This window comes from Pedobacter sp. CG_S7, assembly GCF_040544395.1.
Classification (GTDB): Bacteria; Bacteroidota; Bacteroidia; order Sphingobacteriales; family Sphingobacteriaceae; genus Pedobacter.
Genome location: NZ_JBEONS010000021.1, coordinates 1 through 57,671 on the forward strand (window position 1 = coordinate 1; position 57,671 = coordinate 57,671).

The 57,671-nt window shown below is 36.6% G+C and carries 45 protein-coding genes and 2 tRNA genes (1 of these 47 running past the window's edge); 15 read left to right on the top strand and 32 right to left on the bottom strand.

Annotated features, from left to right (window positions below; genetic code table 11):
* Positions 1 to 91 precede the first annotated feature (91 nt).
* The 7 genes from AAKU52_RS11745 to AAKU52_RS11775 all read right to left on the bottom strand — a co-directional run bounded on the left by AAKU52_RS11745 (position 92) and on the right by AAKU52_RS11775 (position 9,072).
* Positions 92 to 1,393, bottom strand: coding sequence for a PAS domain-containing protein (locus AAKU52_RS11745; RefSeq protein ID WP_354333639.1), 1,302 nt, complete (start codon positions 1,391 to 1,393; stop codon positions 92 to 94).
* Positions 1,351 to 1,977: a PAS domain-containing protein gene (locus tag AAKU52_RS11750; RefSeq protein ID WP_354333641.1), complete on the bottom strand. Its 627-nt coding sequence runs from the start codon at positions 1,975 to 1,977 to the stop codon at positions 1,351 to 1,353. Before AAKU52_RS11750 ends, AAKU52_RS11745 begins: the two co-directional genes overlap by 43 nt.
* Positions 1,978 to 2,440: 463 nt before the next feature.
* The gene (locus AAKU52_RS11755; protein ID WP_354333643.1) at positions 2,441 to 3,856 is read right to left on the bottom strand and encodes an alanine/glycine:cation symporter family protein; all 1,416 of its coding nucleotides are present in this window, start codon (positions 3,854 to 3,856) and stop codon (positions 2,441 to 2,443) included.
* Between the two features lie 1,065 nt (positions 3,857 to 4,921).
* Positions 4,922 to 6,265 carry a TolC family protein gene (locus tag AAKU52_RS11760; protein WP_354333645.1) on the bottom strand — a complete coding sequence of 448 codons (1,344 nt, stop codon included), beginning with the start codon at positions 6,263 to 6,265 and terminating at the stop codon, positions 4,922 to 4,924.
* A gap of 11 nt (positions 6,266 to 6,276) precedes the next feature.
* The gene (locus AAKU52_RS11765) at positions 6,277 to 7,416 is read right to left on the bottom strand and encodes an ABC transporter permease (protein WP_354333647.1); all 1,140 of its coding nucleotides are present in this window, start codon (positions 7,414 to 7,416) and stop codon (positions 6,277 to 6,279) included.
* Positions 7,417 to 8,361, bottom strand: coding sequence for an HlyD family secretion protein (locus AAKU52_RS11770; protein ID WP_354333649.1), 945 nt, complete (start codon positions 8,359 to 8,361; stop codon positions 7,417 to 7,419).
* Between the two features lie 12 nt (positions 8,362 to 8,373).
* Positions 8,374 to 9,072, bottom strand: coding sequence for an ABC transporter ATP-binding protein (locus tag AAKU52_RS11775; protein ID WP_354333651.1), 699 nt, complete (start codon positions 9,070 to 9,072; stop codon positions 8,374 to 8,376).
* 258 nt (positions 9,073 to 9,330) lie between these two features.
* Between AAKU52_RS11775 and AAKU52_RS11780 the strand changes: the two genes are divergently transcribed.
* Together AAKU52_RS11780 and AAKU52_RS11785 are read left to right on the top strand one after the other, a co-directional pair.
* On the top strand, positions 9,331 to 10,761 hold the full coding sequence (locus AAKU52_RS11780; protein WP_354333653.1) for an SDR family oxidoreductase: 1,431 nt from the start codon (positions 9,331 to 9,333) through the stop codon (positions 10,759 to 10,761).
* 137 nt (positions 10,762 to 10,898) lie between these two features.
* Positions 10,899 to 12,182 (top strand): hemolysin family protein, encoded by a 1,284-nt coding sequence (locus AAKU52_RS11785; protein ID WP_354333655.1) that lies wholly within the window; start codon positions 10,899 to 10,901, stop codon positions 12,180 to 12,182.
* 571 nt (positions 12,183 to 12,753) lie between these two features.
* Here the strand turns inward: AAKU52_RS11785 and AAKU52_RS11790 are convergent.
* The 4 genes from AAKU52_RS11790 to AAKU52_RS11805 all read right to left on the bottom strand — a co-directional run bounded on the left by AAKU52_RS11790 (position 12,754) and on the right by AAKU52_RS11805 (position 15,007).
* Positions 12,754 to 12,827: transfer RNA gene (locus AAKU52_RS11790), tRNA-Asp, on the bottom strand.
* 76 nt (positions 12,828 to 12,903) lie between these two features.
* Positions 12,904 to 12,977 (bottom strand) — tRNA-Asp (locus tag AAKU52_RS11795).
* 95 nt (positions 12,978 to 13,072) lie between these two features.
* Positions 13,073 to 14,146 (bottom strand): peptide chain release factor 1, encoded by a 1,074-nt coding sequence (gene prfA, locus AAKU52_RS11800; protein WP_354333657.1) that lies wholly within the window; start codon positions 14,144 to 14,146, stop codon positions 13,073 to 13,075.
* A gap of 111 nt (positions 14,147 to 14,257) precedes the next feature.
* Complete coding sequence (locus tag AAKU52_RS11805) at positions 14,258 to 15,007, bottom strand: UDP-2,3-diacylglucosamine diphosphatase (protein ID WP_354333659.1); 750 nt, start codon at positions 15,005 to 15,007, stop codon at positions 14,258 to 14,260.
* A gap of 128 nt (positions 15,008 to 15,135) precedes the next feature.
* On the opposite strand from AAKU52_RS11805, the gene AAKU52_RS11810 reads away from it, so the two are divergent.
* Complete coding sequence (locus AAKU52_RS11810) at positions 15,136 to 16,146, top strand: NAD(P)/FAD-dependent oxidoreductase (protein WP_354333661.1); 1,011 nt, start codon at positions 15,136 to 15,138, stop codon at positions 16,144 to 16,146.
* Between the two features lie 2 nt (positions 16,147 to 16,148).
* Complete coding sequence (locus AAKU52_RS11815; RefSeq protein WP_354333663.1) at positions 16,149 to 16,481, top strand: 2Fe-2S iron-sulfur cluster-binding protein; 333 nt, start codon at positions 16,149 to 16,151, stop codon at positions 16,479 to 16,481.
* Positions 16,482 to 16,591: 110 nt separating this feature from the next.
* Here AAKU52_RS11815 and AAKU52_RS11820 read toward each other — a convergent pair whose 3' ends face one another.
* The 7 genes from AAKU52_RS11820 to AAKU52_RS11850 form a co-directional block, all read right to left on the bottom strand.
* Complete coding sequence (locus tag AAKU52_RS11820) at positions 16,592 to 16,807, bottom strand: hypothetical protein (protein WP_354333665.1); 216 nt, start codon at positions 16,805 to 16,807, stop codon at positions 16,592 to 16,594.
* 83 nt (positions 16,808 to 16,890) lie between these two features.
* Positions 16,891 to 17,340, bottom strand: coding sequence for a hypothetical protein (locus AAKU52_RS11825; protein ID WP_354333667.1), 450 nt, complete (start codon positions 17,338 to 17,340; stop codon positions 16,891 to 16,893).
* A gap of 20 nt (positions 17,341 to 17,360) precedes the next feature.
* Positions 17,361 to 18,818, bottom strand: coding sequence for a SusD/RagB family nutrient-binding outer membrane lipoprotein (locus tag AAKU52_RS11830; protein WP_354333669.1), 1,458 nt, complete (start codon positions 18,816 to 18,818; stop codon positions 17,361 to 17,363).
* Between the two features lie 5 nt (positions 18,819 to 18,823).
* The gene (locus AAKU52_RS11835; protein ID WP_354333671.1) at positions 18,824 to 21,859 is read right to left on the bottom strand and encodes a SusC/RagA family TonB-linked outer membrane protein; all 3,036 of its coding nucleotides are present in this window, start codon (positions 21,857 to 21,859) and stop codon (positions 18,824 to 18,826) included.
* Between the two features lie 362 nt (positions 21,860 to 22,221).
* Positions 22,222 to 23,001, bottom strand: coding sequence for a DUF4397 domain-containing protein (locus AAKU52_RS11840; protein WP_354333673.1), 780 nt, complete (start codon positions 22,999 to 23,001; stop codon positions 22,222 to 22,224).
* 24 nt (positions 23,002 to 23,025) lie between these two features.
* On the bottom strand, positions 23,026 to 24,591 hold the full coding sequence (locus AAKU52_RS11845; protein ID WP_354333675.1) for a SusD/RagB family nutrient-binding outer membrane lipoprotein: 1,566 nt from the start codon (positions 24,589 to 24,591) through the stop codon (positions 23,026 to 23,028).
* Positions 24,592 to 24,601: 10 nt separating this feature from the next.
* Complete coding sequence (locus tag AAKU52_RS11850) at positions 24,602 to 27,682, bottom strand: SusC/RagA family TonB-linked outer membrane protein (protein ID WP_354333677.1); 3,081 nt, start codon at positions 27,680 to 27,682, stop codon at positions 24,602 to 24,604.
* Between the two features lie 251 nt (positions 27,683 to 27,933).
* On the opposite strand from AAKU52_RS11850, the gene AAKU52_RS11855 reads away from it, so the two are divergent.
* The 3 genes from AAKU52_RS11855 (at position 27,934) to AAKU52_RS11865 (ending at position 31,811) form a co-directional block, all read left to right on the top strand.
* The gene (locus AAKU52_RS11855; protein ID WP_354333680.1) at positions 27,934 to 28,680 is read left to right on the top strand and encodes a DeoR/GlpR family DNA-binding transcription regulator; all 747 of its coding nucleotides are present in this window, start codon (positions 27,934 to 27,936) and stop codon (positions 28,678 to 28,680) included.
* A 63-nt stretch (positions 28,681 to 28,743) separates the two neighbouring features.
* Positions 28,744 to 30,666, top strand: coding sequence for a glucosamine-6-phosphate deaminase (gene nagB / locus AAKU52_RS11860; RefSeq protein WP_354333682.1), 1,923 nt, complete (start codon positions 28,744 to 28,746; stop codon positions 30,664 to 30,666).
* 2 nt (positions 30,667 to 30,668) lie between these two features.
* Positions 30,669 to 31,811, top strand: a complete 1,143-nt coding sequence (locus tag AAKU52_RS11865; protein WP_354333684.1) for an acyltransferase family protein — start codon at positions 30,669 to 30,671, stop codon at positions 31,809 to 31,811.
* An 8-nt stretch (positions 31,812 to 31,819) separates the two neighbouring features.
* On the opposite strand, the gene AAKU52_RS11870 is transcribed toward AAKU52_RS11865, so the two are convergent.
* Complete coding sequence (locus tag AAKU52_RS11870) at positions 31,820 to 33,352, bottom strand: glycoside hydrolase family 10-like protein (RefSeq protein WP_354333686.1); 1,533 nt, start codon at positions 33,350 to 33,352, stop codon at positions 31,820 to 31,822.
* A gap of 174 nt (positions 33,353 to 33,526) precedes the next feature.
* Here AAKU52_RS11870 and AAKU52_RS11875 point away from each other — a divergent pair, with 174 nt between their 5' ends.
* A complete protein-coding gene (locus AAKU52_RS11875; protein ID WP_354333688.1) occupies positions 33,527 to 34,435 on the top strand; it encodes a DUF8428 domain-containing protein in 909 nt (302 codons plus the stop codon).
* Between the two features lie 10 nt (positions 34,436 to 34,445).
* Here the strand turns inward: AAKU52_RS11875 and AAKU52_RS11880 are convergent, their stop codons facing one another.
* From AAKU52_RS11880 to AAKU52_RS11895, 4 genes are read right to left on the bottom strand one after another with little or no spacing between them, the layout of a single operon-like run.
* Positions 34,446 to 38,162 (bottom strand): sensor histidine kinase, encoded by a 3,717-nt coding sequence (locus tag AAKU52_RS11880; protein ID WP_354333689.1) that lies wholly within the window; start codon positions 38,160 to 38,162, stop codon positions 34,446 to 34,448.
* A gap of 24 nt (positions 38,163 to 38,186) precedes the next feature.
* A complete protein-coding gene (gene fabD, locus AAKU52_RS11885; protein WP_354333691.1) occupies positions 38,187 to 39,071 on the bottom strand; it encodes an ACP S-malonyltransferase in 885 nt (294 codons plus the stop codon).
* A gap of 6 nt (positions 39,072 to 39,077) precedes the next feature.
* Positions 39,078 to 39,713: a GTP cyclohydrolase I FolE gene (gene folE, locus AAKU52_RS11890; RefSeq protein ID WP_354333693.1), complete on the bottom strand. Its 636-nt coding sequence runs from the start codon at positions 39,711 to 39,713 to the stop codon at positions 39,078 to 39,080.
* A gap of 13 nt (positions 39,714 to 39,726) precedes the next feature.
* Positions 39,727 to 40,137: a 6-pyruvoyl trahydropterin synthase family protein gene (locus AAKU52_RS11895; protein ID WP_354333695.1), complete on the bottom strand. Its 411-nt coding sequence runs from the start codon at positions 40,135 to 40,137 to the stop codon at positions 39,727 to 39,729.
* Positions 40,138 to 40,212: 75 nt separating this feature from the next.
* Here AAKU52_RS11895 and mqnB point away from each other — a divergent pair, with 75 nt between their 5' ends.
* Positions 40,213 to 40,845, top strand: a complete 633-nt coding sequence (gene mqnB, locus AAKU52_RS11900; protein WP_354333697.1) for a futalosine hydrolase — start codon at positions 40,213 to 40,215, stop codon at positions 40,843 to 40,845.
* A gap of 35 nt (positions 40,846 to 40,880) precedes the next feature.
* Complete coding sequence (locus AAKU52_RS11905; protein ID WP_354333699.1) at positions 40,881 to 41,729, top strand: menaquinone biosynthesis family protein; 849 nt, start codon at positions 40,881 to 40,883, stop codon at positions 41,727 to 41,729.
* On the opposite strand, the gene AAKU52_RS11910 is transcribed toward AAKU52_RS11905, so the two are convergent.
* The 6 genes from AAKU52_RS11910 to AAKU52_RS11935 form a co-directional block, all read right to left on the bottom strand.
* Complete coding sequence (locus AAKU52_RS11910) at positions 41,726 to 42,106, bottom strand: hypothetical protein (protein ID WP_354333701.1); 381 nt, start codon at positions 42,104 to 42,106, stop codon at positions 41,726 to 41,728. The two genes, AAKU52_RS11905 and AAKU52_RS11910, sit on opposite strands and share 4 nt — an antisense overlap.
* Positions 42,107 to 42,109: 3 nt before the next feature.
* On the bottom strand, positions 42,110 to 43,342 hold the full coding sequence (locus AAKU52_RS11915) for an ABC transporter permease (protein WP_354333703.1): 1,233 nt from the start codon (positions 43,340 to 43,342) through the stop codon (positions 42,110 to 42,112).
* A gap of 9 nt (positions 43,343 to 43,351) precedes the next feature.
* A complete protein-coding gene (locus AAKU52_RS11920; RefSeq protein WP_354333705.1) occupies positions 43,352 to 44,002 on the bottom strand; it encodes an MBL fold metallo-hydrolase in 651 nt (216 codons plus the stop codon).
* Between the two features lie 21 nt (positions 44,003 to 44,023).
* Positions 44,024 to 44,773, bottom strand: a complete 750-nt coding sequence (locus AAKU52_RS11925) for a shikimate dehydrogenase family protein (protein ID WP_354333707.1) — start codon at positions 44,771 to 44,773, stop codon at positions 44,024 to 44,026.
* A gap of 9 nt (positions 44,774 to 44,782) precedes the next feature.
* On the bottom strand, positions 44,783 to 45,550 hold the full coding sequence (locus AAKU52_RS11930) for a phosphosulfolactate synthase (RefSeq protein ID WP_354333709.1): 768 nt from the start codon (positions 45,548 to 45,550) through the stop codon (positions 44,783 to 44,785).
* Positions 45,551 to 45,614: 64 nt separating this feature from the next.
* Entirely contained in the window at positions 45,615 to 47,018 is a 1,404-nt protein-coding gene (locus AAKU52_RS11935) for a tetratricopeptide repeat protein (RefSeq protein WP_354333711.1), read from the bottom strand.
* A gap of 325 nt (positions 47,019 to 47,343) precedes the next feature.
* On the opposite strand from AAKU52_RS11935, the gene amaB reads away from it, so the two are divergent.
* Together amaB and AAKU52_RS11945 are read left to right on the top strand one after the other, a co-directional pair.
* Entirely contained in the window at positions 47,344 to 48,882 is a 1,539-nt protein-coding gene (gene amaB / locus AAKU52_RS11940) for an L-piperidine-6-carboxylate dehydrogenase (protein ID WP_354333713.1), read from the top strand.
* A 382-nt stretch (positions 48,883 to 49,264) separates the two neighbouring features.
* Entirely contained in the window at positions 49,265 to 52,162 is a 2,898-nt protein-coding gene (locus AAKU52_RS11945; protein ID WP_354333715.1) for a DEAD/DEAH box helicase, read from the top strand.
* Here AAKU52_RS11945 and aat read toward each other — a convergent pair.
* The gene (gene aat, locus AAKU52_RS11950; protein WP_354333717.1) at positions 52,155 to 52,799 is read right to left on the bottom strand and encodes a leucyl/phenylalanyl-tRNA--protein transferase; all 645 of its coding nucleotides are present in this window, start codon (positions 52,797 to 52,799) and stop codon (positions 52,155 to 52,157) included. The genes AAKU52_RS11945 and aat overlap by 8 nt on opposite strands.
* 80 nt (positions 52,800 to 52,879) lie before the next feature.
* Between aat and AAKU52_RS11955 the strand changes: the two genes are divergently transcribed.
* Positions 52,880 to 54,310, top strand: coding sequence for a DUF1800 domain-containing protein (locus AAKU52_RS11955; protein WP_354333720.1), 1,431 nt, complete (start codon positions 52,880 to 52,882; stop codon positions 54,308 to 54,310).
* A gap of 20 nt (positions 54,311 to 54,330) precedes the next feature.
* Positions 54,331 to 55,530 (top strand): DUF1501 domain-containing protein, encoded by a 1,200-nt coding sequence (locus tag AAKU52_RS11960; RefSeq protein WP_354333722.1) that lies wholly within the window; start codon positions 54,331 to 54,333, stop codon positions 55,528 to 55,530.
* Between the two features lie 3 nt (positions 55,531 to 55,533).
* Here the strand turns inward: AAKU52_RS11960 and AAKU52_RS11965 are convergent, their stop codons facing one another.
* The gene (locus AAKU52_RS11965) at positions 55,534 to 56,508 is read right to left on the bottom strand and encodes an App1 family protein phosphatidate phosphatase (RefSeq protein WP_354333724.1); all 975 of its coding nucleotides are present in this window, start codon (positions 56,506 to 56,508) and stop codon (positions 55,534 to 55,536) included.
* A gap of 59 nt (positions 56,509 to 56,567) precedes the next feature.
* On the opposite strand from AAKU52_RS11965, the gene AAKU52_RS11970 reads away from it, so the two are divergent.
* On the top strand, positions 56,568 to 57,428 hold the full coding sequence (locus tag AAKU52_RS11970; RefSeq protein ID WP_354333726.1) for a diacylglycerol/lipid kinase family protein: 861 nt from the start codon (positions 56,568 to 56,570) through the stop codon (positions 57,426 to 57,428).
* Between the two features lie 5 nt (positions 57,429 to 57,433).
* On the opposite strand, the gene AAKU52_RS11975 is transcribed toward AAKU52_RS11970, so the two are convergent.
* Positions 57,434 to 57,671, bottom strand: the final stretch of a protein-coding gene (locus AAKU52_RS11975; protein WP_354333728.1) for a TonB family protein. 413 nt of this gene lie beyond the right edge of the window; only the last 238 of its 651 coding nucleotides appear in the window; its start codon lies off the right edge, out of view; it ends in the stop codon at positions 57,434 to 57,436.

Genomic DNA, 57,671 nt, shown 5'->3' on the forward strand with positions numbered 1-57,671 from the left:
AAAATACATAAAAATATCCTAAATAACAAAAAAAACAAGTGTAATTTATTGTTAATCAATTAGTTAAATCACATATTGCCTTGCAACGGTCTTAATACGTAAATTTCCCCTGAAAATCAATTCGGATAACGTAATTGGTTTGAGCATCTACCAAACTTCTTAAACGACTTTCACTGAGTAGTAATTTTTCCTGAATTATTTTACTATCAGTAATATCCATACAAGCACCTATAAGGTTAATTGCTAAACCAGTGTTATCTAAAATCACTTTAACACTCGACATCAGGTGCCTGACCTCAGCATTTGGATGCACAATTCTTTCCTCAAATTTTACAGCCTTTTTTGTACTTAAAACACTACCCATGATTACAGAGACCCTTTCGGTATCATCAAGATGCAATAAGTCTAAATAGGCTTGAAATGTAGCCTTAAAAGTTTTTTTATTGAGGCCGAATATAGTATAAACTGTGTCCGACCAGCTAACCGTATTATTAATAAGATCCCATGACCATACACCAAATTGCGCTAAATCCTGGCATTGCACCATTAATTTATTAGTTTCCTGCAAGACCTGCAAATTGCGCCTATTTTCTAAAATCACTTTCAGGAAAGCTATAATCCGCTCCATCATCTTGGATTCTTCTTCATTTGGGGCAATTGCATCAGCATAATAAACACCAAAAGTAGCCGTAACCTCATTTTCGACATTCATGATCGGGTAAGCCCAACATGCTTTGATGTTAGCATTTAACATCATTTTCCACCGATTAGCCCACCTGGGGTCATTTTCTATGTCAGGAATAATGATATGATGTTTTAAAAAAGCACAAGCGCCAGAACTCCACACAATTTTATTAATCGGCATGCCCTCTACGGCAATTAAATAATTTTCAGGAAGCGCTGTAGCTGCCCATTTATATAACCTGTTATTTTTAACCTGAAGTATAGCAAGCTTCATTTTCGGGAAGATTGCTTCAAGGCCAACAAGATAAGCCGACAAGACTTCTTGCACATGTACTTCTTTTACCCGATTTAATTCGAGTATTTTTTTTTCTAAAAATTCAAATTCACTTAAACGTTTAGTATTTGTAATATCTACCATAAAACCCCGTAGCATCTTAGGTATTCCATTTTCGGAAACAACAGAAGCAATGTCTTTTATCCAAACATAACTTCCATCAGCCTTTACCATCCGGTAGTCAAAAGTAAAATCCCTAGATCTTTTTATTTGTGTTATATAATATTGAAGCACCAACTTCCGGTCGTCAGGATGGATGTGATTTTGCCAAAAACTAGGGTCTGCCATCCACTCTTCGGCAGAATATCCTAAAACTTCTTTTACGTGCTCACTTATAAACGCACCCTCAAAAGTCTGCGCATATCTGCCTCCCATACAACCACACCTACTTTTTTTAATAAAGATTGGAATAGATGATTAGACTCATCATGGGCCATAGTTATTTTATTGTTTTCAGTTATAACTTGAGTAGTTCCATACAACCGCACACATTTACCTTCATTAATTTCAACCCTTCCTTTAGTCCTTACCAACATTTCATTCCCCTTGGCTGTTTTTAAAGCATGCTCAATATCAATTAAATTATCATTATTTCTTGCATCCTCTACAACTTTTGCAATCACTACCCTGTTTCCATTCGCCTTATAAAAATTGACAATAGAACCCAATTCAGGCCTATAACTCATGTCAACTTCATGAATCTGCTTTAGTTCATCAGACCAGGTAACTTTGTTATTGCGTAAATCAACATTCCAGGTTCCAATTCCAGAAATAGCCTGACTTTCCTTTAATAATTTTTCATTTTTCTGTAATTTTTCAAGAGCTACATCCTTTATTAATTTGTTATTTACCGAAGAAGTAACATCAGTAGCAGAACAAAGAATATATTCAACGGTATTTTGATCATTGAAAATAGGGGTAATTAAAACCTCCAGGTAATTTATTTTAGAATCGAGCACCTTATTTACCGATGTTTTATATTGATGTGAAGGCAGCTTGACCGGTTTTTTATTCCTTAAAACTTTCTTCAAAGCAGCGTTCCATCCAGGAAATAAGTAAGCGGGATTATTTAAGGAAGATTTTTAAAAAAAACGCCCAACAAGCTCTTCCCGCTTCAAATTAAAAAAAAGCAGAAAAGCTTTATTTACGCCAACAATGGTAAAAGTAGGCGAATTAGGCAGCAAAACCAGACAAGGTGAAGGTAATACCTTGAAAATTTCGATAAGATAGTCAGGCCTAATCATACAGTATAAATTTAAATTAATCGCATTATTTCGATAGATAATATGAATATATGCTATTATTTATAGTTAAATACTAATAATTTAAAAATAAGGTCATTTTTTTATTTCTATAAATATATATTAAAGTATAATGAACAGCCAAAAGCCTTGTTGTCGGAATACTCTAGCCATCAGTATTTTACCATTGTTCTGTATTTTCTATTCCGCAAGCTTTAGCATTAAACACAGGATCTTTTCCTTCTTTACGCTGTTGCTGGTAGTCTTTTAATGCCTTTAATGCAGGTTTACGTAAAAGCAAAATAGCAATCACATTCAACCATGCCATTAAACCTACACCTATGTCGCCTAGGGTCCATGCCGCCTCTGCTGTTTTTATTGAACCATAAAAAGTTGCAAAAAGGATTAGCAAACGCAACAGGTTAAGCATCCATTTATTACCACTTTTATCTAGATAACTTAAATTGGTTTCTGCTATATAATAATAAGCCATTATTGTAGTAAAAGCAAAGAATAAAAGGGATACAGCAACAAAACCAGCACCAATAGATGGAAAATGGTGACCTATTGCAGCTTGTGTGTATTCGGCACCTAATTTTGCGCCGGGCAGATTTTCGACAATAAAGCCACCTTCAGGATTAACGACATTGTATTGCCCTGTAAATAAAATCATAAAGGCGGTTGCCGTACAAACAAATAGCGTATCAACATAAACAGAAAAAGCCTGAACCAAGCCTTGTTTAACAGGATGGCTAACTTCTGCAGCAGCTGCTGCATGAGGAGCGGTACCCTGACCAGCTTCATTTGAATAAATACCCCGCTTAATACCCCAAGATACTGCCATACCAAATACCCCTGCAAAGGCTTCTTCCAAACCAAATGCTGATTTAATGATAAGCATGAAGACAGAAGGAATTTGAGTGAAATTTAAAACCATAATCACTATAGCCATAAGTACATAAGCACCCGCCATAAAAGGAACGACTATTTCAGCTACTTTACCAATTCGTTTAACCCCACCAAAAATAACCAGAGCAAGGAAAAGAACAACACCGATACCAGAATAAGCAACTGGAATATCGAAAGCGTTATGCATACTTAAGGCAATACTATTGCTTTGAACTCCAGGTAAAAAAATCGCTGTACTTAATACAGTAGCCACAGCAAATAGAATGGCATACCATTTAACGCCTAAACCTTTTTCGATATAATATGCCGGACCACCCCGGTACTGACCATTATTTACCTGTTTGTAAATTTGTCCAAGGGTAGCTTCAATAAATGCAGAAGCACTGCCTAAAAAAGCAATCAGCCACATCCAGAATATGGCTCCTGGTCCACCCATTGCAATTGCAGTAGCCACACCGGCGATATTACCTGTACCTACTCTACCGGAAATAGCAATTGCAAAAGCCTGAAAAGAACTCACGCCTTTTTCAGATGCTTTTCCATCAAAAAGCAATTTAATCATCTCTTTGATGTACCTAACCTGTAGAAACCGGGTTACAATTGAAAAATAAATTCCGGCTCCTAAACATAAAATGATTAAAGCATCACTCCAAATGATATTATTAACTTTATTGATGATTTCTTCCATTTATACTTTAAAATATTGGGCAATAAACACAGGTAAGGCAATAAAGTAAGTTAAAATTGATGAAAATGTCAAAATTTAATTCCTTTTTACCTCAAAAAACTAGAAGAATATACAAAAAATATTATTTTAAAAGTCGAAACTAAGTCTTCTTATTCGATTGATTAATTCTATGCACGCCCTGCTTTCTTTATAAAGGTATGCCGTGTCGTTGGTGTTGAGATCCAAAAAATGATCATTATGCGAACTTTGAATAGCTGCACTTAAAAATCTTTGATCAGCACTAATTTGCCAGGCGTTAAAAAAAGCTATACTTGATTTCCATTTTTATAATTAAAATGGTATAACCCTAAATATTTATCAAAGTTTTTAAAATAGCTGGTTACTAATAGTTCTTAATTACAATTGTAAAAGAATTAAGCAGCCAATTATAGTTGTGCGCCTTAGGTTGTAATTAAATTAACATTTTTAGGTCATCATCTAAAAATAAACGAATCTTAGCATACATTTTGTATTAACAAATACGTTTAGAAATGTATAAATGTTGAAAACGTAAAATTGCGCTATATAGAGAGTCGAAATAAATAAAATAATATTTTAAAACAGCAAAAGAACTTAAAAAGGGAGTTTAATCGCGTTATTTTCTATTAATATTGTCTGCTTATGGTTATTTAACCTTTTTTAACAAAACAAAACCAATTATTTTACTATAAAAACCTCATTAAATGATTTTTTATACAGAAAAACGGATTAATTTTCAATCGAAATATAAAAAAGATAAAAATAAATAAAAATTATAAGTGTATTTTTGACACTAAGTAAAAATAATTCATATATTTGTATCACAAAAAAACAATATTTTGATTATTAAATAAAGCATATTAAAATACAATTCCAAAAGATTACAGAATGACTAAAAAAACAGTCAAAAGTAAATTTGGAAAATAAGGAAAAACCCGTTCATACAGGTTTATATTTGGTTAGAAAAGGGTGGTGTCTGGATGGAGCAACCCTTTCTTTTTTTAACTGAAAAATTTTAATACTTCAAAAAATATAATAATTGAGAAATTAATACCTGCTTATTTTATAGCGCTTCATTTTGGCAATAATAAAATTATAAGCCACATTTAAATAATTTGTTTTCTCCTGCTGATAGTTATAGCTCGATCTGTATAGGTCGCTGATCAATAGCCTTCCATTTTCATATTGCTGCTCCGTTAATTGCAGGTTTTTTTCAGCTATTTTAAAATTGGCCATTGTAAGGCGGTATTTTTTCTGATAAAAATCAGCATCCCTGCTTGCTTCTAAAAAATCCAATTTATTTTTATGCTGTTGATCTTTATAGGCCAGAGCATTTGCATCTTTTTGCAATTTCAGCTGGTTAATTTTCTTTTGTCGATCCAACCCTTCGGTAATGGGTATCCTTACTCCAACATTTAAAAAGCTATTGCCATTCCAGTTGGAACTTTTAAACAGTTCAAAGTTCTTATCGAAATAATTTGCCCCATAATAAGCCTTCATACTTAATAAAGGAAGATAGCCAGACTTAGCACCATTGATTTGTGTATTTATTAATAGATCATTTTGCAGAAGACTTTTTAAAGCGAAACTTTGGGTACTATCAATCAATATATCCTTTTGATGCAGGAGGAATAAACTTTCAATACTATCTGAAAATTCAATTTCCACTTCAGCCACAGGCTCATACCCTAAATAATATAAAAGTTGTGCTTTGGAATTGCTAAATATTTTTTCTGTTTCCTCAAAATTACCCAGCGTAGTATTTCTATCTCTTTTCACCTGATTAAGCTCTATTAAAGTTAACCTTCCTAAATCAAACTGTTGCTGGCTCATCTTCAAAATCCTGGCTTTGGTAAGTGTATCTGCTTCTGATAGCTTTACCTGTACTGAGGCAACCAAGGCCATTGCATAAGCAATACTCACATCAAAATAAAGATCGTTCTCCTCTTTCTCTTTTTGCAATCCACTAATTTCCTCCTTTATTTCAGCTTCTTTAACTGCTTGCTTTCTTTGCGGATTAAATAAATCTATTTGTGCATTTATACCTGTATTTGCGGTCCATTTGGTGGCAAATCTTAATGGAAGAATCTCTCCTTCAGGTGCATTTGGATTAAAAGCATTTGCAGGAACTGGTGTAACAGGAATAATTAGGTTTCGCTGTAAATTAAAATCAGTATAAACCTGAGGAATTCTTTTCCATTTAGCTTGAGCGGTAACTTCTTTTGTTATTTGTATATCAAGACCTTTTGCCAGTAGCTTTGGATTGTTTGTTAAGGCAAGTTCTATCGCTCCTTCTAATGATAAATGCATTTTAACAGGCTGCTGCTGCTGTGCCTTGATTAAAAAAGGTATAAAAAAGATTCCGAATAAAGTGCTTAAGGTGAATTTCATTGGTATAAAAGTTAAAAAATAGAGGCTGGTTCTAAACGGCTAATCTTTACAACAGCAAACAAAGAACCTCCAACGGAAATTACAAGTGTAACTGCTAAAAGCAGCAAACTAAGTTGCCAATCTAAATTAATAATTAATCCAGCACCGGCTACTGCATTTTTAAACAGTATAAGCAGTGCAATCGCAATAAGAAAACCAATAATAGCAAATAAGAAAGCTTGGGTCAAAATTAATCTTGTTACAAATCCATTGGTAGCCCCAATAGCTTTTAAAGTCCCATAATCTACCAATCGATCTAATGCAGAAGAATATAAAGTTAAACCAATGATAAAAAAACCACTTATCATAGCAAACAACACTAAAGAACCAAAACTGACCCCAATATTTGAAGTGACTAATATTTCAGAGAGCGTTGATTTTTTAAGTTCAGACACAGGCCATGCTTTAACGCCATAGAAGGTTTTATTAATCCGATTTACTAATACATTAGTAGCAACTCCTGGTATGGCTTTTACCACAACAATACTAATCTTATCATTAGGGAACCCACTATAAAAACGTGCATTATCCAAACTAGTATACATGTAAAAGCCCCCAAAAGCTTGAGCATTTTTGGTAAGCACCTTAATAGTAGCCGCTTTATTATTTAACTCCAGCATTTGTCCGGCATGCAATTCAACACCCAAATTTTTAGAATTGAAATACTCAGCAGAAATTGCGTCTCGCTGATAAAGGTCATTCAGGCTCCCTTGAATTATTTTAGAGACATTAGGCCCTGCAACAAAAAAGGGCCCATCACTACCCACTAAATTAACTGGGGAAGTTTTACTACCATCAAATGTAATACTGGCATTGGCAATAACCACGCTATAACTCTCTTGCACACCCTCAATACTTTTAACCTCTCTTGCTATGCGCCCATCAATTTTGCTAAGCGTATTTACATTATTAGTACTATTGTCCAAGATCCAAATATCTTGATCTGTTGAATTAGAATTGACAATAAGGCCACTCATCAGGCTTGTTAAATACCTTAAAGTGCCTAATTGTTGCCCAATTAAAAAAATGCTAATTACAATACCTATAATAACACCAATACTTTTGGGTTTATCAAAAATCATGAATTTTAATGCAGTACCTATTATAGCCATTTATTGAATTTGAATTGTACACTCCACTTTCGAATTAATTAACAGTTTTTTATTTCCGTTTAAGCTTACTTTAAACTGTCTAACCCTCCTATCAGTGATTTCTCCTGCCTTTTCATAAAACAGCGACTTATTCTCTAATATAGGTGAGAGGTAAATGACTTTGCCCTGAGCAATTTGCTCTTTATTACCTACGTAGTTCACTACAACATTTTGCCCTAATTTTACCCGATCAGCAAACATTTCATCAATTTCGCCATTGAGTATCAAATCAGTATTGGGTGCCAAGGTAGCAAAAGGTGTTAAAGCATTGATCGCTGCACCCACTTTTGCATCCAGGTTAACCAAAACTCCATTTTGCTTCGCCCTAATAAATTGCTCACTTAAGGCAAGCTTTGATTGCGCTAACTGTTTTTGAAGGGTTACAACTTCCGATTCACTGGCAGCTGACCTATTTATAGCGCTCTGCAGGTTAGCTAAAATTACATCATTTTCTTTCCTTTTTAACGTTACATTATACTTGGTATCTGCCCCTGTTAAAGCAAGCTTTAAGGTTATATTAAGGTCTTCCTCTTTTTCTAATAAAGCAGCCCGGTATTGCAAAACATCAGCGTTGTCTGCAGCGGCACGTAATTTTTGAGCTATAATTTGCTTACTAGCTATATCAACAGCCAAAGCATTAGCCTGATCGTCAATTTTAAGAATCAGGTCACCTTTTATAAGGGAATCTCCTGCCTTTTTATAAAGCGTTACTACTATACCCGATTGAGGTGCAGAAAGCTGAACCAAACCTCCGGCAGGTTCTACTCTAGCTATTGCAGCAACTATTTTAACATTCTCTGGCCGCGATAAAGAATCTTTAATTGCTGCCTGCTTTTCTTTTTCATTGCCTTTGTCATTACCACAAGAAAACAGGAATAACAACACTATATATAAGAAGTATTTCATCGATGTAAATTTTTATTTATAATCAGCCTCATTTTCCAGCCTATCTGAAACTTTTCCCTCTTCTACGTAAACTATCCGATCGGCAAATGGCCTTAAACGCAAATCATGTGTTACAACAACAACGGCCTTTCCATTTTTAGCCAATTCTTTCAGATCATTCATAACTAAAGCTGCGCTTTTTGCATCTAAAGAAGCAGTAGGCTCATCGCAAAGCACAATGGCAGCATCAGTAACCAGCGCCCTTGCAATAGCAACCCTTTGTTTTTGTCCACCGCTTAATTTTTTAGGAAGACTATTTAAGCGGTCTCCCATATTTACGCTCTCTAATGCAAGAATAGCTTTCTTTTTAGCGGCTTCGGTGCTTTCTCCTTTAAGCAAAAGTGGCTGCATTACATTTTCAAGGGCATTGAGCGGATTAATCAAGTTAAAGTGTTGAAAAATAAAACTAATATTATTTAGCCTGATTTGAGCCAATTTTTTTTCAGAATAGCCCGTAATATCATTGCCCTGGATAAAAACTTCACCTTCTGTTGGATAAATAACACAACCAATAAGAGATAACAAAGTAGTTTTACCAGAGCCAGAAGGCCCCATAATTAACATCAGTTCTTTGTTATGAATATCAATAGTAGTATTATCTAATGCAGTAATAGTTGTATCACCAGTTTTATAAACTTTTTTTGCATCTTTTAAAGAAGCGATTATTTCCATTTTAATGAGCTTGGTAACCTTTAATAAATGACAATAGTGTAATATAGGTAATTATATATTCAGTTATTTCCATATTGATTTAACAGAATACCATTCTATTAAACTAAAATAAGCTCTCATTACCAAAAGATAAATATCCATAAGTTAAACTTATTTATATGTAATTTTCAATGATGAGGAAAATCACTAAAGAAATTAAAAATCTGAAAGTCTGAAATAATTTTTAGTTAAATTTGGTAAGGACATTGAACAATATATATGAAGATACTACTTACTGGCGCTACAGGATATATCGCACAAAGATTATTGCCAGTGTTGCTTGAAAAAGGGCATCAGATTATTTGCTGTGTTCGGGATAAACGCCGGTTTAACAGCACAAAGTATAACAAGTTTGACATTGAAGTAATTGAAGTTGATTTTCTGAAGCCGGAGACCTTAAATAATATCCCAGATGATATTGATGCCGCTTATTTCCTTATGCATTCCATGTCTGGCGGCAAAGAGGATTTTTCAGCAACAGAAAAGGAAGTTGCTCAGAATTTTAAAAACAGAATAGAAAAAACAAAAGCTAGGCAAGTAGTATTTTTAAGCGGCATCGTTAATAGTGATAAACTTTCAAAACACCTCAATTCGAGACTGCATGTTGAAGAAACATTAGGATCTTCGGTATATGCGCTCACCACATTACGCGCAGGCATAATTGTGGGTTCTGGAAGTGCCAGTTTCGAAATCATCCGTGACCTGGTTGAAAAACTACCCATTATGATCACTCCAAAATGGCTCAATACAAAGTGTCAGCCTATAGCCATAAGAGACGTTTTGACATTCCTTAGCGGGGTACTATTAAACGATTTCACCTTCAACAGGAATTACGACATCGCAGGGCCAGAAGTGCTCACATACAAAGAAATGCTATTGAGGTTTGCTAAAATAAGAGGACTCAAAAGGAAAATAATTACAGTACCTGTTATGACACCCAAAATTTCTTCTTATTGGCTATATTTTGTTACTTCGACCTCCTATAGACTCGCCACAAATTTGGTAGATAGTATGAAAGTAGATGTTGTGGCAAGACCAAATGATTTAAAGGACAGATTAGGTATTAAACCGCTAACTTATATAGAAGCCATACGATTGGCATTTGGAAAAATAGAGCAAAATCAAGTGATTTCAAGTTGGAGGGATGCAATGAACACAAATGCTTATCAGTCTGGATTCAAAGAACTGGTTGAAGTTCCACAGGCAGGTTGCTTTAAAGATAAAAGATCGATGAAAGTTGACGACCGCGAAAGGGTACTAGAAAACATCTGGTCTATTGGTGGTAAAACAGGCTGGTATTACGCAGACTGGCTTTGGGGTATTAGGGGTTTTCTTGATAAAGTATTTGGCGGGGTAGGTTTACAACGTGGTAGAACAAGTTCTAATGAAGTTTTTACAGGAAGCGTAATTGATTTTTGGAGAGTAATACTAGCCGATAAAAAAGAAGGCCGTTTGTTACTATATGCAGAAATGAAACTTCCTGGAGAAGCATGGCTGGAATTCAGGATAGATGAGAATAATATACTTCACCAGATTGCCACTTTTCGTCCGCTAGGTATATCTGGCCGATTATATTGGTATGCTGTACTTCCTTTCCATGCTTTTATATTTAAGGGAATGTTAAAAAACATGATAGCTAGTAAGCATTAGTAAAGTTAATTCAAACAGACTAAAACAGCTATATTAAGATCATGCTTCTATCAAATTTAAAACGAATAAAGCAAATAATAACAAATATCAGCACATAAACTTTGGTATATTTGAGAAAAACATAAACTTTACCCAGTTTGGAATTAATTATAATCTTTTGCCTTACTTTATTAAATGGCTTTTTCGCATTATCAGAAATTGCTTTGGTTTCTGTAAAAAAAAACAGGATGGAGCACCTTGCTGCACAGGGCAATACAAGAGCAAAATCTATACTTGTCCTATTAAAGAACCCTGAACATTTCCTTTCTTCTGTACAAGTTGGCATCACGCTTATTGGTATTATTTCGGGTGCATATGGTGGCGCCACATTGACCGATGACATGGTAGGGCTGCTTTCTGGTTTTGCCTTCCTGGGTGATTCTGTACATACGGTTTCTTTGATCATTGTGATTGGGGGAATCACATATTTTACCATTGTAATAGGCGAATTAGTGCCTAAAACAATTGCTATGAATAATTCTGAAAATATTGCTCTGATTACAGTTCCAATAATTAAAATTTTTACGCTAGCTACTTTCCCTTTTGTAAAACTACTTTCTTTTTCAACTAACATTATTCTTAAACTATTTCGCATTAAAGAAAACGAAACAGAAAAAGTAAGTGAAGATGAATTGAGGTTTATGTTAAAAACTGCCGGCAAACAAGGAATTTTAGAAAATGAAGAAAGCCAGGCAATGCAAAACCTTTTTACTTTTACAGATCAAACCGCAAAATCACTGATGACACATAGCTCAGAGATAGAATGGATAAATTACAACTGGGCTAAAGAAATCATCTTTAATAAAGTAAAAGAAAGCGTCCATTCAAAATTTATTGTGGGCGATGGCACTATTGATCAAATTAAAGGTGTCTTTTCTATAAAAGATTTACTGGAAAACTACAACCAGCCTAATTTTCATCTTGACAAGATCATCAGCCGCCCCATTTATGTACTTCTGAACACCCCTGCTTTTAAGATTCTAAACTTGTTTAAAGATAAAAAGCAATACCTTGGTGTTGTGGTAGATGAGTTTGGCAGTGTCCGTGGAATCATCACCCTTCATGATTTGATAGAAGCCATTGTAGGTGACCTGCCAGATGAAGATGAAAAAGAAGTAAATCATATTATCCGTAGAGAAGATGGCACTTATTTGCTCAATGGCAAAACCTTAATACATGAACTGAATCATTTTTTCGAAAAAGAAATCATTGAAAATAACTTAAGTCATTATGTTACTGTTTCAGGGTTTTTAATTGATCGTCTAAAATCCATGCCTCATGCGGGTGATATAGTTAGTTATAAGAATTTCCATTTTGAAATCATGGATATGGATGGGGTGAGGATTGATAAAGTCTTAATGACAGAGAATATTATTAAATAAACTGCTTTACCAAAGAAGCAGCATTTACTCCTGGCTGATGATTCCATTCTCCACAGCCATAGTATAAATTTCTATTCCATTCTCCTGCTAATTGCGAGTATAGTCCGCACAAAAAAGCTTTTTATCTACCTGAGATAACAGTTTAACTAGTCAAATTTGTTAAGAACAAGCTTTTAAACAATAGAAAAATAGCTTAAAATACATGATCAGACTCTATTTACCCTTATTTTTGCCCTATCAATGATTAAGTTAAGATCATGGGAAAATTAGTTTTTAGAGCTTATATCTAACAGTAATAGAACACTGTTAGCACAATGCCTGATTGCGTATGCATCGCGCTAACATTGCGTAAGTATTGCGTTAACATTGCGTTAACCTGCATTTAGTCACGTTTCGAAATACTTTCTTAGGTAATTTTATTTTAAGAATGGAAAACGATAGTCTTAAAATAAACACCTGAGGGGTGAATCCATTATTTAGTAGAAAACTGAATATTTTGAGTTCCTTTAAAGCAAAAAGCCTGCAATCATATGATTTGCAGGCTTTTTAGTGTATTTGACGTCTTATCTTGCGGACCGGACGGGACTCGAACCCGCGACCTCCGCCGTGACAGGGCGGCATTCTAACCAGCTGAACTACCGGTCCGTTAATCTTTTTAAGATCGTTTGTCCCTTTCGGGGTATTAGTAAAAAAAAAGAACACTCTGTAGAGTGCTCTTTTGCGGACCGGACGGGACTCGAACCCGCGACCTCCGCCGTGACAGGGCGGCATTCTAACCAGCTGAACTACCGGTCCGTTGATCTTTGTATGATCTTTTACCCCTTTCGGGAATGCAAATATAGTGCGAATATCTTTACTTCCAAACTTTATTTTAATTAATTTTCAACTGACTAACTACCAGCACCTTCTTTCATCTTCTCTGCATTCTCAGCAAACTGAAGTGCATCGATCAGTTCCTGAACCCCACCATCAAGCACCGCATTAAGGTTGTATAATGTTAATCCGATACGGTGATCAGTAACTCTTCCCTGCGGATAATTGTAGGTCCTGATCTTTGCCGAGCGATCTCCTGTTGAAACCATCGTTTTACGGCGGGCAGCGGTATCGCCCACTTTCTTTTGCAATTCGATATCATAAAGCTTACTTCTCAACATCTCCATTGCAATAACCCGGTTACCCAATTGCGACCGCTCCTGCTGGCACACTACAACTAAGCCAGACGGTCTGTGCGTCAACTGAACCTTAGTCTCCACTTTGTTAACGTTCTGTCCACCTGCGCCACCTGATCGCGATGTCTGCAAGTCAATATCAGCAGGATTCAGATAAAAGTCAATTTCTTCTGCCTCAGGCAATACAGCAACAGATGCTGCAGATGTATGCACACGGCCCTGAGTTTCTGTATCTGGCACGCGTTGCACACGATGTACACCTGATTCATATTTCAACTGTCCATAAACATCTTCACCACTAACTTTCAGGATCACCTCTTTATAACCACCTGCAGAACCTTCAGTAGCATCAACAGTTTCTACTTTCCAGCCTTTTTGCTCAAAATAACGGCTATACATTCTAAATAAATCACCTGCAAATAAAGCAGCCTCATCACCTCCTGTACCTCCCCTGATCTCGAAAACAGCATTTTTAGCATCTTCCGGATCAACAGGAATCAGCATTAAACGAACTTTTTCTTCTAGTTCTTCCTGCTGCGCCAAAAGCTGGTCTAATTCCTCTTTGGCCATATCACGCATCTCGGCGTCTTTTTCCGTACTCAGAATCTCTTTATTAGCCTCTATATTACTCATCACATTCTTATAGATTTTATACTCATCTACAATCTTGCCTAAGTCTTTATACTCTTTATTTAATGCTGCAAAACGCTTCATGTCCTGCATCGTATCAGGATTAGTTAACTGCTCTTCTACATCTTCCCACCGCAGCTTTATTGCTTCTAATTTTTCTAACATATCTTTTTTTCAGAAAATTAAATATCATTCGCTAATCAGCGGAAAGGCAAATGCCAATTTCCCGATAAGAAGGAACGTGATTTATTTGGATACAAAAATAGGGTTTTTAGCTTAATTATTTCCTTGAAAATAATTAAGGGTTAGCTGTTTGCCATCAAAAACCGCATACGAATTATAATTTAACCACTCCCCAAGATTCACATATCGGCTATTTTCATTCAATTGAAGGTCCAGTGGCAAATGCCTGTGACCAAAAATAAAATAGTCATAATGTGTCTTTTGTAAAATTTCTTTAGCATAAACAGCCAGCCATTCCTTGTCTTCACGCTGAAAAACTTCTGCTACTTTGTTTGTCCCACGACTTTTTGATGACCAGGCATTGCCAATACCTAAACCTATTCTAGGTGGTACAAGTGAAAATAACCATTGACAAACAGGGTTCCTAAAGATCTTCCTCAGGAATTTATACTTATAATCTCCAGGCCCCAGACCATCACCATGATGCAAATAAAAACTTTTACCGTTTCTTTCTATCACATATTCCTCACTAATAATTTGAATACCCATTTCAGTACTGAAATAATCATTAACCCACATGTCATGGTTACCTTTGAAAAAGTAAATTTTTATCCCATTATCTGACATTTGCGCTAGTTTACCCTGCAGGCGAATAAACCCTTTAGGTATAACCATTTGGTATTCGAACCAAAAGTCAAATATATCACCCATTAAAAAAAGCTCACTGCAACTCGGCTCTATCTCATTTAACCAATTCACAATGCGATTTTCACGAGCTCGGCTTCCCTGATGATCAGGGGAGCCCAAATGAAAATCTGAGGCGAAGTATATGTGTTTTGTCATCAATGGAAACAAAGATAAACTAATTTCATTTGCTGCAATCCAAAAAAAGTACTACAAGTTATGTAGATATTTCTCAACAACGCTATTATTAAAGACAATTTTTGTAAATTCGCAACAAATTTAAATACATGATTTCTACAGATATAGCCATCATTGGCGCCGGCCCCGTAGGTTTATTCGCTATTTTTGAAGCCGGATTACTTAAAATGCGCTGTCATTTAATTGATTATTTACCACAAGTTGGAGGTCAACTTTCAGAAATATATCCTAAAAAGCCAATTTATGATATCCCGGGATACCCAACTGTGTTGGCGCAGGAGCTTGTTGACAACCTTATGGAACAAGGTAAGCCTTTCCATCCAGGGTTCACATTAGGCGAACGTATTGAGGGCTTAGAGAAACGTGGTGAGGGTGATTTTGTGCTGACAACCAATATGGGTACGATCATAGAATCTAAGGTTGTCGTTATTGCCGGTGGTTTAGGCTGCTTTGAGCCTCGTAAGCCTGCCGTTGCTGGTTTAGAGCAATTTGAAAATGGCCGTGGCGTTAACTACATGATCCTTGATCCAGAACAATACCGCGGGCAAAAAATGGTAATTGCTGGTGGTGGTGACTCTGCCCTAGACTGGACCATATTTTTAGCTGATATTGTTGAAGAGTTAACGCTGATACACCGCAGCGAAAGTTTCCGTGGCGCTCCTGATTCTGTTAATAAAGTAATGGCTTTAGCAGAAAGTGGCCGTATTAACCTGGTTTTAAACAGTAACCTGAATTCAGTAACAGGAGCTGGCAAACTAGAGAACGTAGAAATTATTCACAACAAAACCTTAGAAATCACCAATGTTGCTGCAGATCATTTAATTCCACTATTTGGATTGAGCCCTAAATTAGGACCTATAGAAAACTGGAATTTGAATATCCACAAAAGTGCAATAGAGGTAAATACTGATGATTATTCTACTAACATTCCGGGTATTTACGCTATTGGCGACATCAACACTTATCCAAATAAATTGAAGTTAATTCTTTGTGGGTTCCATGAAGCTGCTTTAATGAGTCACAGTGCTTATCAATACATGAACCCTGGTATTAAATATACCATGAAATATACTACTGTTAATGGTGTAAGTGAATTTTAATTATGGAAGCGAATAACATCAATATACATGTACAAAATCCAGATGGTACCTTAACTACCCTTGAGGCTCCTATAGACATGGGATTAAGTCTAATGGAATACCTAAAAGCTTGCGAGTATGATATTCTGGCCACATGCGGTGGAATGGCTTTGTGTGCTACTTGTTGCGTAGACGTTTTGGAAGGCGAAGATATGCTGCACGAAATGTCTGATGATGAATATGCCATGCTAGACACTTTACCAGATGTGTTGCCAAACTCCAGACTTTCCTGCCAGTTAAAGCTGAATCAGGAAATGGATGGCTTGACCATTAAATTACACGGTGGATTAAACTAAGTTTAATTCCGCTTATTTTATAAAACAAGCATTTTAGTTGTTAAGCTTAATAATTGCAAATTCACTGAAATGCTTGTTTAATTTATACTGCTACCTGGATTGTAATTTCTTTACAACCTATTGCCTTCTGGATCAGCCAAGGCCTTATTGATGGTGAATTCAACGTACTTTCGGTCTCTTTTTATTAACTGCATTAACTGGATCACCAATTCTTCTTCATGACCCGGAGTAAATGGTATATTTTCGTTTACCAAATCACGGTACTTCCTTAAAAACTTGATTTTTACTTTTGGTGCTGTTTCAGCGGTAAGGGTAAAATTTGCCATACTGCAAAAATAGGAAATATTGTGACACAAGTTATAAAAAAAGACTACTCCAAATTAATTGAAATAGCCTTTTATTTATTATCTTATTTTACTGTTAAAGTAATAGGAAGTTTTTTTGTTAAGGTGTTTTGATTAACCACCTCAACCTCTACAACAATTTTCGTTCCAACGGCAACACCAGCTGGAACCGTAAATGGAACCAGAAGTGAATCCGTGCGACTAACTGTTGAATAAGCTTTCTGGTAGGCTGTTGTTGATATTAACGCTTGACTACCTGTACCAACTGTAGATCTTAAATTGATCTTATCGATCGGCTCGTCAGACCAGTACCTTAAATCGAATTGTAGCCCACTACCCGCAGTAACACTTACTGTTTGTGGTGCTTTTACCGTAAATGACGCTATAACAGGAACCTTTCCAATAATAGTGATGTTGTCTTGCAACCATTGATCTGGAGCATTCTTTTTGCAGGCCGATGTAAACATGACGATTGCAAAAAGTGCTACGATTATTTTATATGACTTATTTTCCATTTTAATATTCTTATAAATTGTTAATTAAATAACCATAATTTCTGTGCCTGATTTGTGATAACTGGAACATTTGGATTTCTTCCTGGCTCGTTATCAGCATATTTCCCTCTTTGCACAAAAACATTACCTAAAAGATTTTTGAATGGCATTTTTAATCCTGGATACACGGAAGTATCATATTGATACCTTCTCATATCAGTCCATGTTTCCATTTGAAGAAATAAGGCAATGTATTTTTGAAGCATCACATCTGTAATGGTAATATTTCCTGCTTTAGTGATGGTCGCGTTATTGATATAAGCATCAATATCTGCTGCACTAACACCTAATTTTAACATATTACCTTTTATACCGTTGATATAAGCTAAATATGCTGCTGGTTTATCTGTACTGATGAGTGCCTCTGCTTTAATAAATTGCATTTCTGAATAAGTAAGAATTGGAACAGCTGATGTTCTTGCTCCATAAAATGTTTTTTCAGTAAAATCAGCATTTGCTAAATTAGATCCTTGCTCGGTATTTAAAGTGCCAACCGGGCGACCGATATAAGTGGCCGCGCCACCATTATCAAATAATTTAGGTAATCGTGGATCAATTACACCATTAAAATGCCCTGTACCATTCATTAAATTAACAATAAAATACGAAGGACGTGCTGTTTTTGAAGTTGGAACAGATTGACCCAAGTTAGTAAACCAAGGACTAGGTCTGTCTTGAGTATAAGTAAGCTGTAAATCTGCTGCTCCCAATTGATTATCTACTGCAGAAGCAATATCAGCTACTGCTTTTGCCGCATTTGAAGGATCCTTCTTAGACAAATGTAAATAATAACGTGCTCTAGCACCGTAAGCTGCTTTTTTCCAACTAGCAATAACACCTTTAAAAATTAAATCATTCGATGCACTCACCTGCAGCGTAGCTGTTGTAGGAACTGGTTTATCCAGATCAGCTATTGCTTCATCAAGAATTTGCTTCAGAGAAGTCGTATAAATATCCTGCTGCTTGTCGTATTTAGGACTTGGAACAGTGGGCCCTTTAAAAGCTTCGCTGTAAGGCAAGTCTCCCCAGATATCAGTACTCTGCATTAAGGTCAAAGCAAGTAACACTTTACCTATGCCCGCATATTGTGGCGCACCAAGTGTTTCCGCACGACTAATCATGTCTTTTAAATTAGGCATAGCATCTCTATAAGCTGATTCCCAGATGTTATCAAATCCATAAGGATTATAAGAATCAATATTTGATTCATAAGAATTATATCCCGCAAAGTACTGAGGGTAAAAATTTCCATACTGCCCCGCATTAAAGAATGAGGTAGATGTATATTGAATAGTGGTAGCCAATAATCCTGGCAGATTAGCCTGCTCTGGGGTAAGCCTCGAGGGATCATTATTGATATCGAGTTGTTTTTTACACGCACTAAAAACTGCAGTTAATGCAATCAATAAGCTGAGAACTTTTATATTTAAGATTTTCATAGATTCTAAAAATTAACATTTAAACCAACAAATATATTTCTGGTTGCTGGAACTCCAGTTCCTACATAGCCTATTGAATTAGACCCAGATCCATAAGCACTTGCTTCAGGATCAAATCCATTAAAGGAAGTGCTCAACCATAAATTGTTTGCCGTTACAGAAAAAGAGGCCGACTTAATAAAAGATTTTTGCAACCAGTTTTTAGGCAAATCATATGAAAGTGATACATTCTGTAACCTTATCCATGATGCATCCTGGAAACCATTGTTTTCAGTAGCAAGTTTGTAAGGGAAACTATTGGCATAAAAACTTTGATCGATGAGTACATTTTTATCATTTGGCACATACACAGGACTTGCCGCAGTACCCACATTTTTAACACCTTTAAATATTACTTGTGCATTTCTTAACTCTGTTTCTGCACCTATACCTGTAGAAAAACGTTGTGTTTTTGGTATATCAAATACATCTCCACCTTTTTTAATATTGAATAAGAAGGAGAAGGTTAATCCTTTATAAGTAACACTACTTCCTAAACCAGCTATCCAATCAGGATATGCATTACCGACCAGGTAATTATTAGAAAGCGGCTGTGGAATAGTAGGATAACCATCAGCATTAATCACCAATTGACCTTCGTATTCACTGTTACCATCAGTTACACGGGTATACGGCCAGCCATACCAATCTCCCGGGCGACCACCAGTTTTGATAATTTGTTTTACCCAAGGTGATTCTGGATTAAATTGTATTTCATTAACACCAGGAGGCATTGATAACACACGTCCTTTAGTTCGAGACCAATTCGCATTAATATCCCATCTGAAATCTTTTGAATCAATAACATTTGCATTCAATAAAAACTCCAAAGAGTTATTGCGAATCTCACCAGCGTTGGTTACATAAATATCATAACCAGAAGCATAACTAATTGGAACAGGTACAATCTGATCAATACTATTTAAGATAGCGTAGTTAGCATCAAGCGTGATTTTATTTTTAAAAAATTTAAATTCACCACCAAATTCCAAACCTTTTGTTCTTTCTGGACGAAGTCCTTCAGAACCAATTTTTACATCTCTTCTTATTCCACTTACGCCATTAAATGCTTGAATGGTTGAATAATATTCACCTATCTGGTAAGGATCTGCATCTTTACCTACTTGAGCATAGGATGCTCTTAACTTACCAAAGTTAAATATTGGGTTATCCTGTAGACCTAATGTTTCTGTGAAGACGTAAGATAGGCTGGTTGATGGATAAAAGAAAGAGCGGTTTGATGCTGGTAAAGTAGATGACCAATCATTTCTTCCTGTTACACTTAAAAAGACAGTGTTATCATAACTCACAGTCAAATCGCCAAAAAGACCTATGATGTTTTTCTTTGATGGATTTGTAGTCGTAGTATAAACATTGTAGTTATTAATACTTTCTACATTTGGCACTACTGCCTGTGCACCATTAAGGGATAAGTTTGATCTGTTAATATGAGTATAAGATTGTCCAACTAATAAGGTTGCCATCCATTTTTCACCAAACTGTTTCATTGCTCTGGCAAAGAAATTTGAATTGACCTCACTATAGCTAATCCTTTGCTCGGTCATTGAACCTAGTGTACTAATCAACAAGCCTTTTTCATTATATACTTGTCTGAAATCTGTATAATTGTCTATACCAGCTTTATAATTGAATGTTAACCAGTCATTGGCTTTAAATTCTACACCCAGGTTTCCAATAACCCTGTTTACATTATCTTTTAAGAATGCATTTTCAGTAAAGTAATAGGGATTTTGTATAGAACCGTTATAGGTTTTCTCACTGCCATCAGGATTAAGATAATCAGAAGGATTAACCGTATTGGTATGACGCATTAAGTAAAAAATAGTACCTGACGACACACCAGTTCTTGGGTTTTTACCCCCTGAATTAATATAGTTGGCCGAACCTTCAAACTTAAACTGTTCAGAGGCTTTTAGTGTTCCGGCCAATCTGATCGATGTTTTACCATATTCAGAATTTGGAACTACACCAGTTTGATCTGAATTTGCGATAGAGGTGAAATAAGTTGCACTTTCGTTACCTCCACTAAAGGTGAAAGAGTTTTGTGCCTGGTGGCCAGTTCTAAAAAACTCATCATAAGGATTATAGGTAGGAAGGCCTTCAATTTTTGGCCCCCAACTGTTAACACTGGGTACAAAAGCACCACCATTACCATTGCCATAAGTTGTTTGAATATCTGGCGTCTTTGTCACATCGTCAAAACTATATGATGTTTTAAAGTTAAACGTTGGTTTACCAGACTTACCAGATTTTGAGGTAATAATTACTGCACCATTAGCTGCTCTAAGTCCGTATAATACGGAGGCTGCTGGACCTTTTAAGATAGTCATGGTCTCAATATCTTCCGGATTTATATCCGCTGAACGATTAGTGTTTTGAAAGTTATCTCCCACCTGATCCGTATTATTTGAAATCGGAATTCCATCAATTACGAACAATGGCTGATTATCTGCCGAAGGATTAAGAGAGTTAATGCCCCTTATTTGTATCCTTGATCCTGCTCCTGCTGCACCTCCCGTACTTGTAATCTGTACACCAGAAGCTTTACCTTTTAAAGCGTTGATCAGGTTAGACTGGTTGGTATTAGTTATTTGATCAGCTTTAATTTCCTGAGTGGCATAACCTAATGACCTCTTTTGTTGCTTCACACCCAATGCTGTTACAACAACTTCATTCAGGGTATTTGAACTGCTTTTTAATACAACATTGAGTGTTGTGTTTGAGCCCACGACTTTTTCTTGTGAAATCATACTAATATAACTAAACACTAAAACATCTGTTGAGGACGCTTTTATGGAATATTGACCCGCACCATTGGTTTGTACAACGGTTGTACTTCCTTTAATTTTTACGGATACACCCGGAATGGAAAGTCCATCTTCAACAGAGGTGACTTTTCCTGTGACAGTAAGCTGCTGAGCAAACGTTGGCGTTGCTAACAAAATAATGCCCCAAAATAATAAGAGTAGTTTTTTCTTCATTTTAATGAACTGTTTAAATGGAAATTAAAGTTTAGTTATGTGTGTTTTTTATTGCTTAAGTTTTTTTTTAAAATACCATTTATAGTGGTATAATACTAAAACCAAACATGCATAAAAACGCAAAATTTTAGTAAAAGTAAATATTAAAAATGTTTTTTACGCAATAAAACAAAAGAACATATTGTATTATAGTTAAAATCTGCAAAAAACTTGCATAAACCTGCAGTACAGGTTATTGAAACATAGTCTATAGTATTATCATTCCCCCGCCTGTTTTTGTATCTCTAACGCCCGGATATCATAAAAAAAGCGCATCAATACGATGCGCTTTTTTATATTACAGAAATATTATACTTTTATATTTAATAAAAAGTTGCATAATAATTCACACCAATTGGTGTAGCAATAGAACCATTAACACCCCTAATAATAAAGGTATAAGCCTGTCCTTTAATTAAGGTAATAGCAGTTGTAGCAATTAGTGTAGCACCAGTAGTATTTTGATTAATATTATAAAGGTTACTTTGTCCTGGCATTGGGATCTCCACAAAAGCAGAAGCGGTGCCATAGGCTAAATTAGAAACAATTTTCTGACTAGTTGTTTTTTGTACAAAATCAATATTTGGTCCACCGTTGTATAAGTTAACCACCCGGATGAAAACTTTCGAAGTATCCAAAGCAGGTTTAACTTCTTCCATCAACAAAGATGATTCCACCTTTTTATTTGTGATATTGTAAGTCCCTGTAGTATACAAAGTATAGTATTTACCTGCCGCAGTGTTGATGCTCGTATTAAAAACCTCAAGATTTGCATCAGCTATAGCTGAAGAAACTATTTTAGCAGTAATAGCATTTACACCTACTTTAGCAGGAATAAATGTACCACCTAAACCTGGAAACACTCCTAAATAAGTATAACCTGCTTCTTTACCATTTGTTGATGCATTTCCTGATACGCGCACATCATTCAAGTTAAAATTAATAACAGGACTTGCAGGCGTCAGGTTAATAAACCTGATATAGGAATATGCTGGATCTCCTGCACTAATTTTTGTGTATTCAGTACTTTCGACTAAATCGCCTTTTGTACATCCGCTAAAAGTGATGGCAACAAGGGAAAAGATATATATTAATTTTTTCATTTTTTTTGAATTAAGCGTGATGAATTAAGGTTGAGAAAACCACATTTTATATGTATGATAATCTGGTTGATCTCCACCTATCTTTTTTAAGGCATCTATATTCCAAATGTACTCTGAGTTGTAACGTGGGCGGTATCTTTGTGCCGGTTTACCACTGTTATCCAAAAAGAATGTTGGCGGGAAAACAAACACATTTAAATAAGGATTATTACCCTTTATATCACCCTCATTGTAATTGAATTTACGAAGATCACTCCAGGTCTCAACAAAACCATGTCCCCACATTGCAATGTACTTTTGAAGCATGATGTCTCTAATAGTCAAAACACCAGAACTTTGCGCAACAGCCGTACTTGCCAAGTAAGCCGCTTTTTGCGATGTAGTAATTGCAGTACCCAAACCACTTACAAAATCTATATGTCCTGCAATCCCAGCCAAATAAGCCTGGTAAGCCAAAGTAGGGTTTGCACTTCTTAAGGCAGCTTCCGCTTTGATAAATTGAATTTCTGCAAAGGTCATGATTGGAAAACCTGCATTATCTCTAAACAAATACTTTCCTGTACCTGCACCTGGATTAGTAGAATTAAGTCCGCCCCATGGATTGGCTACTGCGGTAGTTGCCGTGTTTGCAGCCGCTGAATTTGGGTCACCTACTCCTGGATTTACACCTCTGAATGTACCATCACCTGAGGCAGTGATCATGTTAGCTCTTCTTGGATCAATCACAACTCCAGTTGTACCAGTAAAATAAGTGCCATCTAACAAGCCAACAATCATTCTTGATTGGCGATAATTACCTAAGTTAGCTCTTAAAGGACCAAAGAAGTTTCCGTCTGCAGAAGTTAAACCATTGTTGGGAACTAAGAAATTATCTGCATTGTTACTTAACGACTTGTCTGCATATTCAATCACTTTTGCCGGATTATAGGTAGATTTATTTACAAGATTGTTCATGTTTCTGGCTAAAATTCCATAATTAAATTTAATCCATTTCGCATTTACACCTTTATAAACTAAATCAGCAGAAGCCATTTTAGCTACAGTTCCATTGCCATCAGTTTTGCTAAAGTTTGCAATAGACTCATTAGCTAAACGCACAACCTCTGCATAAACTTCTGCTTGAGGATCATAATCGAAAACATATCTATTTGGCTCAAAGGCTTGTTTAAGCACTAAATCCCCATAATAATCCGTTCCCGTTTGCCATCCCCAAGCGCGCAATGATTGCGCCATTCCCAGGAAGTTATATTGCTGGGTTTTTATTGCATCGTCCATTATTAAGCCCAGGTTAGCCCCTAAGCCATAATATACTGTACGCCAAATTTCGCCAGTTGTATCAAGACCGGCATACCAGCCATGAATTTCACCTGTCATTCCTCCAGAAACAAAACCCCAGTTCTGAATAAGTGGCGCTAAATAACGGGCATCAAATTGTATTCCACGTTCCATCTGTGCAAACAGTGGAGGCGTAAGGGTTTTACTTTCAGTTACCTGTGGGGTAGCCGTATCTGTATTAACATCTAAATATTTCTTGCAACTTGTCGATAATAAAAGAGCTGACGCCGCAAATGTTATGTAAATTTTTTTCATTTCTTTTCTATTAAAAACCAATTTTAACACCTAAATTATATCCCCTTGGCAAACCAACTGAACCATAATCTATACCCGTTCCGCCTAATCCACCTGATGCAGCACTCAAACCATTCACAGAAGGATCTACCCCTTTGTAATTGGTCATTAGCCATAAATCTGTTCCGGTTACAAAAACACTTGCCGTTTTGAATACTTTACCCTCTCCAAAAACACTTTTTGGCAAGTTATAGCTTAAGGTAATGTCTTTTAACCTAATCCAATTAACATCTTTCTGAAGAAAATCTTCAGTATTGTATGCGCTTGAATAGTAACTAGTAGTAATGTATGGGGTAACAATGATAGCGTTTTGCGTTGGATTAGCTGAATTCTCTAAGCCATCTCTTAATACACCTTTAATCAAACGTGGTGTTTCGCGGTCAAGACTTAATTTCGATAAACCTCTTGCATACAAATATAATTCCGTTGCATTATAAATATCACCACCTTTTCTGATATCAAACAAGAAGGAAAGATTTAAGCGCTTATAGGTAAAACTATTAGACAAACCGATGGTGAAATCAGGTGCTCTATCTCCTATCGGTGTAAAATCAGTTCCTTTTATTGGCAAACCTGAAGTAGGGTTAATTAATAAGTCACCGTTATTGTTTCTCAAATAAGTAATACCTGAAAAAGCAGAAACAGATGATCCTGGATTAAATTGAGCTCTTACGTTATCAAACAACCAGGTATCAGACACATAAAATGTTTTTTGATCTGCTGGCAGAGATAAAATATTACCTTTTTGACGGGCAATATTTCCAGAAACATCCCATGCAAAATTAGTTGTTTTTATTGGCGTACCTTTAACAAGCGCCTCAAAACCACGGTATTTAATTTTACCACTGTTGATGTATTCTAAAATTGCACCAGTTGCGTAACTTAAACGCGGTGCAGTAATTTGTTTATTAGATAAAGTTTCAAAATAAGAGAAGTCAAAAGACAATCTATTATTAAAGAACCCCATTTCCATACCAACTTCTGAGGCCGTTGTAAATTCTGCTTGTAAATCTGGGTTACCTGCAGTAACATCAACGGCAAAACCGCCTCCTGTAGTCGTTTGTGCAACCAGCTTCGTTTTGGTAATGTAAGCCACTCGGGCATCTTTACCCGACTGTCCCCATGACCCCCTAAGTTTACCGAAAGAGAGCCATTCCATTTTCTTAAATGCAGGTAATTCTGAAAACACAAAACTTAACGAAGTTGCTGGATAGAAGAAACCTTGATTTTTTACGGGAAGTGTAGAAGACATATCATAACGTCCGGTTAAAGTTAAAAACAAATAATTGTCATAACCAAACTCTGCACTTCCAAAAGCCCCCACTTTACGTTTGAGCTCATCTGTATAAGCAACACGCTGTGTGGTTGGATCTGTATTGTTTAAACTGTAGAAATCTGATTGGTAGAATTTCGTTCCGTATTGAGAATTCACTTGGTAAGAATTGTCTTTAATATCAGCACCAATGCGTACAATAGGCTTAAATTTACCGAAATCCTTTTTTAATGTGGTAACGAAAGCCCCATTGAATAAACGTTCATTGGAATTAAAAGTATTGATACCACCACCAGAAGCCGATGTTCCAGATTTATTTGCTGAATAAGATTCAGGGTGATAAGCTGATAAGCCTTGTTGCGCACTGATATCCGCGCCAACACGACCAGAGAATCCTAACCATTCGTTTGGCTTATAATCAATTCCGAAATTACCTAAAATACGGTTAACTTTATCCCAATTTGGGTTTTTGTTGACACCAAAGAATGGGTTATCCAACTCAGCAGATAAAGTACCTGTAATGGTTCTTCTCGCACCTGTTGCCGTTAAATAGTTACGCATGTCATCAATAACCGGCCATGATAAAGCACTGATCATCGGACTACCATCTCCTTTAAAAGTTTTATCTGTTCTGGAGTTGATCAAATTTAAAGATCCATTGGTGCTAATTTTAGAACTGATTGTAGAAGTCCCTGAGATCTTTGCATTGATGGAATTGAATCCCGTTCCAGGTAGTGTTCCACTTTGATCGGTATAACTTACACTTGTTCTTAAAGATAAAGTTTCAGTACCACCTTCTATTGAAGCGTTATGTTTTTGTGTAAAACCAGTTTTATAGAAGTTCCCTAGGTTATCATAAGTCTGCAAATTGGCTGGATATTTAGCCCCAAAATAAACACGCAACTCATCATCAAAGAAACCACCTGCACCACCGCCATAAACCGTTTGAACATCAGGGAAACGGTATACATTTTCCATTCGGAATGAATTGCTGTAACTCACTCTCGCCGTTCCGGCTTTAGCTCTTTTTGTGGTGATCACCACCGCACCAGATGCACCTTCAGTACCATATAATGCAGAAGCCTCTGGACCCTTTAAAATTGTAATCGAAGCAATTTCTTCAGGATTGATATCCATCGCTCTGTTACCATAATCATTTGTACGGTTAAAGGTACCCTGACCCACTAAATTGTACTCACTAAAAGTACGGTTAGAAATGGGTAAACCATCTACAACAAATAAAGGCTGATTATCTCCATCTAAAGAAACCGCTCCACGAATAATCATTTGTGAGGAAGCACCAGGTGTACCGTTTGTCGGGGTAATCGTTGCTCCAGCAACACGTCCCTGTAAGGCATTTAAAAAGTTGTCCCGTTGGGTACCCGCGATGTCCTCCCCTTTAATAGTTTGCGCAGAGTAACCCAGTGCTTTTTTATCCCTCGTAATACCAAAAGCGGTTACAACAACCTCATTCAATGCATTGTTGTTCTCCGCAAGAGCAACATTAACAACAGTGTTGCTACCAACTGTTTTTTCTTGTACCGTTGTTCCTATATAAGAGAACACCAATACATCACCTTTTCTAGACCCGATAGAATAAGTCCCAGCTGTTGATGTCTGAACAGCCGTTTTACTTCCTTTAATTTTCACAGAAGCACCTGGAATAGGTAATCCATCCTCCGCAGAGGTCAGCTTTCCAGTCACAACAATTTGTTGCGCAAAAGTTTGCGTTGCCAACAAAAGAGTACACCAGAACAATAGGAGTAGTTTTCTTTTCATAAACATTTTTTTAGTTGAATTATAAATTGTGGTTTGTTAATGTAACTTTATCTAAACACGCAATTAAACGCAGAAATAAAATTCATCCAGTAAATATGTATAATGTTTTTTGTTAATTACAACAAACAACAAACTATTTTTATGGCAGTTAGCAGATTTTAATTGCACAAAGCCGCAAAAATCCGCAATATTTTAATGTCAATGGCTCTTTAATCAATTAACCTTTATTATATTCGTTAAAAATTAATCAAATGTTAAAGAGAGAAAGGCTTGAAGTCATCATGCGCCAAATCAATTTGCACAACAGGGTGCTCACTTCTGATATGGTACAACTATTAAATGTTTCAGAAGACACTATTAGGAGAGATTTACAAGAGTTAAGCGATAATAATTCACTCATAAAGGTTCACGGTGGAGCACTTTCTAAATCTTACCAAACTACTTTTGATGATGTAAACGTCTATGCCAGAGAGGCAAAAATTAATATCGCTAAAAAAACTATACCGCTCATCAAAGATGGGATGGTGATTTTAACAGGTGGAGGTACAACTCTAATTGAATTAGTGAAACAACTTCCAAATAATTTACAAGCAACTTTCTTTACCATTAGCCCTTTCGTAGCCATAGAATTGGCTAAATATGAAAAAATTGAAGTCATTCTAATTGGCGGGTTATTCTCTAAAAACTCCAAGGTAACTTACGGAAGCCATGTCATCAACCAACTGTCTGAAATCAATGCGGATTTATGTTTGTTAGGCACCAGTGCCTTACATCCCAAAAATGGATTAACAGATACCGACTGGGAAATTAACCAACTTAAAAAAACCATGCTCCACTCCAGCAAAAGAACCGCTATTCTGTGCATTTCAGAAAAGCTAAACACTACCCAGCGACTAAAAGTGGCTCCTTTAGAGAACATAAATTATTTGATTACTGAACTAAACGAGGCAGATGATCAATTAGATGTGTATAGGCTGAAATCTTTAAAAATCCTATAAAGGATCATTTTATAAATAACGTACCTTTACTAACCCACACTAATTTTCAATAAAATCTAATATATGGCTAGATTAAATCTATTAGAAGAAACGCGTTTTGAAAAATTACCCGTTTCCGTCTTTGACAATCCTAAAGCAGCGTCATTACATGTTGCGCATCGAATAGCCGACCTTATCAACAAAAAGCAAGCAAATAACGCGACAACAGTTCTTGGTTTAGCAACAGGGGCAACTCCTATTGCCGTATACGCAGAGCTCGTTCGAATGCACAAGGAAGAAGGACTTAGCTTTAAAAATGTGGTCACTTTTAACCTCGATGAATATTACCCGATGCAACCAAATGCTGCACAGAGTTATGTAACTTTCATGAACGAGAACTTGTTTGACCATATTGATATCGATAAAAACAATGTTAATATTCCTGATGGCACTTTAAGTCTGGAAGAAATCCCTGCTTTTTGTCTTAATTATGAAAAGAAAATTGGAGAAATGGGTGGCCTGGATATACAGATTCTTGGTATCGGGCGTACCGGCCACATCGGCTTTAACGAGCCCGGCTCTGCACCTAACTCAGGAACAAGACTTGTTACCTTAGATGAGCTGACCAAAAGAGATGCGGCAAGAGATTTTGGAGGTAAGTCTTTTGTACCTACAAAAGCTATAACAATGGGTATTGGCACAATTTTCAAAGCCAGAGAGATTATTTTAATGGCCTGGAACAAGAAAAAAGCCGCTATCATTAAGAAAGCTGTGGAAGGAGAAATTTCCAGTGAGGTTCCTGCAACTTATTTGCAATTATCAGAACATGTAGAATTTATTCTTGATATTGATGCAGCCTGTTTATTAACCCGTTTTGACACGCCATGGTTAGTGAAAGACTGTATCTGGAAAGAGAAAATAACCCGGAAAGCGGTAATTTGGCTGGCTAATCATTTACAAAAACCAATTCTAAAACTTACCGAAGATGATTTCAACAACCACGGCATGGCACAACTTGCCCTGGAGAAAGGCCCTGTTTATAACATCAACATCCATATTTTCAATAAACTTCAGCACACCATTACCGGTTGGCCTGGGGGTAAACCAAATGCTGATGACACACAAAGACCTGAAAGGGCACAGCCTGCTAAAAAAAGCGTTTTGATATTCTCACCTCATCCCGATGATGATGTGATTTCAATGGGTGGTACCTTTATCAGGTTGGTTGATCAAAAGCATGATGTTCATGTAGCCTACCAAACTTCTGGTAATACGGCCGTTTGGGATGATGATGCCCTCCGTTTTGTAGAATTTAGTATCGACTTTTCAAAGAAAATGGGCTTAGATCAGTATGCTTTGCAAAAGATTTATGAAGATATGCGTAGTTTCATGGATAAAAAACTGCCCAATCAGGTTGACACTCCTGAAATCCAATCCGTAAAGGGCTTGATCAGAAAAGGTGAAGCTACAGCCGGTGCAAGGTATTGCGGACTGGAAGATGACCACATTCATTTTATGGCTCTTCCTTTTTATGAAACGGGTAAAAACAAAAAAAACCCCGTTACCAATAAGGATTTTGAATTAACTATTGAGTTATTGCAAAAAATCAAACCGCAGCAAGTATTTGCCGCCGGAGACTTTGAAGATCCTCATGGTACGCACATCGTTTGCTTTAACATCATTCTAGCAGCTTTAACACACCTTCGCAAAACAGAAGCATGGGCACAGGATTGTTGGTTATGGATGTACAGAGGTGCATGGCACGAATTTGAAACTCATGAAATTGAAATGGCTGTACCTCTTAGTCCCCAGGAACTCGAGAAAAAGAAATATGCTATCTTCAAACACCAATCTCAGAAAGATCGCGCCGTTTTTCCTGGTGATGACTCCCGTGAGTTTTGGAGGCGTGCAGAAGATCGCAGCAGAGAAACGGCAAAAGCATACGATGACCTAGGCTTAGCTGAATATGAAGCAATGGAAGCTTTTGTTAGGTGGAAATTTAATTAATCATGGAAAATAAATCAGTACGCTTACTATCACTAGACTTTTTTAGAGGGGCTACAGTTGCCGCCATGATCCTGGTGAATAACCCTGGAGATTGGGGAAACATTTATAGTCCTTTAGCGCATGCGAGTTGGAATGGCTGTACACCAACCGACTTAATATTCCCTTTCTTTTTGTTCATCGTAGGTGTTTCCATCACCTATGCCATGGGTACTAAAAAAGCTGACCCAGCAATGCATAATCAAATTTTATTAAAAGCTTTAAAACGTGCACTGATTTTATTTGGCCTGGGATTGTTCCTTTCCTTATACCCGAAAGTCTTCATAGCCCCTATTGAAGCACTGCAAGGGGTAAGAATACCCGGGGTTTTACAACGAATTGGCTTGGTCTTCTTCTTTTCTGCGGTAATTTTCCTCAAAAGTTCAGAAAAAAATATCTTTAGAATTTTTATTGGCTTACTGGCATTTTATTGGGTCATGATGACTTTTATTCCTGTACCCAATGTTGGCTATGCTAACTTAGAAAAAGAAACAAACTTAGGCGCCTGGATCGACCGGTCTATACTGACCGAAGCACACTTGTGGAAGTCGGCTAAAACCTGGGACCCAGAAGGCTTGTTCAGCACCATTCCGGCCATTGCTTCAGGCTTATTTGGTGTGCTTGTTGGAATTTACCTTAGACGTAAAGATGTTGAGCCTGCTACAAAAATTGCATGGTTGTTCTCTGCAGGTATTGCCGCTGTTTTTGCCGGCTTACTTTGGGATCTAAATTTCCCTATCAATAAGTCCTTATGGACAAGCTCCTTTGTGTTGTACACAGGGGGTTTGGCGACTATGATTTTAGCCTTCAGCTATTGGATTATTGATGTGCAGCGTTACACCCGGTTTACAACCCCTTTTGTAGTTTACGGGGTAAATGCCATTACCGTATTTTTTTTATCTGGCTTACTTCCAAGAACAATGAATATGTTTAAGGTAAACATGGCTGATGGAACAGAGCTGGGTGTTCAACTATGGTTATACCAAAGCTTTTACAAGCCGAACTTCTCACCAGTCAATGCTTCTTTAGTATGGGCACTAACACAAATCATATTTTGGTTATGCATTCTATGGATTATGTATAAGAAAAAGATCTTTATTAAAGTATAGAAGCCCTATTAAAGAGCTTCTATACCTACTGGATCACTAGCTTCACTCTCATTCTTAAGCCTATCTAATGCAGTAACCAGGTAAGTGTATCTTTTACCACCTTCAACATCGGTATCAATAAAAGAAGTATAATCTTCAAAACTTATTTTAAGTATATTCTTTGGATTTAAAACACTAATCTTCTCGCCCTCTTCAAAACGATAAATAACATAACCAGATGCAGTTTCCCCATCTAATGCATGCAATGGGCGCTCCCAGTTCAGGTAAATGCCATCCGCTTTAGCCACCACACTTATGTTTCTAGGTATATTAGGCACTATATCATCCAACCATGGCATCTGTGGTGGCAGCGCAGGATACTTATAAAGATCGTTTCGCAAAGAATCACCTGTTGCACGGGCAACAGTAGAAAAAGATTTTGAACTAAAGAAAACACTACCCTGAACCCGGTTATTATTACGCATATACCTAATTTGATCAGGAATTTGATTGGGTAAACGCCATGCTGCCTCCATCTTTTGATTCATCAGGTAAGCTCCCTGTCCTATATACAAATGCCGGCCATAGGTATTGTCGCTCCACCAATCTACCAAAGTAGCAAATGGAGCTGCTTTCCTTGTGAAACTAAAATAAATCTGTGGATTGATATAATCTACCCACCCTTCCTTTATCCATTTTCTTGAGTCTGCATACAATTCCGTATAATTCGAAAGACCATTTGTTTCTGAACCTAAAACATCTTCACCCTTATTTTTCCAGATACCAAAAGGACTAATCCCAAATTTCATATATTTCTTGTAATGGTGAATACTGTCATCGAGCATCTTAATCAACAAGTCAACATTATTACGGCGCCAATCTTTAATGTTCGTAAAGCCATTATTGTATTTTGAAAAGGTTTCACCATCTTTAATCGTCTGACCAGAAATGGGATAAGGATAAAAGTAATCATCGAAATGTATGCCGTCTGCATTATAGCCCTTTACAACATCTAAAATAACCTGTACTATATAAGCTCTGACTTCAGGCAAACCTGGGTCAAATTGTTTTTTACCGCCATAAGTGAAAAACAGATCCGGACGTTTTACAGTCATGTGCTCTTTACTGATAATGGCATTTGGGCTCACAGTAGCGCGGTATGGATTAAACCAGGCATGTAATTCCATCCCTCTAAAGTGAGCTTCTTTAATAGCAAATTCAAGGGGGTCATAACCAAAGGCAGGAGCAATCCCCTGCCGGCCCATTAACCATTGGCTCCATGGCTCTCTGGATTTAGCATAAAAAGCATCTGCTGCCGGTCTTACCTGTAACAAAATGGCGTTCATCCCATTTTTTTGATGCTGCTCTAAAAGCCCAATAAATTCCTGCTTCTGCTGGTCTACACTCAACCCCGGTTTCGACGGCCAGTCAATATTTGAGACAGTGGCCACCCAAACACCTCTAAATTCTCTTTTGGGAGCATTTTTTATTGTTTGTTGTGCCGATAGCGTTAAGGGCAAAATGAATGCAATTGCAATTGCATAAACAATGTTACTAAGCATTCTATATAATTTTGATGTTTTGTGTGTATTCGATTCTAGCAATTAAACGATTATTTATTTAGTCTGATACAAATTTGGCGTTTTTTTACCCATTTTTTGTATTTTTTATCTTAAGTTAGACTTTTGATTGAAAAACCAAAGAATCCCTAGCAAAAAAACTGACCGTAATTTAAAATGTTAAACCAAAAAGTTTCCAATAATTCCGGCGACCGTAACAAGATTTATTTTCTTATTATCGTTATCGTAGCTTTATTAGGTACAAATGCATACCTCTATTTTAGAGACAAACATGAAAGCGAACGTTTTGTTAGTGCAAATACCGAAAAAGATAGATTAAAATTAGAAGTAGAAAAAATTGAGGTAGAACTTGATAAAATCAATATCATTAATATATTATTAACAGATAAACTGCTGGAAGAACAAAAACTTGCCAGAATAAAAATAGCGGAATTAAAGCTGGCTTTGCAAAAGGGACAATTTACTCAAGGCGAGCTCCTTAACGCACAAAAAGAAGTAAAAGAGTTAAAAGAATTCGTGAAAAATTTTAGTGAAGAAATTGTAAAACTTCAGGAAGAAAACAAAAATTTAAAATCTGAGCGCGACAATTTACTTACCTCTTTTCAGGTCGTTAACGAAAAAGCGAAAAATCTTGCAAAGAAAAATTCAGAGCTAACAGAAAAGGTAAAAGCAGCTTCCTTACTTAAGGCCTTTAATATGGAAGTTTCAGCTTATAGAGTAAAAAAAAACGGTAAACAGGTAGAAGTTAACCAGGCTGGTTCTGCAAAAAAATTAATCGTTAAATTTAATATTGCGCCTAATACCTTGGCTAAAAAAAAATACTACAAGATATATATGCGCGTATTTGACCCTGCAGGCAATCTAGTGGCCGATGCAAATAATATGTTTGATGCTGATAACCAACAAATGCAATACAGTGAGATGAGCATACTTGCCCATAAAAATGACTCTGATTTTTATGATATGGCTTGGGTTAATCCTAAAGAATTCATGAAGGGAAGTTATACCGTTATCCTCTATGCTGATGGCGAAACAATGAGTAGATCTTCCATCAATCTAAAATAATGGCGTAAAACTAGGCTAGAGTGAAACTTAGAAAAAAGGTGGTGCCTTTATCAATGACTGATTTGAACTCAACTGTGCCTCCTGCATTTTCTACCGCTTGTTTTACAAATGCCAATCCCAATCCTGTACCTGAAGACTTGGTGGTAAAATTAGGCGCAAAGATCTTATCCTGCAAATAATAGTCTATACCTTTGCCATTATCAGATAATTCTATCCAAACTTTCTTATGGTCATTCCCGAGTTTGATGTAAATAAGGCATTCCTTATTTAAAAAGGAAGCTTCAATTGCATTCTTCAATAAGTTGTTAAAAGTACGTAGCAGCTGGTCTTTATCGCCCATAATGAAGATTTCTTCACTGGTTTGATCTACGATATGGATGTTTGCGTTTGCATCGTTAATAAAAACGTCGCTTGCTTGCTGCACCACCGGAATTAATTTCAACTTTTGAAGTTTTGTGTCTGGCATTTTAGCGAAATTCGAAAATTCTGATGCTATTGTTGCAAGGCTATCTATTTGTTCAATAAAGGATTTATTAAAGCGTTCAAATTTTTTCTCAAAGTTAGGGTCTTTTTCTTTCCATGATTTCTCCAGTAACTGAACACCTAACTTCAATGGTGTTAAAGGATTTTTGATTTCATGCGCTACTTGTTTGGCCATTTCCCGCCAGGCACTCTCCCGCTCAGACTTTGCCAGCTTTTTAGCACTTTCTTCAAGCGCTGCAATCATTTTATTATACTCCTTTATCAAAGAGCCTATCTCATCATGCCTTGACCATAAAATAGGTTGATTCTTTTGTCCTAACTTAGTCTTTTTAATACTTTCCTGGATAAAGGTTAGAGGGCTGGTAATTTGGTTGGCCAAAAAAACTGCCAAAATACCAATAGCCACAAATACCAAGGCATAAATATTGATAAGTGTATTGATAAATAAACCAATTTTTGACTGATAGTCGACTTCATTTCCATAATATGGTAGGCCGATATACGCAACGGTTTGATTTTCTGCATTCCTGATGGCCGCATAAGCTACAGAATAGGTGAAATCACCAATAGTTTCTTCTGGACTAAAAAATTCTGACCTTTGAAAATGGCTTAAATAAATAAAAGCCTTCGGGGACATGATTCTTGCCAGGATTCCGTAATCGTAGATTTTAGGAATAGAGGTATATAAAAGCTTCCCATCCACATCAAAAAGATTTAAATAGGTGGAGTTAACATCCGAAAACTGATTAAACTCTTTTATAGATTGATCTGTAACTTTAGGTATGCCACTACTATACATCTTTTTGCCGTATAAAAGTTGCACCTTACGAAGCTTTTCTCTAATCACATCATCCTGCTGGTTCCTATATTCTGAACTGATGTAGAAAAAGGTAGTCCAGCCCACAATAAGTAAAGTGGCTACAACAGATAATACTATCGAAAATTGTATACGCGTTTTATACAAGATTTTATTCGCGTTAATCATTAAAGAACGGTTAATGTTGAACCAGCCACCCCAGCTTTCATCAATGTTTTTTACCACCCAGATCAAAATGTAAAGCGCAACAGAGAACAGAATAAAGACCAGGAAAAAGAAAGACAAAATGGCAAGGCTCGTAACGTATGAAATCTTTTCTTCACTAATTACAATAGTTTTAAAATTGCTCGGCCTATAAACCATGTGATTGTAACCTTGCTCTTGGTCGTTAAAGTAAACTGGTTGTTCAATTTTACCTTTAAAATCTATATCTGTTAGTTTATATGTGAATTTTCCAGACTGGTTAACCAACACCCCATGGTTATAATAGGCAAAAGAATAACCCTTAAAATCATCACTACTTTTCACTTTCCCATCTACCAATAGCTCAGGAAACTGGTTGTTATAATTGTATTGTTGAGATTTTAGCTCTAAAACCAATGTCCCTAGAATGTGTTTATTTCCAAATATGGGGATAATGCCAAAATAACTTTGGTAACCAAAGGTGTCATTGAGCCTATAAAAAAAATTAGAGACTTTAACAGAACCTGATTGAACCAGGTTTTTATAATGACTCAATCGAACCGATTCCATTGAATTTAAGGAAGAATCAAGGGCATTAAAAGTATATAACTTATAATCAAATTGCGCTAAATAACTATCCAAATATTTTTTGTTAATCAATTTCTCCAAGCCATTTTCCTTCTTTAACGCCTTTATTTTAAAAAAGTCTAGTACTAACTGATCTGAGTAAATCCCTTTTTCTAAACCCTCGATAGAACTAATAATTCTGGGGTTATCAGTAGATTGTAACTTTTGAGCGATATTATACTGCTTATTTCGCTCTTTAATCTCTTGGTACTTGATATGCTTAATGGAAGAAATTAAGGCCAGACAAAAGAAAATAGCCGCATATATTTTGACTGAAAATCTACCGTTCTGAATGTAGATATTCCAGCCCAAAAGATAAAGAAATAGGGCATAGCCGAAAAAAAATACGGTAAAGCCAGCACTAAGTCTATAAAGTAAATAACCTGCAATAGCAATAAGGAACAAAATAAGCCGCTCCCTGTTGGTAACATTTAACTTAAGACTAAAAAGCATCAAAGTGCTGGTTATTAAAAATATATTAAACCACACCAAACATAAGATAATGATACTAATCCAACTTGCCCAACTTAAGTTAATGATATTGGTAATATCATAATTGATTTTTGAATTATAGACAAGCCCTGAAAACATGCTGTCATTAAGGTATGCAAAACCCAAAAAAAGCAGCAATAGCAGCATATGGAACAGCAAGCCTAAAACCTTGCTTTTGTTAAACCATTCAGGAAAGTAATACTTATCCTTATAGGTATAAATAAACAATGATATCCAGGTAAAGGAAAGAACATTTAAAAAGAAGTCACCTAAAGAAGGAAGCCAAAAGCTCTCTCCATACACTGTTGGACTAAATATTTCGAGATTAAACTGATAATTAAACCACCCATACTCTAAATCACTAATTCTCAATATTAAAAAGAATAGAATCAATAGGGCCGTAGCAAAAAATAGGTGGCCGTTTCTCGCCAGCCAGGAACAAAAAGCATTAAAAAACAGCGTAAAGCTAAACAACCCTATTACCCAAAGCCACACCTCTATCGAGGCATATAATCTTTTTGAATAGCCTGGATTAAGCTTTACTTCAAAAAGCAATTTACCATTAATACTTTTTATTACATAAACTTCCGAATCGATAAAAGATGCCAGACTTAAAGAACTTGAAGAAAGTAAATCCTTAGAAATTTCATTCTGAAGGAATTTGTTCTCTATGAGAAATTGATTTTTAACGCTGATAAGGAAGACGACATGAAAATTTGCATACGATTTTTTGATGACCTCATACCAACCGTTCGACAACTGCAGAAAAGAGGTGCCTTCTCTGATCTGGTATTTGGAGGGAAGAGAAAGCATGGAAGAGCTCCAGAATTTAAGATCGTTATCCTTATAGGTTAACACATTAATTCCTTTGCTACTGTAATTTTTAATAAATGTTAAGCCTAAATCTTCATTCGTATGAAATTGTTTTATTTTTTCAACCTCTTGTTTTTTAGACAAGAGGTCGTAAACAAGCCGTTCACTTTTAGAAAGATTTTCCTGAAGTTGTTTTGCCTCATGTTGCAAAAGGTCTTTTTTGGAAACAGAATGTCTCAACGATAGTGCCGTAACAAGACAGCACATGCTCATAATCAGGAGAAGAATTCTAATTTTTAATCCTATGCTCACAGCAAATAATCTATAATTTTAAAATTAAATCGTAATTAGAGCAGCACTGGTTTTTACTTCTCTATTTACCTTCTTCACTAATCCTTGCAATACATTTCCTGGTCCTACTTCAACAAACTCATTAGCGCTATTGGCAAGCATGTTAGTGATGGTTTGTGTCCACCTTACTGCACCGGTTAATTGTGTAATTAAATTCAATTTAATTTGTGCAGGATCTGTATTTGGGTTTGGATCAACGTTTTGATAAATAGGACAAATTGGAACCAAAATGCTTGTACTTTCTATAGCTGTCTGCAGTTCAACTTTTGCTGGCTCCATTAACGGAGAGTGAAATGCGCCCCCCACATTCAACTTCAATGCTCTTTTAGCCCCTGCTTCAGTTAATTTCTGGCATGCAATTGCGATTCCTTCCATACTCCCGGAAATAACCAGCTGACCCGGGCAATTATAATTTGCAGGCACAACAATTTCAGGGATTTCGGCACAAATTCTTTCTACAATTTCATCTGAAAGACCAAGAATAGCAGCCATTGTTGAAGGTTGAACTTCACAAGCTTTTTGCATGGCATTAGCGCGGGTAATCACTAGCCTTAGCCCGTCTTCAAAAGATAAAGCCGATGCAGCAACAAGGGCAGAGAACTCTCCTAATGAATGTCCTGCAACCATATCAGGCCTAAAATCACTTTTCAACGTCTTTGCTAATATAACAGAATGCAAAAAAATTGCCGGTTGAGTAACATTCGTTTGTTTCAATTCCTCGTCCGATCCAGAAAACATGATATCACTAATTCTAAAACCAATGATTTCATTTGCTTGCTCAAATAATTTACGGGCTTCTTTATTTTCATAAAGTTCTTTGCCCATGCCAGAAAATTGTGCGCCTTGCCCTGGAAATAAATATGCTTTCATAAACTTCTAATGTAAATTAGCGGTAATTAATCTTAAAAATTCTGCTCTTGTTGTTTCTTTAGCAAATTGGCCGGTAAAGGCAGAAGTTGTGGTTACCGAATTCTGTTTTTGAATACCCCTCATCGCCATACAAAGGTGTTTACATTCAATCACTACAGCAACCCCCGCAGGGTTTAATGTTTTCTGTATACAATCCCTAATTTCATTGGTAAGTCTCTCCTGCACCTGTAATCGGCGTGCAAAAGCATCAACTACTCTTGGAATCTTACTTAAACCAACAATATGTCCATTTGGAATGTAGGCAACATGTGCTTTTCCAAAAAACGGTAGCATGTGGTGCTCACACATCGAAAAAACCTCAATGTCTTTAACCACCACCATCTGACTGTAATCTTCCTTAAACATTGCAGAGCGCAATATATCTTCGGGATTAATGTCATAGCCATGTGTAAGAAATTGCAGCGATTTTGCCACTCGTTCCGGGGTTTTCAGCAATCCTTCTCTTTCAGGATTCTCGCCAATCTGGGCTAAAATATCCTTGTAATGATCGGCTATAGATGCTATTTTACTTTCGTTGTAACGGTCTATTTTAATATACCCGTCATTCTCTTCTTCAGTAAAGTCCTGTATGTTATTGTTCATTAAGCTTATGTTTTTATCCGAAGTATTCAACAAAGTTGTTTTCGGTTTCATAAATTTTTACACTATGTAATATTGCCCCGCCTTTTTCAATATGCGGTAATAATTGCTCCCAAACGGCTATCACCAGGTTCTCTGTGGATGCAAGCTTTCCTTTCATAAAATCTACATCAAGATTAAGGTTTTTGTGGTCAATCTTCTCTACCACATATTCATTGGTAATATCTTTCAACCACTTTAGGTCTACTAAAAAGCCAGTTTCAGGATTAATCTCGCCCTTAACGGTAACGAATAGCTGATAGTTATGTCCGTGCCAGTTTGGATTAGCACATTTCCCAAAAACCGCTGCATTTTTATCATCAGACCAGTCTGTTCTAGATAATTTATGTGCAGCATTAAAAGATGCCTTGCGTGTTATATAAATCATTTCTTATAAATTGACTACAAATATACACAGAAAGGTTTAAGTAGCGATTTACCAGCAATTTAATAACTTAGATAAATGAAGATACTTGTTGTTGCCGCCACCATTCCTGAAATTGCCGCTGTTTATACCCATTTTAATCTTCCTCCTGCAGCTTTTTTGCAGTCACCGAACTTTGATCTCCTCATTACAGGGGTGGGTATGACGGCTACTGCTTATACATTAGGCAAGCACCTTTCTGCAGATTACAACCTGGTTTTGAACTTAGGTATCGCCGGTTCCTTTGACTATTCCATCCCCTTAGGTAGTGTTTTAAACGTCATTTCTGACGAGTTTGCTGAGCTTGGCGCAGAAAATAAGGATTCATTTATCTCTATTGATGAACTTGGATTTGGAAAAAGTAAATTTGAAAACAACTTCAGCAATGAAATTTATTGCCTTAACCAGTTGCCAAAGGTTAATGGTATAACCGTAAATAAAGTTCACGGCAATAAAAAACACATTCATGAAGTAAAAGCCAGGTTAAACCCTAAATTGGAAAGCATGGAAGGAGCAGCAGTATTTTATGCCTGCGAACAAGCCGGTATTCCATGTTTACAGGTTAGAGGTATTTCAAATTATGTGGAAGAGCGAAATAAAGAAACATGGAAAATTGAACTTGCCATAAAAAACTTGAATGATTGGGCAATTGAATTTTTGACAAATGCATAACTAACCGGGCACCACCAATACTTAAATTTACCCCCATGAAACTTACAATAGGCTTTTCTCCTTGTCCAAATGATACTTTTATTTTTGACGCGCTTATTCACCATAAAATAGATACCGAGGGTTTAAACTTTGACGTGTTTTTTGATGATGTGGAAACCCTAAACAACAAAGCGATGAGGGGAGAATTAGATGTAACTAAATTAAGTTTCCATGCAATGGCCTATGTATTGGATCAGTATGCTCTTCTGGATGCTGGCAGTGCACTGGGTTTTGGTGTCGGGCCTTTGTTAATTTGCAAAAATGAAACACTGCTTCATCAAAATAAATTATCGGCAGATTTAAGAATTGGGATACCCGGTAAATTTACTACTGCTAATTTTTTATTAGGAATTGCTTTTCCTCATTTACTGAATAAACAGGAGCTCGTTTTTTCTGATATTGAAAATGCCCTGTTAAATGGTAAGATTGACCTAGGATTGATTATTCATGAAAACAGGTTTACTTATGGTGATAGAGGGTTGTATAAAATTATTGACCTAGGTAACTATTGGGAAGGACTAACAGGTTGTGCCATCCCTTTGGGTGGAATTGTAGTGAACAGAAATCTGGATGTGGCAGTACAGCAGAAAGTGAATAGAGTTCTAAGAAAATCTGTTGAATATGCGTTTTCAAACCCAAAATCTGGTATTGATTTCATTCGCCAGCATTCCCAGGAAATGAATGAAGCCGTAATGTATCAACACATTGAACTTTACGTAAACCAATACTCAATTGATTTAGGCGTAGAAGGCCGTAAAGCGGTCGACAAATTGTTTGAAATGGCACAATCAAAAAAGATTATTCCTAAAATTTCAAATTATATCTATGTTACCCCAGGTTATTAATTACAAGGGCCATCAGGTATTTCCTTTGTAATCCTGATCAATTTAGTCACAACAAGTGTTGAATCAAAATTTGCATTTACCGTTAGGCTGTCAGACTTTACTACTCGTCCTTCTACCTCAATATACACTGGTAAATAAGGTTTTTCATAATTAAGGTTACTATATGCAAGCTCTAAAGTTTTAGCACTATCAGCTACCCAGTATTCCCTGCCCTCTTCACAGTCTCTGAACGATTTAATTTCAGGGCCATAACTATACAAACCTTTTATTACTTTGATATCATCACCGGCCTTTTGGTCTTCTACATTAGAGTTACAGGCAAAAATAGTTAAGGAGAAAACAATTGACAACAGTATTAATATTTTGATGTTCTTCATGATTTAAAGGTCTTGATTTATATGATTCATCTTTTTTACACTTAAGTTTGATGACAAAGCAGAAGCTACAAAAGAAAAAAGTGTTACGGTGCAAAATACAAGCAATAAATCCATCCATTTTATCGCTACAGGGTAAGCATTAGGCATCAGCAGGTCTTCTTGAGACAGCTTTACTATGCCAAATTTTTGTTGCACCAAACAAAAAGCAACCCCAGTTAAAAGTCCAAATATACACCCTGTCATGGTAATCATCATTCCTTCAAAAAGAAATATACGTTTAATTAAACTTTTACCAGCACCTAAACTGCTTAAAACAGCAATATCTTTTAATTTATCTAGAACAAGCATAGTTAAAGATCCAATTATATTAAAAATAGCTATAATTAATATAAAAGTAAGAATAATATATACAGCCCATTTTTCAGTACCTAAAATATTATAAAGAACTTTGTTCTGTTCTAGCCTGTCTTTAACAACAAAACCAGCATTAATCTGTTTTTCAATTTCCTGCTTAAACAAATCTGCATCTATACCATTATTTAAGTTTATTTCAATGAAAGAGATGTTTCTCTCTTCCTGAAGTAACTCCCTGGCAAAAGATAAAGGTACGATAGTAATGTTATCAAAATCTTGCTGCACTTCAAAAACACCTGAAACAGGAATACTTTCCATAGTAAAATCATCAGCCGGATTCACTGAACTAGAATGATTACCTTTTTTAGGTGAAAATATCTGTAACGGTGTAAGTGGATCATTGGTATTGATCATCAAATAATTCTGGATAGCAGAGCCTATTACGGCATGTGCCCCGGCCTTATTTTGGAGCATAAATTTCCCTTGAATAGTGATACTGTCTAAACTTGGGTTTTTTAAATATGCTGGGCCTACCCCTTTAATTAAGCCCACAGACTGCCTGCCTTTATACCTTAACAGGGCATTTTCTGCAAGAACTTCTGTATAGGAGAAAATTTTCTGATCCTTTTGTAGCTGCCGGAAAAAGGGCGTTTGCGGATCAAAGGTCTTCCCTTTTACCGGGGCAATAACCAGGTGTGGTGTAAAAGTGTTGTACATTTTCAGCACAACTTCTTCAAAGCCATTAAAAACAGAAAGAATAATAAATAAAGCCGCGCTCCCTACAAATACACCCAACACCGAGATAGTCGAGATTATATTAATCGCATTAGTTGATTTTTTAGCAAAAAGATACCTGCGGGCAATATAAAATGGCGTATTCACGATGTGATATTAGCTTAACAAAGGTTGGAAGAATGGATTATTTTCTTTCTCAAATCCAATAAGTGTCGCTTTTCCATGCCCAGGATAAACCTTACAATCTGGTGGCAAGGTAAATAGTTTTTCTCTGACACTTTGCAGCAACTGCTCATGGTTACCACCGGGCAGATCCGTTCGGCCTATGCTGCCATAAAATAAAACATCACCACCTATCAAAAAATTCTCTTCTTTAGCATAAAAGCATAAATGCGCTGGGGAGTGCCCTGGTGTAAAAATAAGCTCCAACTCACTGTTTCCAAATTTTACTACACCCGTTTCTCCAAGAAAAACATCCGGATCAGGAGATAAATCGTACCTAAACCCCATCGCTGGGGCATAACTAGGAATGGCATGAAGAATAGGCAATTCTCCATGATGAAACTGAGGCTTTAAACCCCATTGCTCAAACACAAATTTATTACCAAAAACATGATCCAGGTGGCAATGTGTGTTTAACAATAACGCTGGTTTTAATTGACGTTCTTTAATAAAAGCAACAAGTTCGTTTTGTTCAAATGACTCATACATCCCTGGGTCAATGATGACACAAGCTCCTGTTTCATCATATAAAACATAGGCGTTTTCCTGATAAGCATTAAAAGTAAATTGTTGAATATTTATCATAACCTTTTCCAATAAATAATATTATGAATTCCATATAACCCAAGAACGCGCAGCTTGTAAGTCTAGCATCTCCAGTCCATTTTTAGTCGCAGCACCCCTATCTTTTGAAAGCCTTAAAAACTTAGACTCCTCTGGGTTATAAACTAAATCATAGGCCAAATGTTGTGTACTCAAGTATTGATAGGGAATAGGTGGATAACTATCCACATTAGGCGACATACCTAAAGGGGTTGTATTAATTAGCACGGTATGTTCCTTCAAAACTTCTTCCGTAACTTCATCATAAAGAATAGCTCCTTCAGTTGCAGTCCTTGTGACCGACAAATAGTCAATACCAAGTTTTTGTAACACATATTTGACAGCCTTCGCCGCGCCCCCATTTCCTAAAATTAGTGCTTTTTGATGATGCGCTTTTATAAATGGCTTAAGGGACACCTCAAACCCATGCGCATCTGTATTGTAACCTTTCAAAAAGGGCTTACCATCAATGTGACGAATGGAGATACAATTTACCGCGCCAATAAAGGCAGCAGCAGCATCAAGTTCATTTAAAAAAGGCAGCACGGCAACTTTATAAGGAATAGTAACATTCAAACCTTCAAGCAGCGTGTTTTCATCCAGCAAATCCGTTAAGAAATCAATATTAGCAATAGGAAACAAATCATATTGACATCCTGAAATACCTTTGCGCACAAACTTTTCAGTAAAGTATGTCTTTGAAAAAGAATGAGATAGAGGATAACCTATCAATCCAAATGTTCGTGAAACCATTTTTATGGCCTATTTATTTAAATTAAGGAAATAATCAAAGGTATCGCCTCTCAAACCTAATCGAATGGTTTCTAATGGAATAACCTCTGAGGGAGCAATATTACCCAAATTTACATTCGTACCAATCAGTTTAATAAACCATACTTGCTGTTCTTTTTGCGGTGCTTCCCAAATAATAGAATCTTCAGGTATTTGAGTAAGTATTTCATCTACCAATCCTTCGCGCACTTCTCCAGAATCTCTGTAAATACCCACATTTCCACCTTCTCTAGCTTCAGCAATAACTTTCCATGAACCAGCTGCTATTTCAGCACTCATCAGTTTAATCCATTTATAAGGGGCAAAAACTTTCTTGGCATCTTTAGAGCCCACTTCAGAGATAACAGTAACTTGTTTAGCTAGCTTAGCAATAAACTCCAATTTCTCGTCATGTTCAATAGTAATAGAACCATCAGAAACTTCTGCATATTCCATTCCAAATTGATCCAAAACCCTACAATAATCATCAAATTGATTCCTGATTACAAAAGCTTCAAATAAAGTACCACCAAAATACGTAGGTATTCCGGCACTTTTATAAATCGCTAATTTTTCTTTTAAATTTGGAGTAACAAATGAAGTAGCCCAACCAAATTTAACAATATCGGTATGCAAACCCGCTACATCAATAAAATCTTCAGTTTGTCTTAAGCTTAAGCCTTTGTCCATAACCATGGTTATACCTTTTTGACGAGGTTTTTCTGGACGTTCTGGTATATTATTTAAAGTATAGTTCATATATGCTGCAAAGGTGAAAAAAATTAGGTTGTTTTTACAAGGAGATTTGATAAAAGAGTTATTATTATTTGATATACTTGTTAATGACCTCTAAAATCAAGCCGTTTTCTTGTAGTTGAGGCAGGTATTCAAACAAAATATAATGTTTCTCTGGCTCAATACTTAGCGCAGTCTCCAAGTATACGAAACCCTCATCACCTCGTTTTAATGCAAACAAATAGGCTACCATCCTGTAATAAAGCTCAGCTGCATCAGGATTATTTTTTATTCCGTCTGCAATAATATCTGACGCTTCAATAAGTTTACCCTGCTCATAAAGCACGGTAGAAAAATCCAGCCAGGCTTCAACATCCAGCGGATTATATTCTAAAACTTTATCATAAGCCTCAATAGATTTTTCAATCTGACCTAATTTATAATAGGCATCTGCCATAGCAAACCAAAAATCAGGGTTCTCTCCATCAAGATCCAATGCCTTTTTATAGAAGTGCAGTGACTCAAAATAGCGTTCCTCAAAGTTTAACGTTACACCAATGCCAAACCAGGCATCCGCCATCTTTGGATCCATCTTTACAGATTTCTTATAATAAGCACGGGCCTCATCCATCTGCTCCAGCTTCTCATAGCACTCCCCAATGGCACAATAAGTGTCTGCATTCGGTTTTTCATATTCAAAGGTTTGTTTATAAACTTCTATAGCTTCGGCAAAACGATCCAATTGAACCAATGCGTTACCTTTATTATAATAAGCTGAGGCAAAATTATCCTTGATTAAAATAGCATAATCATAAGCATCAATTGCTTTTTCAAACAAGTCCAGTTTATGATAAGAGTTTGCTAAATTATACCATGCCGCATAAGAATAAGGATCATTGTCAATGTATTCTTTATAGAATTGAATGCTTTCTTCCTGTTTATCAAGAATATCATAACAGAAGGCCAGTTCATATAAACCATCTTTATTCTCCATATTCTGTTCCAGACTTCGCTTAATGTAAACAATAGCGTTTTCATAGTCCAGCATATTCTGATAGACATAAGCTATTTGCAATAAAACATCATCTGTTGCTTCAGCAAATTCCAGGGCTTTTTGAAAATTCTCTAATGCCGGGGCATGCTGGTCGAGGCTGCTGTAAATATTCCCTCTTAAAATGTAGATTTCCGCCTCGGAAGCTTCCAACATTTCTGCTTTTTCAAGCGCTAAAAAAGCACGCTCTGTCTGGTCTGTAATAAAAAATAACTGGGCTTGTTTAACCAAGAACACGGCTGCATAGGGATGCTGATTTAAGGCATATTCGATAACTTGAAGTGCCTTAACAGGATCGCTTTTTTCTATGTAATAATCGATGATATTTTCAAAAGCCTGGGCATCAAAAAAGTACTGATCCTGGTTCCGTATCATCTCCTCATAACGTTCTACAGAACGCTGTGCATCATCACTAAAATCAAAATAAAATTCCTCTTCCATCTATAGACTAATTAAAGAACAGACCCTCTTTTTTTAAAAACACAATATAAGTTTACGTTATTTAAATGTAAAATGGAGAAATAATTTTCAACATTCATACGCTTACATCTTTGTTAAACTGCTATAGTATTAGTTAACAGCATTTTAAACATTCGGCAAAACTGCACGCAATGCTTTTGAGTTGTTCAGAATTAAATGCAAAATAACAAAACAAATTATTAAATCAAGTAATACTGGGGTCAAGAAAAATCTGCTCCTATTTTTTTATAGGCAACAAAAGAGCATCTTTGTTCTATCATTTTCTTTGTAAAAACCATATATAGCTATGCAAAAAGACATCAGTAGTGTATTAAAAAATTTAGGTATTTTAGCAGAAAACCCTGCTTTTAGCATAGGAAGCGAAACTGGAGCGGCTAAAAATGCAACCACCATAGATAGTTTTTCGCCCGTGGACGGTAAAATAATCGCTAGTGTAAGCGTTGCGACGCAAGAAAATTATGAAAGTGTTGTAAAAACGGCAGAACAGGCTTTTTTGTTTTGGCGTCATGTGCCAGCACCAAAAAGAGGTGATATCGTACGCCAGTTAGGTGATGCGCTACGATTGAACAAGGAAGATCTTGGCACTCTTGTTTCTTATGAAATGGGTAAAAGCTTGCAGGAAGGTTTGGGTGAGGTGCAGGAAATGATAGACATTTGTGATTTTGCAGTAGGCTTGTCAAGACAATTATATGGTTTAACCATGCACTCTGAACGACCAAACCACAGGATGTATGAGCAATGGCACCCTTTAGGTATAGTTGGTGTTATCTCCGCTTTCAATTTTCCAGTTGCTGTTTGGAGCTGGAATGCAGCATTAGCCCTGGTTTGTGGTAATGTTTGCATCTGGAAACCATCGTCAAAAACACCTATTTGCGCCCTTGCTTGTCAGAAAATTATAGCCGATGTGCTTGTAGCCAACGAAATGCCTGAGGGTATTTGTAACCTGCTGATTGGCAATGCCGTTGGCGATCTCTTAAACAATGATAAACGAATTCCTTTAGTGTCCTTTACCGGTTCTACCCGGATTGGAAGGATTGTTGCCTCTGCTGTGGCAGGGCGCTTTGGCCGGAGTATCCTGGAATTGGGTGGAAATAATGCCATCATTATCTCTAAAGATGCAGACCTTGACATGTCTTTAATTGGCGCTGTTTTTGGCGCGGTAGGCACTGCCGGACAAAGATGTACTTCAACAAGGCGATTAATTATACACGAAGCTATTTATGATGCTTTTAAAGATAAGCTCGTGAAAGCCTATGGTCAACTAAAAATTGGTGATCCTTTGGACCAAAACAACCATGTTGGCCCCCTTATTGATACCTCAGCGGTGAACATGTATCTAAAGGCAGTTGAAAAAGGTAAAGCTGAAGGTGCCAATTTCATTGTGGAAGGTGGTGTGTTAGAAGGTGGCCCTTATGCATCAGGCTGCTATGTTAAACCATGTGTGGCAGAGGTAGAAAATCATTTTGAAATTGTGCAGGAGGAAACTTTTGCGCCAATTTTATACCTCATCAAATACAAAACACTAGAAGAAGCTATTTCATTGCAAAATGGTGTACCACAAGGACTTTCTTCAGCAATTATGACGGTGAATCTAAAAGAAGCAGAGCAATTTTTAGCATGTTCAGGTTCTGATTGTGGCATTGCCAACGTGAATATTGGCACCTCAGGAGCGGAGATTGGTGGGGCCTTTGGCGGAGAAAAAGAAACTGGTGGCGGTAGGGAAAGTGGCTCTGATGCATGGAAAGGTTATATGCGCAGACAAACAAATACCATTAATTATTCTAATACGCTACCACTTGCCCAAGGAATAAAATTCCATATCTAACTTTTAGATTTTTATTAAAGTAGAGGCTTTATCATTGAAAAAATGATAAAGCCTCTTTTTTTTACCATCATTTTGCTGTTGACTTTTAGTTTGGGATACATTTGGTTTGGCAGGTCGTTGGCAGGTCCTTACGAGGTCGTTGGTAGGTCGTTGGTAGGTCTAAATGACCTACAAAGGACCTGCCAATAACCTGCCAGGAATATGAGAAGAACCTGCCAATAGCTAATTGAAATTCGATTGTATCTATAGGACTTGTAACCGTGATTTACGAAGCGGCTTCATTTTTATTGCATTTAAACCACCATTAATTTTTGAAAGCCTATCAATTTGACGTAAGTTTAAAGTTTTGAATTTGTTAAAACTCTTTTTTTAATTCATACCTATGTTACGTGTTGATAGTGCTAAACCCTGCAAAATTGTGTATTCCTTATGTAAGCATGAGTTTTTTGGGTATGTAATTGAACCTCATATGGTTCAACTCAATCCACACGGTGACTTTTCATTGACCTATCAACGCCTTTTTAGTCATACCGCAGTAGAATTTTCAAGGCACCTTTGTTCTAATGACCTGAAAATCATTAAAATTCTGGATGAAATGGAGCAAGATTTCATCATCAAGAAATACTATAAAAAACAAATCCGGCCGATGGAGTTTTTCAGTAAGTTTTTTGACACAAACTTCTATGAAAAGGTGCGACCAAAAATTGAAAAAAGACTTTCTGAAGTACTTGCTATTTTAGTGGAAACAGATGCACTTTACCACATGGGAAAAGATGGCTGGCCAGCAGAAAGGAAACTTGAAATTGCTGCAGAGCCTGCTACTGTACTTTTTCATTTCCGTAAAAACAACTTTGAAACGCGATATTTCCCTACCATAAAGCACAAGGGTTTACGTATAGATTTTATGTTTAAAAAAGCGCAGGTAATAAGCAATCAGCCTGCCTGGCTGCTGCTGGAAGAGATTTTGTACTTTTTTGAACAAAATTTTGAGGGAAAAAAATTACAGCCCTTTTTAAATAAACGCTTCATAACTATCCCAAAAATAACTGAAGAGGCCTATTTCGAGAAGTTTGTAGCCCCTTTAATTGAGAAATACCACGTCTATGCGGAGGGCTTCGAAATAAACACTGAAAATCATGACCCTATACCTGTTCTGAAAGTGATTTTTGTAGAGGATGGAATTTCGCAATTGCAACTCTCCTTTAAATATGGCATGTATTCATTTCCGATGGATAATGAACGCAAAGTTACCGTCAAGATACTTAAAACCGAGAATGATTATATTTTTACCCGCATAAAAAGGAAGGCCGACTGGGAAAAAAACAATTTCAATGAATTATTAAAATCTGGCTTAAAGAAAACAAGCGCGCTTTTTTATAATTTGGAACTTAATAAACCAAATGAGGAAGAGAATAAAGCTTACGGCGTTATTAATTGGATAAATGAACACCTGGAAGAGCTACAAAACAAAGGATATGAGATAGAGCAAAGTTCAGGACAAAAAAGATTCTTATTTGCTACCAACAAGATAGATTTTGAAATAAGTGAAAACAATGATTGGTTTGACATCAATGCTATCGTTTATTTCGGTATCTACCCCATCCCCTTTTTATCATTAAAACAACACATCCTTCATAAAAAAAGGGAGTTTTTATTACCTGATGGTACAATAGCGATTATTCCGGAACAATGGTTTACCAAATATGGCAGCCTGTTTATGCTATCGGATGGCTCGAATTCATTAAAACTAAAAAAACACCATTTTGGTTTACTCAACGAACTTGGGGAAGACAGCATAGCCAATGTTACCTTAAACCGAAAATTGGAAAAATTAAATGATTTTGAAAATATTGGGGATGTGAACATGCCCGTTGATTTTATCGGTGATTTAAGAAGCTACCAAAAGGCGGGTTACAACTGGTTTAGCTTTTTAAGGGAGTATAATTTTGGGGGTTGCCTTGCCGATGATATGGGCTTGGGTAAAACCATTCAAACACTGGCCTTACTTCAAAAATTAAAAGAAGAAAATGAGCAGAATGCCACTCCCGGAACTTCTTTGATCATCATGCCTACTTCATTAATCTACAATTGGCTCAGTGAGGCACAGAAATTTACACCGAAGCTTAAAATTATTGCCCATACCGGAAGCTCGAGAAACAAAGATATTAGTAAATTTATAGACTATGATGTTGTAATTACCACTTATGGCATCACAAGAGTGGATATAGGCCTATTAAAAGATTATTATTTTAATTACATCATTCTTGATGAAAGTCAGAACATTAAAAACCCTTCCTCAAAATCTTTTAAAGCGGTAAGAGCCCTTAAATCAAAACACAAATTAATCCTCAGCGGAACACCGGTAGAGAATTCAGTTGGCGATTTATGGACACAGCTTACTTTTCTCAATCCCGGTCTATTGGGCACCCAAGCTTATTTTAATGAAGAATATGTGCAGGCCATCGAGAAAAAGAAAGATGAAGATAAAGCCAGAAAATTACAAGCTATCATCAAGCCCTTCGTTTTAAGAAGGACAAAAGAACAGGTTGCGGAAGAATTGCCTCCTAAAACCGAGCAGATCATTTATTGTACCATGAGTGAAGACCAATCTGCCTATTATGAAGAAACAAAATCTGCTTATCGAAATGATTTGCTGAGCAGTATGGATGATGGAAGCGATGTTAAAAAACAAGTGCAGCTGCTACAGGGATTAACGGCTTTGAGACAGTTGGCCAACCATCCGGTGATGATTGACAAAGCTTATACTTCAGATTCGGGCAAATTTGAAAACGTGGTGCACACTTTAGACAATGTACTTAAGGGAGGGCATAAAGTTTTAATCTTCTCTCAGTTCGTTAAGCACCTGAGTATTTTTAAAAACTACCTGGAGGAAGAACAAATTCCCTATTCCTATTTAGACGGGACGACAAAAAACAGGGGTGAAATTGTTGCTGATTTTCAGAGCAATAGTAGCCTTAAAGTTTTCCTTATCTCTATTAAAGCCGGAGGTGTAGGGTTGAACCTTACAGAAGCAGATTATGTGTTTATTCTTGACCCTTGGTGGAACCCTGCGGTAGAACAACAGGCCATAGACAGGACACATCGCATAGGGCAAGAAAAGAAGGTGTTTATTTATAAATTCATCACTAAAGATACGGTAGAAGAAAAGATTCTTTCGCTTCAAAACCGAAAAAAGAAATTAGCCAGTTCACTGATTACCACTGAAGAAAGTTTCTTTAAATCGCTAAGTAAGGAGGATATTAATGAGCTACTTAACTAGCAGGCCCTTCTTTTAATTGGCGGAGGTAATCGGCCCTAGAAATCATTTCAGCACCCAGACTCAACAAATGATCATTAGGAATTTGGCAGTCTACCATTTTAATAGAAGGACTATGACACAATGCTATTAAAGCCGATTTAGAGGCATTGCTGACTAAACTAAACATGCTTTCGCCACAAAAAACCTGGTTTATAACGACCCCATATAAGCCCCCAACCAATAGGCCATCTTGCCACACTTCTATACTATGTGCATGGCCTTCTTTGTTAAGGTTGATATAAGCCTCTCGCATAGCTGGGGTAATCCAGGTTCCTTTTTGCTCTTTTCGATTAATTAAAGCACAGTTCCTGATCACTTCCGAAAAAGCGATATTAGTGGTTATAGTAAAAACTTTATCCTTCAACACTTTTTTCATGCTTTTACTGATTTTTAAGTGCTCCAGAAAAATAACACATCTTTCTGGAGGTGCAAACCAACAAATTGGGTCCCCTTCGCTAAACCAGGGGAAGATACCATTTTGGTAAGCCTCCAAAAGACGCTCCTTACTCAAATCGCCACCAATGGCCAATAACCCATCTGGATTTGCAAGGGCACTATCTGGAAATGAAACTTCGTTCTTAAGTAAGCTGAATACCATACACAATATTACAAACTAAACCTTATATCTTAAACCTATTGAGGTTATTGTAGTCATACAAACGTCAAACACATGTATTAATGGAGAAAATAGAAAATTTCCTTAGGGTAAAGCACTTATACAATCGAGCCTGTTTTGGCATTGGCTATCCGGATTTACTTAAATCAAGCGAAAAAAATATTGACAAATCTGTTAAAGACATTTTTTCGAAAGCAACGGCTGAAGACCAGTCTATGACCGTTGTAGACATCCTTGAAACGAGGCAATACTTACTGAAGCAAGCCGGACTAAGTGCAAAAAAAGAACTAACCCCTGCAGAAAGTGAACAGCGGAAAGCCCTTATCAAGATGCAGAACCAAAAAAGCAGAAACTTGAATGTTGCCTGGATGCAAAAAATGATACAGACAGAATCGCCGTTTCTAGAAAAAATGACCTTGTTTTGGCACGGTCATTTCGCTTGTCGCTCCAACAATCCTTTTTATGCCCAGCAACTCAATAATATTCAAAGGGAAAATGCGCTTGGAAGCTTTAAAACATTGTTGCTGGCTGTTTCCAAATCTCCCGCGATGCTGAATTATTTAAATAATCAGCAAAACAAAAAAAATAGTCCGAATGAAAACTTCGCAAGAGAGCTGATGGAACTATTTACATTAGGAAGGGGAAATTATACGGAGCAGGACATAAAAGAGTCAGCCAGAGCTTTTACAGGCTGGAGCTATAATAAAGAAGGCGAATTTGAATTCAGAAGTAAGTTACATGATGAAGGCAGCAAGACTTTCTTTGGGAAAACAGGAAATTTTGACGGGGAAGCTATTATAGACATTCTATTGCTACAACCTCGTACGGCAGAATTTATTTGTGAAAAGCTTTATACCTTCTTCGTAAATGATACCCCCAACGACTTACATATAAAGGACCTTGCCAAACATTTTTACAAAGAAAAATATAACATTGCTTCGGTGATGGAAAAAATGTTTAAGTCTGATTGGTTTTATGCTGCCGAAAATATGGGCAATAAAATAAAATCGCCTGCAGAATTCCTGGTTACCTTAAGCAAAACATTTTTTGTAGACTACCATAAACCCCAGGTATTGATACAGATACAGAGTAGTTTGGGTCAATATTTGTTCAACCCACCCAATGTTGCGGGTTGGCCGGGAGGTAAAAACTGGATAGATAGTTCTTCTTTAATGTTAAGGATGAGGATTCCTTCGTTAATATTAAATGATGGACTTATAGATTTTAGCGGCAAGGCAGATCCGGAAGATGAAGCCCTGATTGCTGTTAACAAAAAAGGGAAACCAAAACCTAAAAAATCTTATATTAACGCAACAGCCGATTGGAATAGGTTTTTAATTTCCCTACCAAAGGATTGTAGTGCTACTGAACTTGCCACCTATTTATTACAACCGGGCTTGAATAATAAAATGAATACTTTGATTAGCAACAACGCTACCCTAAAAAATGTAGCTGTAGAAATAACCAGTACTCCTGAATACCAGTTGTGCTAATTTTAGCGGAGGAACACCTTATGAAAAGAAGAGATTTTTTAAGAAACACAATTTTTACCTCCGCAGGCGCATTTATGGTTCCTGCCTTTATGAAGCCCTTTGAAGCTTTGGCACTGGATGAATTAAGCCTGCATAAAAACTTGGTTGTGATACAGCTTTCTGGTGGTAATGATGGCCTGAATACCGTTATACCTTATGGCAATGACATCTATTACCAAAAAAGAAACAGTATTGCTATTAAACCGCAAGAGCTAATTAAACTTAATGACATGCAGGGACTTAACCCAAACATGTCTGCATTAAAAGAAATTTACGACCAGGGTTGGATGACCATTATCAACGATGTGGGCTACCCCAATCCGGATAGGTCACATTTCCGTTCTATGGACATCTGGCAGACCGCAAGTGATGCTAACCAATTTCTTTCTACGGGTTGGATTGGGCGTTATCTTGATTCGAATTGTGAAACCTGTAAATACCCTTATACGGCAATAGAGGTTGATGACAGCCTTTCTCTGGCGATGAAGGGCGCTACAAAAAAAGGCATCGCTTTAAAGGATCCTGCTACTTTATACAGAAATACCAATGAGCCCTTTTTTAAAGAGATGATGAGAAGTCAAAAAGAACACCTGGATGAGGATAATTTAGGCTATTTGTATAAAACAATGATCGAAACCTCTTCTTCTGCAAATTATATTCAAAACACTTCAAAAATATACCAGAATAAAGCTATATACCCCAGCACAGGGTTTTCAAATCAGTTGAAAACTATCTCTAAATTTATATCCTCCGGATTGAAAACAAGGGTATATTATGTTTCTTTAAGTGGCTTTGACACCCATGTTAATCAAAAACAACAACAAGGCAACCTGCTTAAACAATATTCAGAAGGAATCAGTGCCTTTTTAAAAGACCTTAAGGAAAATAATAAACTGGATGATACACTGGTGATGACCTTCTCTGAATTTGGCAGAAGGGTGGAACAAAATGCAAGTAATGGAACAGACCATGGTACGGCAAACAACATGTTGCTTTTTGGAGGAAAACTAAAGAAACAGGGCATTTATAATGCTGCACCAAATTTGGGCAACTTAGATGCCGGAGATTTAAAATATCAGGTAGATTTCAGGCAGGTTTATGGAACCCTTTTAGACAAATGGCTGGATGTAAACAATGGAGATATCTTAAATAAAAGGTTCAATACATTAGATTTTATTTAAAGCTTACACGATCAGGCCAATTTTAATGGAATGGTCAATGGCTTCCCTGCTGTTTTTAAACAAGCAGGTTTTGACGCCTTTTTTTTCAACTTCATCCAATAGCTTTTTTGTGGCATGGGCATATTTGTTTACCACTTGACGAATGTAAATGGCTTCCACATTTTGCGGAAATTTGTGAGCAATAGTGGTATAAATCTGAGGATCCTGTTGTGAATTATCTCCAAAAAACACAAACTTTTGGTTAGGAAATACATCCAGTATTCTCCTCACTCTTAACAATTTACCATCGTGACCTGTTTTTCCCGTTTTAAACAGGCCCTGCCATTGTTTAATCTGGTTGAGCAGAAAAGCACCTTCTGGAAGTTTATTGTACCTAAAAATCTCTATAAGATAATCGTAAAGGTTCCATTCACTGCTAGACACATAAAAGAATGGATTCGGCTGGTCTGGATCTGTATGAGCGTTGGCCAATAGTTCATAATGTTTGCGTGCATCCTGAAAAGTTTTCCTTGTTCGAGGGTTTTTAATGAATAACTCTCTTAGTCTTCGCCAAATGGTAGCGGAATGAGAAACCATAACCGTATCATCGACATCAGAAACGAAGGCATATTGGGTTTTATGGGGCACATATATTTTGCCAACACTTTCGGCAATAACTTTATTTTCTTTATCTAGGGCTTTTACTTCTACCAGGTGCCAGCCAGCACTTACATTCTGACTTGCTTTCCACTCAAATTTAAAAAAGCCATCAGCTCCTGTAGTTTGCTCTACTACATCGCCAAGAAAAGTTAGCCTTACCTTAGTAAAAGGGAAAGGTTTTAACAGAAATAACTTCAACAGGTGTATGGTATTGATAAAAAAGTTATCACTAAACACCTGATTTGTGATGGCCCTGTATTTAAAAACATGTCCATATACCACCAGATCATGCGTATGTCCATATCCATGATATACTTTTACACTAACGGATTTATTCATTAAAAACAAAACAGATTTAGGCTATGGTTGTTTGTAATATTACTTAATTAAGCCATCAATTGGAACAAAAACTACTATTTATTGTAAATCCCAAATCAGGGAGCCATACCATCAACTTTTCTGAACTTATCAGGGAGTTTTTTTCGACAAGGAACTATCTTATCGAAATTTTTGAACTTGATGGCGATAGTGCTATTGAAAAAATTAAAGAAGTTATAACAGCCTCCAATGCCACCAAAGTGATTGCTGTAGGTGGCGATGGGACGCTTAAATTGGTGGCGGAATGTTTGTTAAGGACAAACATTCCAATCGGACTTATACCAGCGGGCTCTGCGAATGGGATGGCAAGGGAATTAGGTGTCCCAACGCATACCCATGAGGCCCTGGAGCTTATCCTTAGTGGAACATCAAGAAGTATTCATGTCGTTATAGTGAATGGAGAGTTGTGTATACACCTGGCGGATATAGGCTATAATGCCTACGTAGTTAAAAAGTTTGATGACCTTCCTCAAAGAGGAATGTGGGGTTACGCTAAAGCGGCATGGCAAGCATTTTGGAGGCGGCACAAAATGGATGTTGTTTTTATAACAGATGAGGAAGAAATTAAATGTAAAGCAGCCATGGTGGTAATTGCCAATGGAACGATGTATGGGACAGGCGTTAAAATCAATCCTCATGGAAAGCTAGATGATGATTTTTTTGAAGTAATCCTCATTAAAGCCTTTGATGTGATGGAAATATTGAAAATAAGGTTTACCTCACTGCCTTTCAACCCAGAGAAAATAGAAACTTTCAAGACCAGGGAACTCCAGATTAAAACCAAACACCGGGTACATTTCCAGGTAGACGGAGAGTATAAGGGAAAGGTGAACAGAATTGCAGCAGAGATTATCCCTGATGCAATTCGGATTATTGTTTAGAACTTTTAAGGACAATATTGCTGCAGGAGCTTATCGGCTAGATCGAAACCCATGTGTTTTACAAATAGAAAATCTTCACAGGCTCCTTGTCTATCTTTTTCTTTAAGTTTTTTCATGCCCTCTTTTATCTTCGCCTCCATATAAGCTTTATCATACCCAAGCTCTGTTTTTAACTGTAAAAACCTTTGTTCTTCTTCTTTTTTATATTTACCGGCTTCTTTATTTTTATAAAAGTTGAGGATG

What these genes read in the sequence shown, in the direction of transcription:
- AAKU52_RS11745 (WP_354333639.1), bottom strand. Translation starts at nt 1,393, where the DNA reads ATGGGAGGCAGATATGCGCAGACTTTTGAGGGTGCGTTTATAAGTGAG.
- AAKU52_RS11755 (WP_354333643.1), bottom strand. Translation starts at nt 3,856, where the DNA reads ATGGAAGAAATCATCAATAAAGTTAATAATATCATTTGGAGTGATGCT.
- AAKU52_RS11760 (WP_354333645.1), bottom strand. Translation starts at nt 6,265, where the DNA reads ATGAAATTCACCTTAAGCACTTTATTCGGAATCTTTTTTATACCTTTT.
- AAKU52_RS11765 (WP_354333647.1), bottom strand. Translation starts at nt 7,416, where the DNA reads ATGGCTATAATAGGTACTGCATTAAAATTCATGATTTTTGATAAACCC.
- AAKU52_RS11770 (WP_354333649.1), bottom strand. Translation starts at nt 8,361, where the DNA reads ATGAAATACTTCTTATATATAGTGTTGTTATTCCTGTTTTCTTGTGGT.
- AAKU52_RS11775 (WP_354333651.1), bottom strand. Translation starts at nt 9,072, where the DNA reads ATGGAAATAATCGCTTCTTTAAAAGATGCAAAAAAAGTTTATAAAACT.
- AAKU52_RS11780 (WP_354333653.1), top strand. Translation starts at nt 9,331, where the DNA reads ATGAAGATACTACTTACTGGCGCTACAGGATATATCGCACAAAGATTA.
- prfA (WP_354333657.1), bottom strand. Translation starts at nt 14,146, where the DNA reads ATGTTAGAAAAATTAGAAGCAATAAAGCTGCGGTGGGAAGATGTAGAA.
- AAKU52_RS11805 (WP_354333659.1), bottom strand. Translation starts at nt 15,007, where the DNA reads ATGACAAAACACATATACTTCGCCTCAGATTTTCATTTGGGCTCCCCT.
- AAKU52_RS11810 (WP_354333661.1), top strand. Translation starts at nt 15,136, where the DNA reads ATGATTTCTACAGATATAGCCATCATTGGCGCCGGCCCCGTAGGTTTA.
- AAKU52_RS11815 (WP_354333663.1), top strand. Translation starts at nt 16,149, where the DNA reads ATGGAAGCGAATAACATCAATATACATGTACAAAATCCAGATGGTACC.
- AAKU52_RS11820 (WP_354333665.1), bottom strand. Translation starts at nt 16,807, where the DNA reads ATGGCAAATTTTACCCTTACCGCTGAAACAGCACCAAAAGTAAAAATC.
- AAKU52_RS11825 (WP_354333667.1), bottom strand. Translation starts at nt 17,340, where the DNA reads ATGGAAAATAAGTCATATAAAATAATCGTAGCACTTTTTGCAATCGTC.
- AAKU52_RS11830 (WP_354333669.1), bottom strand. Translation starts at nt 18,818, where the DNA reads ATGAAAATCTTAAATATAAAAGTTCTCAGCTTATTGATTGCATTAACT.
- AAKU52_RS11835 (WP_354333671.1), bottom strand. Translation starts at nt 21,859, where the DNA reads ATGAAGAAAAAACTACTCTTATTATTTTGGGGCATTATTTTGTTAGCA.
- AAKU52_RS11840 (WP_354333673.1), bottom strand. Translation starts at nt 23,001, where the DNA reads ATGAAAAAATTAATATATATCTTTTCCCTTGTTGCCATCACTTTTAGC.
- AAKU52_RS11845 (WP_354333675.1), bottom strand. Translation starts at nt 24,591, where the DNA reads ATGAAAAAAATTTACATAACATTTGCGGCGTCAGCTCTTTTATTATCG.
- AAKU52_RS11850 (WP_354333677.1), bottom strand. Translation starts at nt 27,682, where the DNA reads ATGAAAAGAAAACTACTCCTATTGTTCTGGTGTACTCTTTTGTTGGCA.
- AAKU52_RS11855 (WP_354333680.1), top strand. Translation starts at nt 27,934, where the DNA reads ATGTTAAAGAGAGAAAGGCTTGAAGTCATCATGCGCCAAATCAATTTG.
- nagB (WP_354333682.1), top strand. Translation starts at nt 28,744, where the DNA reads ATGGCTAGATTAAATCTATTAGAAGAAACGCGTTTTGAAAAATTACCC.
- AAKU52_RS11865 (WP_354333684.1), top strand. Translation starts at nt 30,669, where the DNA reads ATGGAAAATAAATCAGTACGCTTACTATCACTAGACTTTTTTAGAGGG.
- AAKU52_RS11870 (WP_354333686.1), bottom strand. Translation starts at nt 33,352, where the DNA reads ATGCTTAGTAACATTGTTTATGCAATTGCAATTGCATTCATTTTGCCC.
- AAKU52_RS11875 (WP_354333688.1), top strand. Translation starts at nt 33,527, where the DNA reads ATGTTAAACCAAAAAGTTTCCAATAATTCCGGCGACCGTAACAAGATT.
- fabD (WP_354333691.1), bottom strand. Translation starts at nt 39,071, where the DNA reads ATGAAAGCATATTTATTTCCAGGGCAAGGCGCACAATTTTCTGGCATG.
- folE (WP_354333693.1), bottom strand. Translation starts at nt 39,713, where the DNA reads ATGAACAATAACATACAGGACTTTACTGAAGAAGAGAATGACGGGTAT.
- AAKU52_RS11895 (WP_354333695.1), bottom strand. Translation starts at nt 40,137, where the DNA reads ATGATTTATATAACACGCAAGGCATCTTTTAATGCTGCACATAAATTA.
- mqnB (WP_354333697.1), top strand. Translation starts at nt 40,213, where the DNA reads ATGAAGATACTTGTTGTTGCCGCCACCATTCCTGAAATTGCCGCTGTT.
- AAKU52_RS11905 (WP_354333699.1), top strand. Translation starts at nt 40,881, where the DNA reads ATGAAACTTACAATAGGCTTTTCTCCTTGTCCAAATGATACTTTTATT.
- AAKU52_RS11910 (WP_354333701.1), bottom strand. Translation starts at nt 42,106, where the DNA reads ATGAAGAACATCAAAATATTAATACTGTTGTCAATTGTTTTCTCCTTA.
- AAKU52_RS11920 (WP_354333705.1), bottom strand. Translation starts at nt 44,002, where the DNA reads ATGATAAATATTCAACAATTTACTTTTAATGCTTATCAGGAAAACGCC.
- AAKU52_RS11925 (WP_354333707.1), bottom strand. Translation starts at nt 44,773, where the DNA reads ATGGTTTCACGAACATTTGGATTGATAGGTTATCCTCTATCTCATTCT.
- AAKU52_RS11930 (WP_354333709.1), bottom strand. Translation starts at nt 45,550, where the DNA reads ATGAACTATACTTTAAATAATATACCAGAACGTCCAGAAAAACCTCGT.
- AAKU52_RS11935 (WP_354333711.1), bottom strand. Translation starts at nt 47,018, where the DNA reads ATGGAAGAGGAATTTTATTTTGATTTTAGTGATGATGCACAGCGTTCT.
- amaB (WP_354333713.1), top strand. Translation starts at nt 47,344, where the DNA reads ATGCAAAAAGACATCAGTAGTGTATTAAAAAATTTAGGTATTTTAGCA.
- AAKU52_RS11945 (WP_354333715.1), top strand. Translation starts at nt 49,265, where the DNA reads ATGTTACGTGTTGATAGTGCTAAACCCTGCAAAATTGTGTATTCCTTA.
- aat (WP_354333717.1), bottom strand. Translation starts at nt 52,799, where the DNA reads ATGGTATTCAGCTTACTTAAGAACGAAGTTTCATTTCCAGATAGTGCC.
- AAKU52_RS11955 (WP_354333720.1), top strand. Translation starts at nt 52,880, where the DNA reads ATGGAGAAAATAGAAAATTTCCTTAGGGTAAAGCACTTATACAATCGA.
- AAKU52_RS11960 (WP_354333722.1), top strand. Translation starts at nt 54,331, where the DNA reads ATGAAAAGAAGAGATTTTTTAAGAAACACAATTTTTACCTCCGCAGGC.
- AAKU52_RS11965 (WP_354333724.1), bottom strand. Translation starts at nt 56,508, where the DNA reads ATGAATAAATCCGTTAGTGTAAAAGTATATCATGGATATGGACATACG.